Here is a 57671-nt window from a genome sequence, read left to right as displayed (position 1 = left end):
ATTACAATGTGATGTATTAATCGTAGATGAGGCATCAATGATTGATATTATTTTAATGAGTTCTCTTTTAAAATCTATATCTATTGGAACGAGAGTAGTTATAGTTGGAGATTCAGATCAATTACCATCAGTAGGTCCAGGAAATGTATTAAGGGACATTATCGATTCGGATGTTGTTAAGGTAGTGAAGTTAAAAGAAATATTTAGGCAAGGAAAAGAGAGCATGATAGTTACAAATGCTCATAAAATAAATTCTGGAGAAATGCCAATATTAAATGTAAAAAATAATGATTTTTTCTTTATAAATAAAAATGGAGACTCCGTAGTATTAAATGAAATATTAGGATTAATAGATAAAAGACTTGTTAAGTTTAATACTAAATGGAATAAGCTAAAAGATATACAAGTGCTTACTCCTATGAAAAAAGGAAATTTAGGGTCTATAAATTTAAACAAGGAGATACAGAATGTACTTAATCCGCATCATCCTATGAAAAAAGAAATTGAATATAGAAATAACTTTTTTAGAATAGGTGATAAGGTTATGCAAACAAAGAACAATTACTCTATAAAGTGGGAAAGGATAAAGGGATTCGGTGATCCTACTGGTGAGGGTGTATTTAATGGAGATGTTGGATATATAAAAGATATAGATGAGGAAAATAATAAAATTTCTGTAGTGTTTGATGAAGAAAAACTAGTTAAGTATGAAGAAATGTACTTTGATGAATTAGAGTTATCTTATGCAATGACGATACATAAGAGCCAAGGAAGTGAATTTCCCGTTGTTATTTTGCCAGTATTCATGGGTAATAATATGCTTATGAATAGAAATCTTTTATATACAGCTATAACTAGAGCAAAGCAATTAGTAGTTATAGTAGGAAACCAAAAGTCACTTGCATTTATGGTATCAAATACAAAGACTTCTGAGAGATATTCTACTTTAGATTTTAGAATAAAAGATATACTTAAGGAGTAGTATTATGAAATTGAATTTGGAAAATTTCAATGAATTTGTAGAGTTAAAAGAAAAAGAAATAATGAAAGAGTATGATTTAGGTACTCAATATATTAACATTGTATCATCTCCATATAGTAATATTGAGTTTTTAAAAAGATTAATAGATAAGTCCCTTGAAAAAGGAGAAAAAATTTTATATATAGGAAGTAACATATATGGAGAAGAAATTGTTAATGTAAAGTTTTCTTCCTATGAGGATGCTATATATATTAAAGATGAGTTTTCCCTAGTAATATATGATGATGTATCGTTATTTAGTAGATATAGCAGATTTGAGATATTGTCTTTAATATCTAGGATTATAAAAGATTCTGATATAAAAGTTATAGCTATATCTACTGAGGCTATATTAAATTCAGTAGATACAATATATCTACCTAGTGTTTATAATGATAATGTTTTTTGTGAACCAAGAGTTATAAAGACAACCATCGATTTTTATGAAGAGATACCGAACAATGTATTTGAATATTTAACTTATTTTATGGATAGTAATAAAGATGTAGTGATTGTTATTCCTAGAGAGGATAAAGTTTCTAAAGTATTAGAGAATATAGTAAATCTTAAAGGTAAACTTAAATATAAAGAAGTTTCTATTAATACTATAAGTGAAACTAGAGGGAAAAATATTGTTGTTACAACCAAAAATAATATTTGGAAACTTTCTAAGGAAAGATGTGAAAATGTCATAGTATATTGTCCGAAAGTAGAGTCATATCATTATAAAGAACTACTTTATATATCTGCCATGGGTAATTATGGCGACAATGAAGGAGAAATAATATTTCTTACAACAAAATCTTTCTTTTATATAGAGAAGGCATGTTCTGTTGCAAGAAAGTTTAATAAAATGTTATGGGAGTTAGATATTTTAAAGAATTAGTAAAAGATATATTTTATCCTAAGGATTATAGTTGTGTATTTTGCAGATGGCCATTAGAAAAAGAATATTTATGTATAATGTGCAGAGATAAACTTATAGAGGTAAATGGAGAAAAGCATATAAAGATAGAAAATGAAACTTTAAATGTTAATTATATTTTTTTATATAGTGGATATGCTGTAGAACTTATTCAAAAATTAAAATATAAATCTGATTTTAGGGTAGGAGAAATATTTGCAGAATATATATGTAATTTCATCAAATCTAAGTGTCTAGAGAATATAGATTATATAACATATATTCCTATGCATAGAATAGATGAAAGAAAGAGGAAATATAATCAGTGTAAAGTTATATCAAAATATATTAGTGATTATTATGATATTGATATGATTGATACTTTAATAAAAACTAAAAGAACTAAAGATCAGATTGGATTATCTAAAAATCAAAGATTTAGGAATTTAGAAAATGTATTTAGAGTTAAAGAAAATCTTGATATAAAAAATAAAACTATATTAATTATAGATGATGTTTGTACTACAGGATCTACGTTATATTATTGCAAGAAAGAATTACAAAAATTAGATCCGAAGGAAATAATTATCTTGACAGTTTGCGCTAGATAAGTATAATAAATATATTGTTAAATTAGGTCTGTGGTTGAAAGTCGATGCCAGTCGCAGGCGAAACGATCCACGTAAGCTAAGCAAAGTCTTAGTGATCATGGTGCGGCTTAGAAGTGAGTCCTACCGCAATAGAGTGCGAGAGGGTTAGTAGTGAGAGGGTAATTCCGGGTAGCGAAAGCTCCAGTGGGCGAGTGTGGGGTCAAAGATCAGGTCAGCTAGTTTTTCAATAGAGGATACCGAAAGGTATCCTTTTTTATTTTTTTTGTAGAAGATTTTTATTAATATGTATTGGAATAATAAAGCATAAAAAGTACATGAAAAATATTATGTATATAATTTTATTTTAGATAGTTAAATGGTAAAATAATACATAGGTGAGTGAAATGAATAAATTTGAAGTTAAAGTTGGTCTAGATAGACAACAACTAAAATATATTGCTGTTATGACGATGATAATTGATCATATAGCAATGTATTTTATTTCAGTAACGAACCTTTTATATATGTTATGTAGGGTTATAGGAAGGATAACTGCTCCAATTATGTGTTACTTTTTAGTTGAAGGATTTCAGTATACTTCTTCTAAGAAAAAAATATGCTATAAGGCTATTTACCTTTGCTATTATTTCACAATTTCCATATGTATTTTGCTGTTATAATAAATTATTAGTTTTAGATTTTAATATGATATTTAATTTATTTTTGTCTTTCTGTATTCTGCTAAGTTATAGTAAAATTAGAAATATAATTTCTTTAATAAGTGGTTTTTCTACATAATATACCCATTACATTTACTTTTGTTTGGATTAATCAGATGGTAAAGGTTATTTATATTTAAAAGTTGTGATATGTATTTAGGAATAAAAAAATATTATTTGTTAATAATATAAGTGTTTTAAAGAATTTTTAAGAGTAATTAAATAAATTTAAGTTATAATATGAATAAAAATTTAATTTTCAGTAAATTCGGAAAAATACTTGAGAAATATAGCCAATTAGTGTAAAATAAAATTAACAAAAGATAGAAACATCTTTTAGTAAGAGAGGGGCTTGATACTATGAAAATTATATTAGTAGGGAAAAATGTTGATGTAACAGAAGCTTTAAAGGATACTGTTGAAAAGAAGCTCTCTAGGTTAGATAAGTATTTTACAAGAGAATACACAGCAAATGTAACTTTAAAGGTACAAAAAGCTTCACATACTATTGAAGTAACAATTCCAATGGATAGAATAGTTATAAGATGTGAAGAAACTACAGATGATATGTATACATCTATAGATTTTGTAGTAGATAAGTTAGAAAGACAAATAAGAAAACAAAAAACAAAACTTTCTAGAAATATGTATAATGAATCTTTAAGATTTGCAGAGATAAAGGAAAGCGCTATTACAAGTGAACCTGAAGAAGAAGAAGGAAAAATAGTTAAAACTAAAAAATTTGCAGTAAAACCAATGAGTGCAGAAGAAGCTGTATTGCAAATGGAATTAGTAGGACATAATTTCTTCGTTTATATGAATGATAAAGATAATGAAGTAAATGTAGTTTATAAAAGAAAAGATGGAAATTATGGATTAATAGAACCTGAATTTGATTAAATAGGTTAGTACGTAATTTAATAAATATATCTAAGAAAGGGAAGATGTTAAGGGAGAAAAATAAGATCCTTTATATATATTCCCTTTCTTTTCTTTGAGTAAATAAAGTAGTATTAATAACTAGAAGATATTTTTTCTATTATATATTATATAATAGAATATACTATAAATAGCAAAAAAACAGTTAAAAGATGTAAAAAAACAATAAAAATATTGTTAATTGATTGAAATAAAAACAATTAAAGTGTTATAATCAAAAGGATTATAAATAAATAGTGGAGATGAAATGAGATGGGTTTATTTTCGAAAATTTTTGGAACATATAGTGAGAGACAAGTAAAAGGTATATTGCCTCTTGTTGACAAGATAGAAGCATTAGATAGTACAATGCAAAATCTTTCTGATGAAGAGTTAAGAGATAAGACAACAGAATTCAAAGAAAGATTAAAAAATGGTGAAACATTAGATGATATTTTACCAGAAGCTTTTGCAGTTGTTAGAGAGGGAGCTTATAGAGCAATAGGGCTAAAAGCTTATAGAGAACAACTTATTGGTGGAATTGTATTACATCAAGGAAGAATATCTGAAATGAAAACTGGTGAAGGTAAAACATTAGTTGCTACTTTACCAGCATATTTGAATGCCTTGACAGGAAAAGGAGTACATATAATAACAGTAAATGATTATCTAGCTAAAAGAGATAGAGATCAAATGTCACAAGTATATGGATTTTTAGGCCTAGAAACAGGGGTTATACTACATGGCCTTACTGGAGATCAAAGACGTGAAGCTTATAATTGTGATATCACATATGGTACAAATTCAGAATTTGGATTTGATTACTTAAGAGATAACATGGTGGTGTACTTAGAAGAAAAAGTACAAAGAGGATTAAACTATGTAATTGTCGATGAGGTGGACTCTATATTAATAGATGAAGCGAGAACTCCTCTTATAATATCAGGTCAAGGAGAAAAATCTACTGACTTTTATAAAGTTGCAGACTTTTTCGTAAAAACTTTAAAAAAGGAAGAAGATTTTACTATAGATGAAAAAACTAAATCAGTTATTTTAACTGATGCTGGTGTAGAAAAAGCAGAAAAATATTATCATATAGATAACTATGCTGATGCAGAAAATATGAGAATTCAACATCATACTGTTCAAGCATTAAGAGCTAATTATATAATGAATAATGAAATTGATTATATAGTAAAAGATAACTCTGTTGTTATTGTAGATGAATTTACAGGAAGAGTTATGGAAGGAAGAAGATATAGTGATGGGCTTCATCAAGCTATTGAAGCTAAAGAAGGAGTTAAGATTGAAAGTGAATCTAAAACACTTGCTACAATCACATACCAAAACTACTTCAGAATGTACAATAAATTAGCAGGTATGACTGGTACAGCTATAACAGAAGAAAATGAATTTAGAGAAATCTATGGATTAGATGTTTTAGAAATACCAACACATTTACCAATAGCAAGAATAGATCAACCGGATCTTGTTTATAAGACAACAAAAGGTAAATTTGAAGCTATTGTTAATGAAATTGAAGAGACTCATAGAACTGGTCAGCCAATGTTAGTTGGTACAGTTTCTATTGAAAATTCTGAACTTGTATCTTCATTACTTAAGAAAAGAGGAATTCCTCACCAAGTATTAAATGCTAAATACCATGAAAAAGAAGCAGAAATCATTTCTAGAGCTGGTGAAAAAGGTGCCGTTACTATAGCTACTAATATGGCTGGTAGAGGTACAGATATTAAGCTTGGAGAAGGTGTTTTAGAAGTAGGCGGATTAAAAATAATCGGTACTGAAAGACATGAATCAAGAAGAATAGATAATCAGCTTAGAGGACGTTCAGGAAGACAAGGAGATAAAGGTGAATCTAGATTCTATGTATCTCTTGAAGATGATTTAATGAGAATCTTTGGATCTGAAAGAATTCAAGGTGTAGTTGAGAAACTTGGATTAGAAGAAAATGAAGCTATTGAAAGTAAAATGGTATCTTCTGCAATTGAAAGTGCTCAAAAGAAAGTAGAAGGTAATAACTTTGATGTAAGAAAATCATTATTACAATATGATGATGTAATGAATAAACAAAGGGAAATCATTTATGCTCAAAGAAATTCTGTATTACAAGGAGAAAACCTTAAAGATTATATAATGGCAATGATTGAAGATGTAGTTGAATCTGGGGTTAATGGACACTTAACAGGTGTAGAAGAGTCTGTAGATGATGAAATTAAGAAGTTAATTGCTTACTTTGATGATTTATTCTTGCTAAAAGGAGCTGTAAAAGAAGAAGATTTAGACAACTTAGATAATGAAGGAATAATAAAATATTATAAAGAAGTTGTTATGAAAGCTTATGCAGCTAGAGAAGAAATTGTTAAAGATGAAATGAGAGAAATAGAAAGAGTTATTCTTTTAAGAGTAGTAGATACAAAATGGATGGATCATATAGACAGTATGGAACATTTAAAACAATATATAGGTCTTAGATCTTATAAGCAACAAGATCCAGTTCAAGCATATCAATTTGAAGGATCTGAAATGTTTGAAGAAATGATTCAAGGTATTAAATTAGATACTGTTAGATATCTATATCATATAGAAATAGAGAAGAAAGAGCCACAAATTGAAAGAGAAAGAGTAGCTGTAGAAACTACAACAAATTATGATGAAGCAGCAGCAAATGAACCTAAAAAGAGAACAGAGCCTAAAATAGGAAGAAATGATCCATGTCCATGTGGATCAGGTCAAAAGTATAAAAACTGCTGTGGAAGAGGAAAATAAAATAATACTGTACAACTCACAATTCACAATTTAAAATTGTGAATTGTGAATTTTTTTTGTTATATAATTGTTGCTACAGCAAAACTACACATGACAACTGTATAATGAAAACTGAATAGTTAACCATACTATAAAAATAAAAGAAGTAATCACTATTTACAGTGCTGTGCACTGTGAACTGTGTACTGAAAAGGATGTGATTTTAATGATTCAATTAGATGAAGCAATGAGTTTAATAAAAAATATCGATGTAATTATTAAAGAAGTGGGGGATTCACTTTGACATCCCTAGACTAAAACTTAATGTAGAGGAATTAGAGGCTAGGATGCAAGAAGATGGTTTTTGGGATGATATAGAAAGAGCTCAAGAAACTACTCAAAAGGCTAAAAATATAAAAGATACTGTTGAGAAATACGAAGAATACTTATCTAAGTATGAAGATATTGAAGTATTATTAGAGATGGCTAAGGAAGAAGACGATGAAGACTTAGTATCTGAAGCTTTTAGTGAAATAAAAGATTTAAGTAACGAACTAGAAGAAATGAAAATAAGATTGATGTTATCTGGGGAATATGATACTAATAATGCTATTTTAACTCTTCATGCCGGGGTTGGTGGTACTGATGCTATGGATTGGACAGAAATGCTTTTAAGAATGTATACAAGATACTGTGAAAAGAAAGGATATAAAGTAGAAACTTTAGATCTTTTAGTGGGAGATGAAGCAGGAATAAAAAGCGTTACGTTAAAAATCACTGGTGAATTTGCTTATGGATATCTTAAAGCAGAGAGAGGAATTCATAGATTAGTAAGAATATCACCTTTTAATGCTAATGGAAAAAGACAAACATCTTTTGCGTCTATGGAGGTTATACCAGAACTGTCAACTGAGCAAAATAAACATGTAGAAATAAGACCAGAAGACTTAAAAGTAGATACTTATAGAGCATCTGGTGCTGGAGGTCAGCATGTAAATAAGACAGAATCAGCGGTAAGAATAACTCATATTCCAACAGGTATAATCGTTGCATGTCAAAGTGAGAGAAGCCAAATACAAAATAGAGAAACAGCTATGAATATGTTAAAAGCTAAGTTAGTAGAACTTAAAGAGAGAGCACATAAAGAAAAGATAGAGGATTTAACAGGAGACCTAAAAGACATGGGATGGGGTAGTCAAATAAGGTCTTATGTATTACATCCATATACTATGGTTAAGGATCATAGAACTGGAGTACAAGTTAATGATGTTTCTTCTGTAATGGATGGAAATTTAGATAACTTCATTATTGAATATCTAAAAAATCCTTCAGAAGTAAAAGAAGAAGAGTAAAAAATAGTGGAGGAAATAATGGATTTTATAATAGATAAGTTAGTTAAAGAATTTGGAATACAAGAAAAATATATAAGAAGTGTTATTGATCTTCTAGATGAAGGAGCTACAGTACCTTTTATAGCTAGATATAGAAAAGAGGCTACTGGTGGACTTTCAGATGTTCAATTAAGAGATTTATATGAAAGATTAAACTATTTAAAGAATCTTCAAGATAGAAAAGCAAGTGTAAAATCTTTAATAGAAGAGCAAGGGAAATTAACTGAAGAGTTATCTTCACAAATAGATGCTGCTGAGACTCTTACTGAAGTAGAAGATTTATATAGACCATATAAGCAAAAGAAGAAGACAAGAGCAAGTATAGCAGTAGAAAAAGGATTAAAACCATTAGCAGAAGTTATCTTTGAAGGCGAATTTAAAGGTGACATTAAAGAGTATGCTAGTGAATTTATAGACGAAGAGAAAAAAGTAAATACTGCAGATGAAGCATTAGCAGGAGCTGTAGATATAATAAGTGAAATGATTTCAGATGAAGCTTCTTTTAGAAAGTGGATAAGAACCTATTTAACTAATAAAGGATTTATTGAAAGTAGCGGAAATAGTGAAGAAAGAACACCATATGAGATGTATTATGAATATAAAGAGAAAGTTAATATGATACCATCTCATAGAATTCTTGCTATAAGCAGAGGAGAAGATGAAAAAGTTCTTTCAGTAAAAATTGTTGGTGATGAAGAGTTTATATTAAATTACTTAAGAAGCAATCTTTTAAAGGATAATGATGAAACAGACCCATATATTGAAATGGCTATAAAAGATGGTTATAAAAGATTAATATTCCCATCAATAGAGAGAGAAATAAGAAATGAATTATGGGAAAAGGCTGAAGAAGGGGCTATTAATATCTTTAAGAAAAACCTTAAAGCATTAATGCTACAATCACCGATAAAAGGGAAAATTGTGTTAGGATTTGACCCAGGTTTTAGAACGGGATGTAAGACTGCTATATTAGATGAAACAGGTAAGATACTTACTACAGAAACTATTCATATTACAGCTAATAGTAAAGATCAAGTAGCTAAAGAGAGAGAAAAGCTTAAAGCAATGATGAAAGAATACAATGTAGAAGTTGTATCTTTAGGAAATGGAACTGCATCTAGAGAAAGTGAAGAGATAATAGCAGAAATTATAGATGAGATAAAGAGAGAGACTGGAAAAGAAATATATTATGTTATTGTAAGTGAAGCTGGGGCTTCTGTTTATTCTGCATCAGAATTAGCATCAAAGGAATATCCAGATATAAATGTATCTCTTAGAGGAGCTATTTCTATAGGAAGAAGATTACAAGATCCTATGGCAGAGTTGGTAAAAATTGATCCTAAATCTATAGGGGTAGGTCAATACCAACATGATGTTAACGAAAAGAAATTAAATGAATCATTAACAGGGGTTGTTGAAGATGCTGTTAACACTGTAGGAGTAGATTTAAATGTGGCTACGCCATCACTTTTATCTTATGTATCTGGAATAACTCCAGCTATAGCGGCAAATATAGTAGCTTATAGAGAAGAAAAAGGAAAATTTTCAGGAAGAAAAGAACTTTTAAAAGTTAAAAGACTAGGACCAAAGGCTTATGAACAATGTGCTGGATTCTTAAGAGTTATGGAAAGTAAAGAAGTTTTAGATAATACTTCAGTGCATCCAGAATCTTATGAAGGTGCTAAGAAGCTTTTATCTATATTAGGATATAATGAAAATGATGTTAGAGAAAATAATCTTCAAGATATTGATAAAAAGATAGAAGAAGTAGGATTATCTAAAATAGAAGAGGAAACAGGGTTAGGATCAATAACTCTTCAAGATATTATTAAAGAAATTAAAAAGCCAGGTAGAGATCCAAGAGAAGAAATGCCAAAGCCGATATTAAAAAGTGGAGTAATAGAAGTAGATCAATTAACTCCAGGAATGGAGCTTAAAGGTACTGTTAGAAATGTAGCAGACTTTGGAGCATTTGTAGATATTGGTGTCCATGTAGATGGCTTAGTTCATAAAAGCCAAATGAGAGATAAATTTGTAAAGCATCCTCTTGATGTTGTATCAGTAGGTGATATAGTAAATGTTAAAGTTTTAGAAATAGATAAAGAAAGAGGAAGGATATCTTTAACTATGAAGGGATTAACTAACTAATAGGATGTTGTCCTATAATTTTCATTGTAGTATAATAAAAGAAAACTTCAGGGATAGGTGAGATTCCTATACTGGCGGTATAGCCCGCGAGCTTTTAGTAAAGCAGATTCGGTTAAACTCCGGAGCCAACAGTAAAGTCTGGAAGGAAGAAGGGAAGAATAAAAATGAATAAAAAACTTAATAAAATGGTAAAAATATCAATACTTAGTGTATTGGCATTAATATTTATGTTTATAGAAGTGCCATTACCTATATTTCCGAGCTTTTTAAAGATAGAAGTATCTGATATACCAGCAGTTGTAGGAGCTATAATTTATGGACCAGTAGCAGGTGTAATAATAGAACTTATAAAAAACTTGCTTCATGGTATTCTTATGACATCAACAGGATTTGTAGGAGAATTAGCAAACTTTATAGTAGGTTCCGCTTTTGTAATTCCAGTAGGGTTGATCTATAATCGTACAAATATTAAATTTAAGTTATTAGTATCATCTATATTAGGAGTTGTATTTATGGTATTAGTAGCTGCTATAGGTAATTATTTTATATTTTTACCATTATACGAAAAAGTAATGGGATGGAATCTTAATGATTTCGTTGCTATGGGTGCGGCGATAAACAGTTCTATAACAAACGTAAAATCTTTAGTAATTTTAAGTATAGCGCCATTTAACGTGCTTAAAGGAACTATAGTCGCAGTAGTAACAGCAGTAATAATAAAACCATTATCATCAATTATTGAAAAAGAAAAGAAAGCTTTATAATAGAAAAGTGATGTTGCAGTTTATGCGACATCACTTTTTAGTTAATAGTGGTAAGAAAGTATTAGTTTTTTTCATATATAAAGCTATTATACTTAAGTGTTGTTTTTTGAAATCAGTGTTATCAGTTATCAAGTTCAAAATCACATGATTATAAATTATCTAAAATATTTCCACATAATAATTCCATCTTCGTTGTTATCGGTATAAAATTTCTTTCTAATACCGCAGTTAACAAAGCCAAGAGATTCATAAAGATTTATGGCAATTGTATTTGAGACACGCACTTCAAGGGTTATACCATAAAAGTTTTTGTTTTTACAGTAATCAACGGCTGATGTTAATAGTATTTTTCCAAAACCATGTCCCCTAAAGTTAGGGTGGATAGCGATGTTAGTTATATGGCCTTCATCGATAATTTCCCACAGACCTATATATCCAACTACTTTTCCATCTAATAGAGCAATAAAATAGTGAGCATTTTTATTATCTAATTCTTTTATTAGACTATCTTTACTCCAAGGTAATGAAAAAGACATTGTTTCAATTTCATAGATAGCATCAATATATTCAAGACGTAAATCATCAATAAAAATATTATTCTTCATATACTGTTTTTCCATGTTTATTGATGTATTCTCTTTCTGCTTGAGACACTCTAATATAAAGAGGAGCATCTTCATCTAAATTATTAAAATCATTATTTTTGAATTTATCCATTGCTATAAATCCAAGAGAAGAGGCACGAACTAAATTGTTGAATGGGGAAGCAAAGGTTCCTAATTTAACTTCAGATAACATATCTTTAAATTTAAAACAATCATCACCTAAAAATAGAACTGGCTCACCTAATGAATTAAGTTTATTAATTAATTCTGATATTTCGATGGCATCATAGTCGCAGATAGGTAATAGTTCTCCATTAGTTTTTTTGTATAAGGCCGTATATACATTATTTCTTAAAGCATCAAACAAAGGACATATTATACCATTAAATTCAGGAATGCTATAAGCAAGGGCATCTAATGTAGATATAGATGCATAAGGCTTATTACTTCCATGAGCTAAGGCTTTAACAGTGGACATACCTATTCTAAGGCCAGTAAATGATCCTGGACCTTTAGAAACGACAAATCCATCTATATCAGAAATTGTGTTACCACTATTTTTTATTGCAGAGTCTATTAAAGTCATTAGAATAACAGAATGCTGTTTTTTATCGTTATACGTAAGTTCAGTTAATATTTTATTATCTTCAATAACAGCTACGGAAGCTGTTTCACTAGAAGAATCTACACATAGAAGTTTCAAAATTATAGGACCTCCTTAAGATAATTTAGTTTATTGCCTACTATGTCTATTGATATTTCACGGTAGTCTAATCCAAGCTCTAAATTTTTAGATATTTTGATATTTAATCTATCACTTGGCAATAAATCTTCTATGATGGAAGACCACTCTATAATTGACACTCCATCTGAATATATATATTCATCAAATCCAATAGCTTCAATTTCATAAGGATCATCAATTCTATAAACATCAAAATGATATAATTTTAATCTGCCATCATATTCGTTAACTAAAGTAAATGTAGGACTAGTTATATATTCATCAATATCTAAGCCTTTTGCTAAGCCTTTAGTAAGATGGGTTTTACCTGTACCAAGATCTCCATCTATACAAATAACAGCACCTGATTGTAGATGACAACCTATTTTATAGCCTAGATTTATAGTTTCTTCTTCAGTATGTGTTATAAATTTCATAGAATTCACCTCGAAGCTTATTTTACTATTAATTACTACTTTTATCAAAGAAAATATTTTTATAGTTGATTATATGGAAACTTAATGTACTTTTAACCATATATTAGTTGCATAATAATTAATTCTGCCCAAAAAGTTAATTAATATAAAAAAGTACTTGCATTTTTAGATTATTATATATATAATAATCATTGTGACAAATCACTTTAAATAAATATAGGGGTATGGCTCAACGGTAGAGTAGTGGTCTCCAAAACCATTGGTTGTGGGTTCAAATCCTACTGCCCCTGCCATGAATCGCTAGTAATGTTTACTAGCGATTTTTTTATTATTAAGATAATTACTTATAAGATATTGAATTGTAAAAAAGTATTGCAAAATTATTATGTAATACTTTTTATTTATATGCAAATTAGATGATAAAAAATAGAAAAAGATACATAAAAAAATATTGAATATTATATAGTTTTAAATAAATAAGAGAAAATTCGAAAAAGTGAAAAAGATAGAAACAATCTCTTGTAACTATGAAAACAACAGGATATAATATACATATTATGTAATAAAATTACACTATATGTAATAAACTGGAAAAGGAGAAGGGTATAAATGAAGTACTATATACAAAGTAATCAAGAGAATTTTTATGATTTATTAAGTAGCAATTCTATGGAGCAGAATCAGTGTTTTACTTTTTTTCATTATAATGATGATAAAAAAATTGAAGTTAAACTAACAAGATCAGATTTATTGAAAAAATCTCTAGATATAGCAGCTAAACTAAAGAATTCAGGTATAAAAAAAGGAGATAAAGTAGTGATTTTATCTACACAAACTGTAGATAATGTACTATCTGTTGTAGGAGCAATGTTAGCTGGAGCTATATTTACTATAATTCCACCTCCAATAGATCCAAGTAAAATGGAAAGATTCATTTCTGTAGTTAAGTCTTGTAATCCTAAATTTTTATTATGTGGTAACTTATTAGAAAACAAAGCAAAAGAAATTTTAGGTGCATTGAAAAAGAAAGTTGAAGTTGCAGAAATCTTTAGTAATTTAGAAGTTATTAATGTGGAAAAGTGTGAAAAGAGAGAAAACTTTATTCCAGAGAAAATAGAGTTAGATGATATTATATATATTCAATATTCTTCAGGATCAACTAGTGCCCCAAAGGGAGTATTAATTTCATATGGAAATTTAATTAGTGCTATTAATTGTAGTGTAGAACCTTTAGGAGTAGAAAGAATTTTTGGATGGGTTCCATTCTTTCATAATTTAGGTTTAGTTTATTTAATATTTACTCCAATAATAAAACCGGAATTTACTATTGGTATAATGTCACCATCAGATTTCTTAGAAAAACCTTCAAGATGGATTGAAAACTTAAGTGAATTTAAAGCTGATAGTACCTTAGCGCCTAATTCAGTTTATGAGTCATATCCTAAATTAGTACCCGCAAATAAATTAGAAGGTATAGATTTGTCTAATTTAAAATTACTATTAAATGGATCTGAAATAGTAACATATTCATCAATGAAACAATTTGCAGATGAGTATAAAGATTTCGGAATTAATTTATATGACTTCTTAGTAGGATACGGTCTTGCAGAAGTTACTTGTGGAGCTACTGGCGTATGTAATTTTTGTGATGAGCAAATATTAGATATTGATTTTGATCAATATCAAAATGGAAAATTAGTTTTAGCAAATGAGAATACAAAAAATAAGATAGAGTTTATTGGAAATGGGTATACAATAAAACATCATAAGATAATAGCTGTAAATCCTGATACCTTAGAAGAATGTAAAGAAGATGAATTTGGAGAGTTATGGATAGAAGGTCCAGCAGTAGCTAAGGGGTATTATAACAATCCTAAAGCTACAGAAGAAACATTTTATTCTAAATTAAAAGGACAAGAAGGAGATTTCTTACGTACTGGTGATTTTGGAATAGTAAAAGATGGCTATATTTATATAACTGGACGTATGAAAGAACTTATAATAATTAATGGAAATAATATTTTACCTAATGATATTGTAGTTAAGTTAACAGAAAAGATGCCAGCATTAAAATATGCAAATATAGTACCTTTCTCAATAGTAAAGGAAGAAAAAGAAAGATTAGTATTAGCTTTTGAATTGCCTGAAGTTCTTAGAAATAGTATTGAGTTTAGCAATATTGTAGATATGGCTAATAAATGTGTTTTAGAATATTTTGAAGTATCACCATATGAGATATGCCTTGTTGAAAGTGGAGCATTGCCTAAGTCTGATAATGGTAAAGTATCTATAGCTAAAACAGCAAAATTATATGAAGAAAATAAATTAAATATAGCAAATAGTTCTCGTGGTAATAATGAATGCGAATATAAGAAAAACATAGAATATAATACAGACACTGAAAAAACATTAGGCAAAATAATAACTAAAGAATTTGATTATAATGCTAATATAGGGGACAACCTTTTAAATATGGGTATGGACTCTTTAGAAGTAATACAATTAACTACTAAAATAGAAGAGATATTTAATGTCACTGTACCAGTATCTTTTGTTTTTGAGAATCCAACAATAAAGGAAATAGGAAAATATATTGATAGAACTTTAGCTGGTGAAGATATTACTGATTTAGAAAAGGATAAAAGTTATTTATATGATGAAGTAAAATTAGATGAAAACATTAAGCCAGGAAAATATGAGAATGATGCTCCGGAAATGAAAAATGTTTTCATTACGGGAACTACTGGTTTTGTTGGAGCATATTTAATCCATAGTTTATTATCTGAAACAGAAGCAAGACTTTACTGCCATGTAAGAGCCAAAAGTGAAGAAGATGCTTTAAAGAGAATTAAGTATAATATGGAGTACTATCATTTATGGAAGGAAGAATATAGAGAATTTATTACTCCAGTAATAGGATCTTTAGATAAGCCATTATTAGGAATAGATGAAGAAAAATATAAGATATTAACAGAAACAATAGATACAGTATATCATAATGGAGCACTACTTAATTTTATATATCCATATGAAAGATTGAAAAATACTAATGTAGGAGGAACAATAAAGACATTAGAATTTGCTTGTACAGGAAAACCTAAATATTATAATTATGTTTCTTCATATAGCGTTTTTGATAATCCAAGTCATTTTGGAAAAGTAGCTATGGAGGATGATCCTCTAGATAGCTGTATAGGCTATTACTTATCATATAGTGAAACTAAATGGGTATGTGAAAAAATAGTTAACTTAGCAAGAGAAGCAGGTCTCAGAGCAGCAATATATCGTCCAGGAGAAATAACAGGGGCAAATGATACAGGAATATGGAAACTTAGTGATTCCATAAGTAGAACATTTAAGTCTATATTACAAACAAAAGTTTATCCAAATATAGATCTTAAAATTCACATGACACAAGTAGATTACATAGCAGAGGCCATAGTTAAGATATCAAAACAAGGTGATGCTTACGGTAAGGCTTATAATTTAATGAATAGTGTTTATGTGTCTATCAGTGAACTTGGAAGAATTATAAATAAATGTGGTTATGAGGCTAAACCTTTAAGTTATGAAGAATGGAAAGAAAATTTATTTAATTCAGGAAATGAACATCCACTAAAACTTTTGGAATCATTATTTAGAATTACTAAGAAAAATGAAAAAGAAGAATTTGTAAATAGATATGGGAAAATGTCACCAACATACTTTGACACTACTAATACTGATAAAGCGTTAGAAGGAACGGGTTTGAGTTGTGAACCTATGAATGAAGCTCTAATTGAAAAGTATATAAAGAATTTTATATAAACAAAAATACTGTGTAAATTTTAAATTTACACAGTATTTTTCTATTTTTGAAATAAATTAATAAAAAATGTAAATAAATTTAATAAAATCACGATAAAAGTTAATAAAGTAAAAAAATGAAATTTTTTAGGGGGAAAACTGATGGAGCTTAAATTAAGGGACGAACTAAGGCTTAATAGAGTAGCAAATGATAATTTAGTAAAGATGGTAAGATTAATCACAGTAATTCTACTATTGTCAACAATAGGTTTATATGTGACAAAAGTAGGTACATTAGTTCAAGCTATAATAGTTAGTGTAACAGTAGTTATTACATGGATAAGTTCTACTATAACTTATAGATTAAATAGAGATAGTGTACATGTTAAAAATATTGTTCTTATAGGATATGTTATTTCATGGACTTATACATATGTTGTATTAGATTTTTATGTATCTTTTGCATTTGGATTTGCATTTATAACAGCTTACGTATTATATGGAGATAAGAAATACATAATGATGATAGCTGTTATTATATTTTTAGTAACAGGATGTAAGATGATTTTTGATGATAAATTATCAGATAATATAAATACGTATTTAATAATTTTTGAGCAAAATCTGTTATTTATATATGCAATATATAAAAATACTGTAGCTATAAATTCTTTTGATATTATCAATAAGGAATATGTAAAAGATTTAAACATAAGTAGAGGAAAACAAGATAATTTAATTAAAGAAGTAATGAATTTAAATAATACTATAGATGAGAATACAGGAGCAGTTTTAGAAATTGTAGATAATATATCTGAGGAATCAAATTTATTAACAGAGTCATTAGGTGAAATAGCAAATGGATCACAAAGAAATAATGATTTTATTCAAATGCAAGTTCAATATACTAAAGATGTACAAGAAAAGTTAAACTATGCTGCAGATATGACTACAGAAATGAGCTCTATTTCAGAAAAAACAAACGAAGTAATAAAAGAAAGTAATAATATTATAGATGAATTAAAACAACAATCCGAAGTAGTAAAAGAAAGCAACATGAGTGTAAAGAGTATAATGAATGAATTAGATGAAAGATCTAGAGGTATTGTGGAAATAACTACTGTTATTGATAATATAGTTAAGCAAACTAATTTATTATCATTAAATGCATCAATAGAAGCAGCAAGAGCAGGAGAAAGTGGAAAAGGTTTTGCTGTAGTTGCAGAAGAAATTAGAAAGTTGGCAGAACAAAGTGCTAAATCTATAGAGAATATAGCATCAATAACTAATGAATTACAAAGCAAATTGAGCGATTCTATAATTTCTGTAGAAAAATTAAATGAAGCTAATATAAAACAAAATGAATTAGTTATGAGGACAACAGAGATTTTTGAGAATATTGATATAAATACTAAAAATGTTATGAAAAGAGTAGAAGGAATAGATAGAGAGGTAAATAATATAGTAGAAGCTAATGGTGTGATAGTAGAAGCTATAGATAATTTATCTGCTACATCAGAGGAGACTATGGCAGCAACAGAAGAATGTTTAGCTATATCTAATAATTTTAAAGATAAAGCTAAAGAAGCATTCAAATTAACTAATGAACTGAAAGAAAATACAGAAAATGTAAAAGAATTATATTAATAGATAAATTCTCTTAAATATTCTAAATTAAATATGAAATAATATCGATATATAAAATGAGAATATTTACAAAGGAGAAATAAAATGAATACAGAAGAAAAAGAAATTAGATTATATGTCATAGCTAATACTAATTTGGTCAGGATAGTGAAAGTAACTACGCCAATATTAATATTTGCATTAATAATGGGGGCTACTACTGGATCATTAAATATGATGCAAGCATTAATTTATACTATTTTAGTAGTATCAACTTTTATTTGGTCGTATTTATTATTAAAAAAGGATAGTAAAAGTAAAATTATAAGAATTGTAGTTTTTGTAGTATATATAATTACATGGATAGGTACTTATTTTGTTGGTAGTGAGGTAAACTTTGCTTTTATATTTCCATTTCTATCTAGTTATGTATTATACGGAAGAAAAAACGAGTTTAGAATATTTGGATTAGTTATTATATCTATAAATATTATAAAAATGATCATTGATATAAATAAACTTGGATTTCATAATATAGAAATTATTACGTATATTGTTATAATAATAACTACTATATTATTTGTATATGGTTCATATAATAATGCATCAGCGGTAAACTTTTTTAGTAATACTAATCAGGAGTTTTTAGATAATATAAATGAAGCTAAATTGAAGCAAGACCAGCTAATAGATGAAGTTATGAATATTAATAATACTATAGATACTAATATGGAGGAAGTATTAGATATAGTAAATAATATTTCAAAAGAGTCAGCAATGCTTACAGTAGCACTTGATGATATAACTAAGGGTGCTGAAAGAAATAGTGATGATATTAAAACGCAGGTTAAGTATTCAAATAATATTAAAGAAAAAATAGAAAGTACTGAAATTATGACTAGTGAAATGAGTGAAATCTCAATAAAAACTAACAGTATTTTAATAGAAAGCAAAGAGATTGTTAAAGAATTAGGTAGTCAAGCCTTTGTGGTAGATGCTACAAATGAAGAAGTTAAAGAAATTATGAAGGAACTTAATAAGAGATCTGATGATATATTTCATATTACTAATGTAATAAATAATATAGTAAAGCAAACAAATTTATTAGCGTTAAATGCATCGATAGAAGCAGCTAGAGCAGGAGAAAGTGGGAAAGGGTTCTCAGTAGTTGCTGATGAGATAAGAAAGTTAGCAGAACAAAGTTCAGATTCTATAGAAAATATAATTAGTATAACTAATGATTTAAGAGAAAAATTAGATACTTCAATAAAGTCAGTAGAAAAATTAAGTGAAGCTAATAACATACAAAATCAATTAGTACATAGGACAACAAAGATTTTTGATGTAATTGGAGAAAATACTGAATATGTATTAAGTAAGGTAAATGGAGTAGACGAAGAAGTAAAAGAAATTGCAGCGGCTAGTGAAGTTATAGTTAATTCTATAAATAATATATCTGTGGTAGCTGAAGAAACAATGGCTATAACAGAAGAATGCTCAAGTATATCTAATAACTTTAAGGAAAAAGCTGAAATAGCATTTAAGCTAACAGAAGAGTTAAAAGAAACTACAGAATCAGTAAAGAATCTATATTAAATAAAGAGAGAGTGTTTCATTGATACTTCTAGCTGTAAATATAAGAAGGTTTATAACAAAAAATAAATAAATATATCACAATTAGAAAAATTGCCCCGGAAATATTGTATATATTCAATAGTTTCTGGGGATTTTTTTATTTCATACTAAAACCAAAATCACAGCATCAGTATATATTAACAATAGATAAATTATTAAGAAATATTAAGTTTTTTATTTGTATTTCATTAAGGTATTTATTTTAATATGTAGCTAAAGTAAGTTGAAAGGAAATTTAATATGAAATTTTATTATCTTATTTTATTACATGTTTTTTACAACCTATAATATTACCAATACCAGAGCCAGTAACAATAATGGCAGGAAGTGCTACCTTTGGACCACTAATTGGTGCTATTGTAGGTTTTTTCGGTACGATAGCTGGAATAATAGTGATGTTTTCTATTGCAAAATATGTAGGTGGCAATATTGCTAGTAAAATGGTTGATAAAAAGAAGTTAGAGAAGTTTAATAATTATATAGAAAGAAATGATACAATAATAATATTAATGTTATTTATATTACCTATATTACCGGATGAAGTTATTTGTATTGGATCTGGAATAGCAAAGGTTAATGGATTTAAGTTTCTTATTATAGCTATGATATCTAAGTTAGTAACATCAATTTCTTTAGCATATTCTATTGAAATAATAAAGTTAGATGAAACGTTCTTAACAATTTTTATTATAGTGATAATGGCTATAGTCTTTATAAGAAAAGTTAAGTTGTGCGAAAGAAAAACTAGAGGTTTATAAGTGAATGAACAGATATGAGGCAGAGTGTCTAAGAGATTCCTAAGAATAATTTTTTTAATAAAGTTGAACACAAAAAAGTTTTTAGAAATTTTTCACCAGCATATAATTAAATAAAGGACTTGTTGCAATAACAAACTAAAAACTTTGTTATTGCAACAAGTCCTTATAAATTATTAACAGCTTCCCCTAAAACTTTGCCAATAGCATCATGAATAACAAGATCAGCTTTATTATCAGCAGATGTTGTGCTCTTGTTTATAAGTACAAGATTCTTTCCTCTAAAGTAATCAATAAGTCCTGCAGCAGGATAAACAATTAGGGAGGTTCCTCCAATAATTAAAGTATCAGCTTCTGAAATAGCTTTAACTGCTCCACTTATAACATTATTATCTAGTCCTTCTTCATAAAGGACAACATCAGGTTTAACTTTTCCACCACACTTAGGACAAGTAGGCACACCTTTTGATTCTAAAATAAACTTTTTATCATAAAAGGCATTACATTTCATGCAATAGTTTCTAAGAACAGAGCCATGTAATTCATAAACCTTCTTTGATCCAGCAGCTTGATGTAGGCCATCAATATTTTGAGTAACAACGGCTTTGAGTTTACCCATTTCTTCAAGTTTAGCAAGTGCAATATGGGCAGCATTAGGTTTTGCATCAGGGTATATAAGTTTATCTTTATAAAACTTAAAGAATTCTTCTGGATACCTTACGAAAAATGTGTGAGATACAAGTTGTTCTGGAGTAAAGTTTATTTGAAGTTTCTCGTTCCATAAACCGTTGGAACTTCTGAAGTCTGGTATATTACTTTCAGTGGAAACTCCTGCACCTCCGAAAAATACTATGTTATTACTTTCTTTTAAAATTTGAGTTAGTTTTTCTATTGCTGTACTCATAAAATCATCTCCAATATTATTTAAATTAATTATAGCATAGTGAAATTAGTTACAAAATAGAAAAACCATTTATTGTGAATTTAAATTGACAAATAGTGGAATAAAGAATATTATGGTTTTATAAGATAATATTTATTAATAAAATCTTATATAATATAAATAAGTATAGGGAGGTAGTTGCATATGAGTATTTTAAATTGTAGAGAGGTAATAATGAACTAATTTAATATTAGGTATATTAGGATGCATTTTTATTGTGCCGCTATTTTATTCATATCAATAAATTTAACTTAGTTAAACACATGATAGGATGTGTTTTTTTTGTACTTATTTTTATTAGTTATATACTCTCTAAAGTACTAAAATTAGATTTAAAAAAATAATTGTATATACTTGAAGGGAGAAAAGATAAATGAAGGATATTATAATAAAGAAAACAAGCTGGGATAAAATGCAGGAGATTTGCACAGATTACTTTGTTGAACTGGGATATAAGAATGATGGCTTTCACAATAGTATGATGTTTGATGGTGAGGCATATAGTATTCTGCACAATAAAGAAGTATGGGGGTTTCTTTCTATTGGGACTTCATGGGATGATGGTAAGATGTTAAGAGGATTTTATGTTATTCCATCAAAACGTCAAGAATCAGTAGAAATATTTAATAAGGTAATAGAAGATTTTCAGATTGAGGCAGCGCTAGTAGCAAGCAATGATTCTCATTATGTTGGACTTGCATTTGAAAAGATGAATAGACTAAAAACACACTTTGATATGCAAGCTTTCAACTTTATTTACGGAGAACCAGAACGTGAAGCTGAATATGGTATGGAATGTATAAGAGAGGTATGCCCAAGTGAATATGAATTGATGAATAATCTCACAGAACAACAATGGGAAGGGTGTTTTCAAGATGAAAAATTCAAATTTTATAAGATACTAAGTGATGATGAAACCTTGGGATATGGTGGTATTGGTAAGATGATAAATAATAAGAAGAATTGCGATATAGGTAATTTTACATTGCCAAAGCATAGAAATAAGGGTGTAGGAAGAAGTATAATAATAAATTTAAGTAAGATTGCTATATTACAGGGGCTAATACCTGTAGCCGGATGCGGTTATGGCAATACGGAAAGTATTGTAACATTGATTAGTAGTGGGTTTATTCCTGAAAATAGGATATTTTACGTTAGATTTTGTTAAGTAGTCTAAATAATTAGAAAAAGTGTCTATATATTAGGCACTTTTTATTTAATAAATAATAAGGAATTTATAATATAGATTATTTATATAAAGGGAAGGGGCACTCATGGAAAAGAATGAAATACTAAAAATAAATAAAACATATTGGGACACAAATGCAGATTTATGGTTTGGAACAACGGCACTTCCAGAATACGGGGTTAAATTTGTCACTGAAGAGGATCTCCATTTATTTGGAGATGTTTCAGGTAAAAAACTGCTGGAGATTTGTTGTGGAAGTGGACACTCCCTAAAATATCATGCTGATAGAAATGCTGCTGAATTGTGGGGATTAGATATTTCACACAAACAAATAGAAAATGCGGATTCATATTTAAAAGAACATGGCTATACAGCTAAATTTATTTGTGCTCCTATGGAAGCAGAGGCAGGAATTCCTACCGAATATTTTGATTTTGTTTATTCAATATACGGTATTGGTTGGACAACAGATCTATTAGGCACGTTCAAAAAGATAGCATCATATCTAAAAAAAGATGGAATATTTATATTTAGTTGGCATCATACATTGAATTACTGTGTTGCTTGGTCATGTACTGAGCGTAAAGATATTATAGAAAATGATATGTTAGTTTTTAATAAAAGTTATTTTGACGAAGCATACTTTAGCATGCCTGTTGATGGAAGTGAAATAATATTATGTAATAGAAAAATATCCACATATATTAATGCTTTGGCAGAAGCAGGATTTGTTGTTGAACAAATGATTGAACAAACTGATGATGAAACTATGAAGTCAGTTGGAGATAATAGTAGCAAAACAAAAAAGGCTAAGATGCTCCCAATTTCATTTTGTTTTAAAGCAAGAAAGTTGTAATAGAAATAGAAAATAGCACTTTGACAAAAATTAATAAAATCATTATAATTATAGTATTAATTGAAGTTTATGCGTATAATTGATCAGCGTGAAATCATTATTTGATTTCGCGCTTTATTTTTTTGAGCAAAACTTTAAAGTATAGGAAAGTGAGGAGAATAGGAAATGGAATTTTACATGAAATTACCACGTAACAAGAAAGAGTTTGCATTATTTATGGCTGTTATTTCAATTATATCAGTAAATATAATTGCACCATTAATTACATGTTTTGAGATGGGGACTTTTAGTTTGGATATTTGGAAGAATGCCATTAAAGTTATACCTTTTATATGGATATGCGCAATTGCTCTTGTTTTAGCAACATATAAACCAGCAGAATGGATGACAGGAAAAATTGTAGAGAAAGATGATAGCTTCAATGCACATATTATTATTAATATTTTATGTACAGTATTTTTGATGTCAATATTTTTAACTGTAATAGGAACATGGATAGGATCTGGTGCTATTACAATGGAACCAATTGATATGTTTTTTTACAAATGGCCACGTAATTTTGCGATATCATTTGGTGTGGAATTATGTATTGCTCAACCAATTGCAAGAGCTGTAATGTCTCTAATTCATAGTAAAGCTGAGGAGACTGAATATAATGAAGAGATAGAAAAGACAAGTTAATTTTTATAGCAGAAAAGAGTAAAAAATATTGAAAAGTGTCTAGAAATAGGCACTTTTATATTTATCCAAATTAAGGGTTGAATAACAATCTAAACCATGATAAAGTTATTTTAAATCTTTGGAGGTAAGTGCCTTATGGAAATAAGAAAAATGATAATTGATGAGAGGGGTTAGAGTATGAAGTATTATATGGTTGATACATTTACAGATGAAGCTTTTGGAGGAAATCCAGCAGGGGTATGTATTTTAGATAGAAAAATTAGTCCAGAGATAATGCAAAGAATAGCTAAAGAACATAACTTACCGGAGACTGCATTTGTATTAAAAGAAGAAAATAAATATTCATTACGATGGTTCACACCAAAGTTTGAAATTGATTTATGTGGACATGCTACCCTTGCATCAGCATTTATTCTTATGAATTATTTTTATAAAGATATGGAGAAAGTTACTTTTTCAACGCAAAGTGGAATTATTAAAGTTGTACGAGATGATAATAAATATGAGATGCTACTACCAATTAGAAAACCTATAAAGATAGAAATTACAGAAGATATAAAGAAGCTTTTAGGGGTAACGCCATATGAGTTGTATTCTTCACGAGACTTAATTGTTGTGTTATCTAATGAAGAAGAAGTTACTGGTTATAAACCTAATTATGATAATTTAATGAAATTATCAAAGTGGCTTGGAATTGTTATTACTGCAAAAGGGAAAAAATCTGATTTTGTTTCAAGATATTTTTGTCTAGAATTAAAAGATGAAGATCCTGTTACTGGTTCATCCCATTGTAGCCTTGTTCCATATTGGGCCGAAAGATTAGGATGTACTGAACTTTATGCACAACAATTATCAGAAAGAAAAGGAGAACTATATTGTAAGTTGGAATGTAATTGTGTAAAGGTGGCAGGATGTGCAAGGATTTATATGACTGGTGATATAAATATATAGTTAATGTAATACAGTAGCTTTTATTATTATAAAAATTAATAGACATTACTATATTAATATCTTATTTTATTGTGAAAAGTTATAAAAATGAAAGTGAGATATAGATATAATTGAAAACGTATTACAAGTAAAATACAATATTGATATAAGGAGGTAATAATGAATAAATAATTATTAAGAAAAGGGTGAGTTATTTGGATATATTGAGATGTACTATTAATAATGTTGATTTAGTAATAGAAGCTATAAATAAAATTAAAAAAGCTGAGGATTTAAATACTATAGAAGCAAATACTGTTACTAGATTTTTAAATAATGATAATAATTATTTTTTCGTAGCACTTGATGAGAATAATGTTGTAGGATATGCAATTGTATACAGACAAGTATCCTTAGATTCATTAAATGATGTAATGTGTCTATATGATATAAAAGTTTTAAAGAAACATAGAGCTAAAGGTATAGGAGAATTAATAATAAATGAAATAAAGAAAATTTGTGAAAGTGAAAATATATTAAAATTATGGATGCCAACAAATATCAGAAATATTCCAGCAAGTATTTTATGTAAGAAGACAGGGGCAATGGCTAAGGAATTAGGAAATGAAGTTATATATACTTATGAATTTAAATAATTTTTTAATACAATCACTAGAAATACCATAAAAAAGATAAATTTTTCCATATGGATAAAGTTTATCTTTTTTTTATATAACTAATAGAAAAAATAAATGTAAAAATACAATAAAATGTCGAAAAAAGTTGAAATTATTTCAATAATACTATATATTCATATTAATTAAACTAAAGAAGAAAGGATAGAAATTACAAGATGGAAAACGAAAGAGAGCAGTGGGGAAGTAAAATGGGCTTTATACTTGCAGCTGTTGGTTCAGCGGTAGGTTTAGGTAATATATGGAGATTCCCTTATTTAGTTTATAATAATGGAGGAGGAGCATTTTTAGTTCCATATTTCATAGCTATTTTAACAGCTGCTATACCAATATTAATATTAGAATATGGTATGGGGCATAAATATAGAGCATCGACTCCATTAGCACTGGCAAGAGGAAATAAAAAATGGGAATGGCTTGGTTGGTGGCCGACTATTAATGCATTTTTTATACTAGCATATTATTCAATGATTTTAAGTTGGGCGATAAAGTATTTAACATTAAGCTTTACTAAAGGTTGGGGTTCTGATCCTAATAATTATTTTTATAATGATTTCTTAAAATTGTCATCATCACCATTTGAATTTACTGCTATTATATGGCCAGTACTTATAGGTATAGCGGTGTTATGGGCAGTTAACTGGTTTATCTGTTATAGAGGAGTAAAAGGTGGTATAGAAAAACTAAACAAAGTATTATTACCTTTATTAATACTTATTATGATAGTAATAGCTGTAAAAGGAGTTACTTTAAGTGGATCAACATTAGGATTAAATAAGTTATTTACGCCTGATTGGAGTAAAGTAAAAAATCCTAGTGTTTGGATAGCTGCATATGGCCAAGTATTCTTCTCTTTAAGTGTCGGTATGGGTATAATGATGACTTATTCAAGTTATCTACCTAAGAAATCAGATATAAACAATAGTGCATTTATGACTGGATTTGCAAATTGTGGATTCGAATTTTTATGTGCTATAGCGGTATTCTCAATTTTAGGATTTATGGCAACAAGTCAAGGAGTACCAATAGATGAAGTTGTTTCAGGTGGTATAGGATTAGCTTTCATTGTATTCCCAAAAGTATTTAGTATCATGGGAGTATGGGGAAATATCTTAGGGGTACTATTCTTTATGTGTTTAATATTTGCAGGATTAACATCATCAGTATCATTAGTAGAAGCTGTAACAGCTCCAATTATAGATAAGACAGGTTGGAACCGTAAAAAAGTAGTTACTTGGATTTGTATATTAGGCTTTGTTGTAAGTATAGCATTTGCTACAAATGCAGGATTATATCTGTTAGATATTATTGATAACTTTATAAACAATTATGGAATAGTTGTAGTTGGATTATTAGAAGCCTTTGTAATAGGATGGATAATAAAGCCAGATACTATACGCAATCATACAAATTCAGTTTCTTATTTCAAAATAGGAAAATGGTGGGATATAACTATTAAATATATAACACCAGTAGTATTAGCATTTATGTTAATTAGCAGCATTATTAATGAAATTAGAAATCCATATGAAGGCTATTCATTAGCAGCATTATTTGTATATGGATGGGCTATAATAGGAATTGGTATAATAGGTTCCTTATTAATAAGTAGAAGACCATGGAAAAATAAACATATAGAAAATGATGAAAGTGAGGCGTAAAATATGACAGCAGTAGCAATTACATTTTTATCATTTGGATGTATTGTATTATATGGTGGTTTAATTACTACTATAGCAATATCAATAAAATGCGATAAAAAATAAATTGAGTTTAACACCAAATAATTAGAAATAATTATTTGGTGTTTTTTATATTTAAGGTTAAATATGGTATCATTAGAAATATATTTAATATATCAGTTTATATTTATTGCTTATATAAAAATAAAGTATTAAAAATTAAAAGGGGGCAAATTTATGAATAATACAGTTGTAGTATATAAATCAAAATATGGCTCAACAAAAAAATATGCAGAATGGATTGCAGAAGAGTTAGGTTCAGATATCATTGAAAATAAATCGATAAAAGTTGATAGCTTAAGTAAATATGACACAATAATTTATGGCGGTGGCTTATATGCCGGTGGAATTAATGGTGTTTCCTTGATTACAGATAATTTTAATCAATTTCAGGATAAAAAGTTAATAATATTTACATGTGGGCTAGCAGATACAGACAGTGAGGAAAATATTAAAGGAATTCATAATATTATAGATAAGGTGTTTACAAAAGAAATGAAGGAAAAAGTAAAGTTTTTTCATTTGCGTGGTGGTATGGATTATTCGAAGCTTACTATTGTTCATAAATTGATGATGGGAATGTTAAAAAAAGCTGTTTCAAAAAAGAGTCCTGAAGAATTAAAAGAAGAAGACAGAGAAATGTTAGAGACTTATGGTAAAAAAGTAGATTTTACAGATAAAAATTCAATAAAACCTCTAATAGACTATATTAGAGAATAATAAATTATCGGAGGTACTAAAATGAAAAATAAAGAAAAATTATTGTTAGGAGCAGCATGTTTTTTTGGAGGTATAGTTACTGGATTTTTGATAGCACCTATTAAAAAAGGTTTATATTGTGGTAATAACAATGGAAATAACTTTCTTAGTAAAGAAGATATGGAGAAATTTATTGATAATTTAAAAGAAGGTGAAGAAAAAGATGAATAAATCAAAGAATGATATTGATTGTTCTTTCAAAGAGGATGGAAAATGGTTCCGATATAGGGCGGCAGCAATTATTATTGAAGATGGATGTGTTCTTTTTGCAAAGAATGAATTAGACGATTATTATTATTCTATCGGCGGAGGGGTTCATCTAGGAGAAACTACTGAAGATGCTGTAAAGAGAGAAGTTTTAGAGGAGACAGGCGTAGAGTATGAAATAGATAGATTAGCTTTCATACATGAAAATTTTTTTAATGGAACAGGTACATTAGATGGACTTAAGTGTCATGAAGTTGCATTTTATTATATTATGAAACCAAGAGGTACACAAAAATTAAATAGTAATAGTTATGTTCAAGGAGTTCGTGAACATATGCATTGGTTACCAATAGATAAATTACATCAATATATAGCATATCCAACATTTTTTAGAGAAAAGCTATTAAATATTAAAGATGGTGTAGAGCATATCGTTACACATTTTTAGGAGAAGGATATGAATATTAAAAATATAAAAAATTAAAAATTATATTGACTCTCACGTTGCGTCATAGTGTATCTTAATAATTGTACTGAGGGAAATACATTATGAGAAGAGGGGTGGTAAATTGAAGATTAATGATGTTGCTAAGCTTACAGGGATAACAGTACGAACATTGCATTATTATGATGAGATTGGTTTATTAAGGCCTAGTAAGATTACAGAGGCAGGATATCGTATTTACGATGAAAAAAATCTTGAAACGTTGCAGCAAATATTATTGTTTAGAGAAATGAATTTTCCTCTCAGTGAAATAAAAGAGATTATTTCTAATCCTAAATTTGATAGAATTGATGCTCTAGAAAAGCATAAGAAGTTGCTAATTAAAAAGAGACAACGTCTTGATAATTTAATTAATCTCGTAAATAACACAATAAAGGGAGAGAACGATATGAGTTTTAAAGAATTTGATATGACAGAAATTGAAGCTACTAAAAAGAAATATGCTAAGGAAGTTAAAGAACGTTATGGTAAAACTGATGCCTATAAGGAATACGAAGTAAAGACTAAAAACTATGATAAGGATAAATGGAATGATGTAAATGCTGAAGCTAATGAAATTTTTAAAGCTTTTGCTAATAATAAAGATAAAGCTCCAGAAAGTGAAGAAGTTCAAGAATTAGTTAAGAGATGGCAAAATCATATTACTAAAAATTATTATAATTGTACTAAAGAGATTTTAGCATCTCTTGGAATAATGTATGTTAAAGATGAGAGATTTAAAGAAAATATAGATAAAAGCGGTGAAGGTACCGCTGAATTTATGTCAAAGGCCATAGAAATTTATTGTTCTAAGTAAATAAAAAATATTTAAAAGATAGGCAGAAATGTCTATCTTTTTAGGTGTATAATAAATATACAAAATGGAAAAAAATTCATGGAGGGGTGTGAGTGAAAAATGATATTTCACAAGAGTTATTTGATTTAGAAATTGAAACTAGTAACGGTTTAAAGTCTAATTTCTTAAGTGATGTGAAAAAATTAGAGGAGCTGACAAAAAAGTGCTTTAAGGAAGTAAGGAGTATTCTATGAAAAATATTCCTAACATAATAACAATTATAAGAATTTTTTTATCAATAACATTTTTGTTCATTAAACCATATAGTATTACATTTTATATTATTTATATATTATGTGGAATCAGTGATGGTGCAGATGGGTATATTTCAAGAAGAACTAATACTACAAGTAAATTAGGATCAAGTCTAGACACAGGGGCAGATATTATCATGGTTGTAATACTATCAGTAGTATTGGTACCTATAATAAAATTTCCTTTAGAAATTATTATATGGATAGTATTAATATTTATTATTAGAATTATTGGAATACTTATAGCTTTTTATAAATATCATAAGTTTGTTATTTTACATACTTATAGCAATAAATTAACAGGGTTATCTTTGTTTTTTGCTATCATAATATTAAAAAGTATAAATCATTTGTTAGTTATGTCATTAGTATGTATTATTGCATCATTAGCTAGTATTGAAGAAATAGTAATACATAGTACTAAAAAGGATCTAGATAGGGATATTAAGGGAATATTTTTTAAATAGTGAGGTGCACTAAAATGAATATAGAAATATATGAGAATAAATTAACTGTAAATAGTTATATAGAGATAAAAGAATCAGTTTGTAAAATTAATAACTCAAAACTTCAAATTGCAAAATCATTAAAAAATGATCTATATGATGTTGTTGTTATTGATGGTAATAAGTTAGTTGGCATGGGTCGCATCGTTGGAGATGGTGCGATATATTGGTATTTACAGGATGTAGCGGTTATACCAGAGTATCAAGGAAAAGGTGTAGGAAGAATTATTGTAAAAAAGTTAATGGATTACATATATAGTAGCAGTTTATCAGATACAAAAACTACAATAGGGTTAATGGCAGCGAAGGGAAAAGAAGAATTTTATAAGAAGTTTGGATTTATTGAAAGACCTAATGATGATCAAGGACCTGGGATGATACAAATAATTAGTAAGTGATTTTTGGGAGGAATAAAAGTTGGCTAAAGAGTTATCAGAAATGTCTTTAGAGGAGTTGTGGCAATTATTTCCGATAATATTGAAGGAACATAATCCAGAGTATAGTAGCTGGTATTTAGAAGAGAAAGAAAGTTTAATTAACATTGTAGGTAAAAATAATATTGCAAGAATTAATCATATTGGAAGTACGTCGGTTAAGGGATTAATTGCTAAGCCGACAGTAGATATTTTGTTAGAAATTAACAATGATTGTGGAGTACAAGATTTAAAGGAGAGACTATTAAATAATGGATGGTTACTAATGTCATATAGTGATGATTCAGAATTAAGAATTGTATTTAATAAAGGATATACAGAGTATGGATTTGCAGAAAAAGTTTTTCACCTTCATCTTAGATATTTTAATGATTGGAATGAATTATATTTTAGGGACTATTTGCAATTAAACAAAGAAGTAGCCGATGAGTATGGAAAATTAAAACTATCTTTAAAAGATAAATATGAACATAATAGAGATGGATATACGGAAGCTAAAACTGAATTTATTATGAAATATACAGAAATAGCAAGAGAGAAATTTGGTGAGAAATATAAGGGTGAGAAGAGATGAAAAATTTAATTAGGTTAACGGATTATTCAAAAGAAGAGATAGAAGAAATTTTTTATATTGCTGATAATTTAAAAAAAGGGAACTATAAAAAAGTATTGGATAATAAGACGGTAGTAATGTTCTTTCCATCGACAAGTATAAGAACAAGGGTCACTTTCGAAAAGGGTATATCTATGTTGGGGGGACAAGTTGTTTTATTCCCCAGTGATACATTGGATAAAAAAGAAGAAATTCAGGATGTAATAGGATATTTAAATAACTGGGCTGATTTAGTTATTGTAAGACATAATGATATAACATTAATAGAAGAAATAGCAAGACACTCAAAAGTTCCAATTATAAATGCTATGAGCAGTATTAATCATCCTTGTGAAATGTTAGCAGATATTTATTCATTATCAAAAATAAGAAAAGATATTTTAAAAGATAAATATTTATTTGTTGGACATAAAGGAAATATAGCATTAGCATGGAAGGAAGTTAAAGACGTTTTAGGAATTTCTTTAGAACAATGTTGTCCAAATGGTTACGAGATAGAGGGTATAAACTTTTATCAAAATATAAATGAAGCAGTAGTGGGAAAAGATATTATATTAACGGATTCATTAAAAAAAGAGTATTTAAAGGATTTTAAAGATTATAAAGTTACAAAGACTATAATGGATAAAGCGAATAAAGGTGCTATATTAAATCCGTGTCCACCATTTTACAGGGGTGAGGAAGTAGATGGTGATGTTATAAATAGTGAGTATTTTGTAGGCTATGAATTTAAGAAATATTTACTTGAAGTGCAGCAGGCTATTATTTTATTTTGTATTGGTAAAGGGAATTATATATGATTGTTGATATATGTACATTAAATGTAATAACATGTATAATATTAACATTACATATGTTAGGGAGATAAAAAATGAAAAAAACACTTTTAATTATTGATTTTCAAAATTCTTTAGTAGAAGAAAAGCCATTTAGAATTGAAACTATAACAAAAAATATAAAAATATTACTAGAAGTATGTAGAGAAAAAAATATTGAAGTAATTTATGTACAGCATGAAGAAGAGGATGGGGAATTTAAACGTGGTTCAGAAGGATGGAAAATATTTAATGAGATAGCACCAATAGATGGAGAGAAGATAATAAGCAAAAGATATAATTCTGCATTTAAAGAGACAGGACTTAAAGATTATTTAGAAAGTAAAGATATAGACGAATTAATAATGGTAGGTATGCAAACAGAATATTGTTTTGATACAAGCTGTAAAGTAGCATTTGAATATGGATATAAAATAATCATTCCTGAAATGACTAATACAACTTTTGATAATGAATTTATGACAGGTGAGAAATTATATAATTATTATAACTTTAAAATTTTTAAAGATAGATTTGCAAAAATAGATACAGTTGATAATATAATAGCAAATTTATAATGCTAATATTCATCTTAAAAATGGATTATATTTATATGACCTATTATAACAACACTTAAGTATAACAGCTACATATATTAAAAAAAGTGTTAATAACTTGGGGTGAAAATGTGGAAGAATTAACAAAATCGCTACATATTTAATTATCCAGAAGAGAAGATAGAAAAAGTTAAGAATTGTATATTGAATCATAGGGGGAGTGTATTAAGAGAGAAAATCTCAATAGAGGAAATATGCGTATCAGATGCTGATGCAATATCACATTTTTACAGTATTCCATCATTATTTCATCTTGCTTATGTGGAAAAAGGTTATGCAATAGATGAAGGAAAAGAATTTGTAAAGAATAAATTACAAAGAAGTTATAATAAAATGTCTGATACCAGTAAGAAATTATACCAAGATAAATATGAAAAGGTGATGGAAGTATTTAAATAATTCAGTGTTGGTGAAGAAAAAAATATTTATCTTACATTTTGAAAGTTTAAAGTGGTATAATATATATATACAGCGTGTAGTTTTGATAACGTAAGTCCAGTTGTCAAAGCTACATTTTTTTATTTAAGAAACAGTATAAAACTATTCTAAATTTTTATTAAGGAGGTTTAGTGTATGTTTAAAATAGGAGATTATGTCATGTATAGCCTCACAGGAGTTTGTAAGGTAACAGATATAATCAAAGAGAAGTATTTTGACAACAATGAAAAAGATTATTATGTGTTGGAGCCGGTATATGCAACAACTAAAACAGTTATTAAGATACCAGTAGATAATAAAAAGGTATTCATGAGACCAATAATTTCAAAAGAAGATATAAGTGATTTAATTGACGAAATACCTTTAAAAGACGAGATTTGGATAGATGATGAAAGAGAAAGAAATCATCAATTTAAGTTAATGATTCATTCTGGTGATTGTAAGCAATGGAGTACTTTAATTAAGAGCATTTTTCTAAAGAAAGAAGAAAAGAAAAAAGAAGGTAAAAAGATAACTCAAGAAGATGAGAGATTAATGAAGTCAGCAGAAAAATTATTAAATGAAGAAATAGCTACAATATTGCATATCCTACCTGATGAAGTTCCAGAATATATTCAAAGTAATATTTCATAATAAGATTATAAGCATATCCTATTTATTTTATTAGGATATGCTTTTTTTTATTCAAAAGATTTTAGATAAAATATTACAAAAAGTTACAAGTGTCGGTGATATAATTAAATAGAAAATTAAAAGAAAAAGGTACAAAATTTTTTAAAATAAAATAAGGGTGAAAAAAGTAATGGTTAAGATGAAGTGTATTTATTGATTAGATTAAGACCGTATAAATTAAGTGATGAAAAATATCTTTTAAACTGGATAGATGATGAAGCAACTTTTTCTAAGTGGTGTGCTGATAAGTTCACATATCCACTGACAAAAGAACAATTGGAAGAATACTATCATAATTATGAGAAAGAAAATAATGGCTTTATAGTTACGGCTATAGATGCGGAGGGTAATCCAGTAGGACATTTTTTAATGCGTCTTGCAGACTATGAGGATAATAGTATACATATAGGATTTGTTATTATAGATAAGGAAAAACGTGAACAAGGATATGGCAGAGAAATGATGTCACTGGCAGTAAAATATGCCTTTGAAATATTAAAAATGAAAAGAATGACATTAGGAGTTTTTGATAATAATGAAGTAGCACATTGTTGTTATAAATCAGTAGGATTTATTGATGAAAAATATTGCAAAGATGTATTTAAATATAAAGATGAAAGCTGGGGTATTTATGAGATGGCCATTGAAAGAAAATAAGAGTAATTTTTGAGTCCTACTAGAAAGTCATAAATGAACTCTAGTAGGTCTTTTTTTATTATAAAATTATAGGAGGAAAGAATGAAATATAAATATATTCTTTTTGATGCAGACGATACACTTTTTGACTTTAGGTTAGCAGAAGAAAAAGTTATAAAGAAATCTTTAGATTACTTTAATATTTCATATGTGGATAATATTGTTGATAATTTCAGAAAAATTAATAAGGAATTGTGGAAAAAATATGAATTGGGAGAAATAACAAAGGAAAATTTACAAGTTACAAGATTTAAAAGATTATTTGAAACTTTATCAGTTGATGAAGATCCAGATAATTTTAATGATTATTATTTAGAACAATTAGCAAGTGAATCAATTTTAATAAATGGAGCTGAAGAAATTTGTAGAGTATTAAGTAAAAAGTATGTTCTTGCAATTGTTACTAATGGAATTAAATCAATGCAAGAGCAACGATTTAATAAATCAACAATAAAACAATATATTTCTAATATATTTATTTCTAGTGATATAGGATATCAAAAGCCACAAAAAGAATTTTTTAAATATGTTTTTGAGAAATTAGAAGTAAATGATAAGAATTCTGTACTTATAGTGGGAGATTCATTATCTTCTGATATAAAAGGTGGAAATAATGTAGGGATAGAGACTTGTTGGTTTAATAGATATAATTTTACTAATGATAAAGATGTTAAGGTAACTTATGAAATAAAAAATTTATATGAGTTAATCAATTTATTATAGGGGGAGAATTCAGTGAAAATAATTGAGCCATATGTGGAGTTAGAATCAGAAATTAATGGAGAAGATATATTAAAAACAATAGAAAAGGTAGGTCGTGTTTGTTATAAAAGTGAAGATAGAATAACAGAAGAATCAGCAAAAAGATTTGTAGAAAGTTTAATGAAAAGAGGCCATGAGTCTGTAATTGAACATGTAAGTTTGTCAGTAAGAGTAGTATGTGATAGAGGAGTAACTCATGAAATAGTAAGACATAGAGTGGCTAGTTATGCTCAAGAAAGTACTAGGTATTGTAATTATGGAAAAGATAAATTTGATAATGAACTTACATTTATTAACCCATGTTTTTGGACAGGTGATGAAGATAAAGATAAAAAAGATATATGGATAAATACAATGAAAAATATTGAAAATCAATATTTAGAACTGTTAAAGATAGGAGCAACTCCAGAAGAAGCAAGATCAATATTACCTAATTCACTTAAAACAGAGATTATTATTACTATGAATTTAAGAGAATGGAGACATTTTTTTAAGTTAAGAACAAGTAAAGCTGCTCATCCACAAATGAGACAAGTAGCATTTATGATTTTAGAAGTTTTTAAAGAAAAGGTACCAGTAATTTTTGATGATATAATAAGATAAAATAATTTTATGAGAGTAGAGGAAAGTACATGTTAAACATTAAAGATAAAGTTGCAATAGTTGGTTGTTCAAATGCTCAATTGAAGACAGCTAGACCAAAGATAGATACGTTAGTAGAAGTGTTAGAATCTATAGGACTACAGCCTATATGTAGCGATTATATTTATGAAAAATATTCTGTTTTTAGTGGCAGTGGAAAAGAAAGAGCGGATGCTCTTATGAAGTTTTATTTAGATGATAGTATTAAAGCAATCTTTGATATATCTGGAGGGAATGTTGCTAATGAAGTATTAGAATATTTAGATTTTGAAATAATTAAAAAGAATCCAAAGCTATTCTTTGGATATAGTGATCTAACTACTGTTATTAATGCTATATATTCAAAAACAGAAATATCATCATTTTTATATCAAATTAGAAATTTGATATATGATCATGGTGAAGAACAAATCGAGAATTTTCGTAAAACAATATTAGAAGATAAAAATGATTTATTAAATATTAATTATAGATTTTTACAAGGGAATTCTATAAGCGGAACTGTCGTTGGTGGTAATATACGTTGCTTCTTAAAATTAGCGGGAACACCTTATATGCCATCTTTTAAAGATAAAGTTTTATTTTTAGAAAGCTTAGGTGGAGAAGTGCCACTTATGACAACTTATTTAAATCAATTAAAGCAAATGGGAGCATTTAATGAGGTTAAGGGAATAATTCTTGGAACTTTTACTGAAATGGAAGAAAAACAAGCTAAGCCTACCATAGAACAATTAGTTCTGGATATAGTTAATAACAAAGAAATACCTATAGCTAAAACAGAGGATATTGGACATGGAAGTAATTCTAAGGCTATTGTTATAGGGGGAGAGATTAAACTATAATTTTTTAGAAGTTAATTATATTGTAAAAGTATAAGATATTAAATTTATTTTGTTACACACATTATTTATTATGGAAAAGATTTGGGTTATAATAATAAATAACATTTATATAAAGGAGAATATTCTTTTGGATTTAAAGGAAGATATTATTAGTAAGATAATAGAGATATCGAAAGAACATCAGGAAATTGAGAAGGTAATTTTGTTTGGCTCTAGAGCTAGAGGGGACAATTCAACAAAGAGTGATATTGATCTTGCTGTTTATGCTAATAAGTCAATATATAGTTTTATAGAAGATGTAGAGCTTAATATTAGAACATTATTAGAATTTGATTTTTCAGATATGAATTTAGTAAAAGATGAATTTTTTATAGAACAAGTGAAAAATGATGGAGTAGTTTTATATGAGAAGTGTTGAATTTAAATACATGAATTTAGTAAAAGCCTATAATAAGCTTAAAGAAGTGTCAGAACTTTATGATGGAAGTAATGAAATCATAAGAGATAGTCTTATACAAAGGTTTGAGTTTACTTATGAATTAACTCATAAAACATTAAGAGAATTTATGAAATATTTAGGGGTTACTTTAGATAATTCATTTCCAAGAACTATTTTCAAAAAAGCTTATGTAAATAATTTAATTTCTAGCGAAGAAATATGGATAAATTTATTGGAAGATAGAAATTGTACATCACATATTTATAACGAAAATTTAGCTAGTGAAGTTGCAGAAAGAATAGTTAAAGATTATGTACCTGCAATTGAAGAATTAGTGGAAAAACTAGAAAAGTTACTATAAATAATAAAATACCTACTAGAGGAAGAGAAAGAATCTTTAGTAGGTATTTTTGTATAAAAACAAATAAAACAAAAAATTCTATTTGCATTTAATAGAATCTTGTACGTCAACTAAAGCTTCACCAAATCTTTGAAAGTGAACAATCTCTCTTTGACGTAAGAATTTAAGAACATCTTTAACATCACTATCATCAGTTAAGTTAATAAGATGTTCATAAGTTGATCTAGCTTTTTGTTCTGCTGCCATATCTTCATGGAGGTCAGCTATAGGATCATCTTTAGCTTGAATATAAGTTGCAGTCCAAGGATTTCCTTGAGCATCTGTATAGAATAGAGCTTTACCATGGTCAACATATTGTGTAGCAAGGCCGGCAGCTTTTAATTCATCAACAGATGCATCATTTATAAGTTGATAAATCATAGTCGCAATCATTTCAACGTGGGCTAATTCTTCTGTACCTATATCTGTTAACAAACCTTTTGATTTTCCAGTAGGCATTGTATAACGTTGATTTAAATATCTAAGGGAAGCACTAAGTTCGCCATCAGGACCACCATATTGAGAAATAAGATATTTAGCCATTTTAAGGTCTTTACATTTTATATTTATTGGATATTCTAAAGTTTTTGTATAAATCCACATAGTTATTTATCCTCCTCTATACACTTTTCCCAAGGCCATGGACCATCAACCCATATTCTTTGATCTACTACGCTACTATTTCCAAAGTTAGTAAGAGGTCCGAATTGCTTTTCATATTGTTTAACTAGAGTGTTTAAGGTATCAGATATACATTTATAATCTTCTTGTGCCTTTTTATTATCTGGAAAATTATCCAAGTAAAGGTTTAATTCAACGGCATAAAATTGATATTTCTTTATATCATTTAATAATTTACTTTTACTATACATATGGAGTCCTCCTACATAGAACAATTTTTTTTCTTATTCTTGCGCCTTCTATATGGTCTAACTAAATCTTTAAAGATTGTACCGAAAAGTAAAGCATCAGTATTATCAAGTAAGTTACAGTAGCTTTGAGGAACTACATATGCTTCAGCATATATTTCCTTTTCTTTACATCTATTGTATTGATTCATTTTGCATATTTCCTTTCTTTTAAAATGCATATATGTTATTATTATGAAGAAAAATATTATAAGGTTACAGAAATGGAAAAAATGATGAAAGTGATGAAATAGTTAAAAAGTTATTATAAGTAAGAAAGGACCTACTAGAGAAAGACAAAAAATCTTTAGTAGGTATTTTTGTATATAAAGGGAGAAAATATTATGAATTTTCATGTTGCATTAAAGAAGGTAGTAGATGATTCTTATGATATTGAGATAGGGTATAAATTAGAAGATAAATTAGTAGAAGATATAGAGAATGGACTTGTTGGTGAAATAAGAAATTTTGCAATTATTACAGATAGTATTGTGGAAAAGTTATATGCAAAAAATATTGTATCCCTATTAAAAGCAAGAAATTATAAATGTGATTTATTCGTTTTTGAAGCTGGGGAAAAAAGTAAGACAAGAAAAACAAAAGAGGTTATCGAAGATGCAATGTTAGAAAAGGGATATAGAAGAGATTGTTGCATAATTGCTATTGGTGGTGGAGTAGTTACAGATTTAGCTGGATTTATTGCTGGTACATATGGAAGAGGGATTCCTTTTATTAATTACTCTACAACATTACTTGGAGCAGCAGATGCATCAGTAGGAGGTAAAACTGCAGTTGATACAGAACTAGCTACTAATTTAATAGGACTAATATACCAACCTAAGAAGGTATATATAGATATCAATACTTGGACAACTTTACCAAGACGTCAATTAAGTAGTGGATTATGTGAAACTATAAAGCATGCTTGCATTGCAGATAAAGAATTTTTTAAGTTTATAGAAGATAATATAGAAAAAATATTTGATTTTGATAAAGCGATTTGTACACATGTAGCAGAAAGTAATTGTAGAATTAAATATGAAGTTGTTATGAAAGATGAAAAGGAAAATAATTTGAGAGAAATATTAAACCTTGGACATACTGTTGGAAGGGCAATAGAAACAGTAAGTGATTATAAATTATTGCACGGAGAAGCACTTTCTATAGGAATAGTTGCGGAAGTTATTCTAGGAGAAAAATTGGGCTATGTAACTTTAGAAGAAAAAGAAAGAGTGATAAACTTATTAGAAAATTGTGGACTACCTATTAAAATTCCAAGTTATATTAATAAAGAAGAGTTAGTAAAAAAACTATATACAGATAAGAAAGTTAGAAATGGCAATATAAGATTTGTATTTCAAAAAGGAATTGGATCAGTAATGGAATTTGAAGGTGGTAAATATGCCACTGTAATTAGCGAAGAGGAGATAAAGAAAGTCATTGAAGTTATGTAGGAGGCACAATGTTTAAGGAGATTACAAGAAATGATTTATATGAAATTACAAATCTATTTATAGAGGTTTTTAATGGTGAACCTTGGCGTGATAAGTGGACTTATGAAACAGCGATAAAAAGACTTAGAGATATAATAGATATGCCAGGGTTTATAGGTAATGCATATTATGAGGATAATACTCTTGTTGGTTGTATCATGGGACGTGAAGAAATGTTTTATGATGGAAAACATTTTGAAATACTTGAGTTTTATGTTAATGCTAAGTGTCAAGGTAAGGGGTATGGAAGAAAGATATTAAATGATTTTACATATAAGTTGTTTAATAAGGATATTAAAAAAATATTTCTTATTACATGTCATGGAATAAGAACAGAAGGATTCTATGAGAAGAATGGATTTAAGACTAGTGAGGAACTGATAATTATGTCAAAAAACATCTTATAAAACGGTGGAGGATAATATGGAGAGTACTAATAGGGAAATTTTGTCTAAATAATTTATTTCAAGCGTTTGTAATGGTGCCAAGATTAAAAAGGGGGGAGTAATATGAATCATTTGGGAACAAAAATTCTTGAAACAGAAAGATTAATTTTAAGAAGATTTAAAGATGAAGATGCTAGTGATTTATTTAATAATTGGGCTAGTGATAGTAATGTTACTAAATATTTGACTTGGCCTACTCATGAAAATTTGGACATATCGAAATATATTATAGGTTTATGGCTAGATGAGTATAGCAATGATAATGTTTATAATTGGTGTATTGAATTAAAAGAAGATGGACAAGCGATTGGGGCAATTTCAGTAGTATCAATAGATGAAAATGTTGAAGCGGTAGAAATAGGATACTGTATTGGTAAAGAATATTGGAATAAGGGAATTGTAACAGAAGCATTTTCATCAATAATTAAATTTCTATTTGAAGAAGTTGATGTGAAACGTATCGCTGCGAAACATGATACAAATAATCCAGCATCAGGAGCAGTTATGAAAAAATGTGGATTAAAATTTGAAGGAATAAATAGAAAAGCAGGAAAGAATAATTCAGGAATATGTGATATGGCTGTTTATTCTATTTTAAAAGAAGAGTATTTAAGTTTAATATGAAAAGATAGAATTTATTATGTGAGTATGAAGAAGAAAAAATTCATAGAAAGTAGTAGGATTGGATTATATGAATAATTGGTTTACAGTAGAAAAAATAGATGATATTACTTATGCAATAAGTGAATATAAACATTGGGAAGAAACTCATTGTTACTTATTGATAGGTGATAATAAAAGTCTATTAATCGATACAGGGCTTGGTATTGGAAATATAAAGGACGTAGTTTGTAAATTAACTAATAAAGAAATTCAAGTTGTGACTACTCATGCTCATTGGGATCATATAGGAGGACATAAATATTTTAAAAATATCTATATTTATTATAAAGAACATAAATGGTTAAAAGAAAAATTTCCAATTCCTTTGGAAGTAGTAAAAAATAATATTATAGCTAAACCATGTGATTTTCCAGATTATTTCGATATTAATAAATATGAAATTTTTAGAGCTGAGTCTATAAAAAAATTATATGACATCGATGAAATTGATTTAGGAAATAGAATAATTAAAATAATACCTACACCTGGGCATTCACCTGGACATATATGCTTTTATGATATTAAGAAAAAATATTTATTTTCTGGAGATTTGATTTATAAAGGTAAATTGGATATTTTTTATCCCACAACTAATCCAGTGGATTTTTTGCAATCAATTAGAAATGTTAAAAAATTAGATATATATAAGGTATTACCGGGACATCATGAAATAAATATATCTGCGACATTAGTTGATGATATAGATAAGGGATTGACAAGTTTATTTGAAGAGGGAAAGTTAAAACATGGACAAGGAATATTTAAGTTTGATAATTTTACAATACATGTTTGAGTAAATGTATTTGTAGCGCATATATGAAACTATTATACTTAAGTGTTGTTTAAGTAATATTTTTCAAATAAAAAACAATTAATTCACTTACAAATAGATAAGTAAGCTTTTCAAGCAATGGTAAGTAATGGATAATTTGTTAAAATATTAGACAAAAACTGTCATGGGGTGATAATTATGGTAAAGGCAGTATTATTTGATTTCGATGGCGTATTAACTATAGATGCAACTGGATCATATTCAATTTGTAATTATATATCTAAGAATACCAATATCGATAAAGATTTATTTCAGAAAGAGTATTATAAGTACAATGAAAAATTATTATATGGAAAGATAAATCACAAAGATATTTGGAGTAGATTATGTGAAAACTTAGGACAAGATATACCTTTTGAAATTTTAGAAGATTCTTTTATTAATACACCAATAGATACTAATATGATGAAAGTGGTGTATAGATTGAAAGAAGAGGGATATAAAATTGCAATGGTTACTGATAATAAAAAGGATAGGATAGACAGTGTTGTAAATTACTATAAATTAAATGAAGTTTTTGATACTATTATAGTTTCCGCAGAAATTGGTTCAGGTAAAAAAGAACGTGATATATTTATACAAACCATAAAAAAATTACAGGTTGAAGCTAATGAGTGTGTATTTATAGATAATAATGATAAGAATCTTATTGCACCTAAAAAAATGGGTATGAAAGTTATTTATTTTGATGATTATACTAGAAATATGGATGATTTTCTTGATGAATTATTTAAGTTTGGGGTGAAAATATGATTAGGGAAATAAATGATTCAGAATTAAGTAGTTTGCTAGAGTTATATACAGAATTAGGGGATAATGATATGCCAAAGAAGGATGAATCTCTTAATTTTATATGGGGGAGTATAATAAGTAATAAGAATTATCATATAGTAGTAGCTAAAGAGAATAATAAAATCGTATCTACTTGTACAGTAATTATAATTCCTAATTTAACACATAATCAAAGGCCCTATGCTCTTATAGAAAATGTAGTTACAAGTAAGGAATATAGAAAGAAAGGTTATGGAACAGCTGTACTAAATTATGCTAAGGACATAGCTATTAAAGAAAATTGTTATAAGATTATGCTTTTGACTGGTTCTAAAAGAGAAAGTACTTTAAATTTTTATAAAAAAGCAGGATATAATTGCAATGATAAAACAGCGTTTATTATGTGGTTATAAAAAAGAGAGAGGTGAATTATATGAGATTGTGCATTGTTTTAGCTCCATGCAAAGTCAGATAAGATAGAGATTGCATGGAGTAATATATCTATCAAAGATTTGGCTTTGTAATTTTCAAGTAATATTGTTAATTGAAAAGGAGTAAAGCTAAATGAATATAAAAACTCAATTAAAAAATTTTTATTTATTACAATGTGGACAATTTGTTTCACAGTTAGGAAGTAAAATAACAAGCTATGGATTAATTTTATGGACATATGATAATAGTGGATCTGTATTATCAATAGCATTATTAACAATATGTACATTGATACCATCAATATTACTTAGTTTTTTGGCAGGTAGTATTAGTGATAAATGGGACAAGAAAAATATAATGATTATATCTGATAGTATAGCAGCATTTTTTTCTTTAATAGTATTAATATTATTAATCACTAATAGCTTAAAAATAGAGTATATTTATATAATAAATTTTATTTTAGGTGTAGTTGATGCTTTTCAAAATCCTGCATCAGAAGTAGCGATATCACTTATTATTTCTAAAGAAAATTATATAAGAGTAAGCGGAATAAGATCTTTAAGTAATTCGTGCATAACTATTTTTTATCCTATTTTATCAACTACTATATATGCTTTTGCTGGATTGAAATTAATTATTTTTATTGATCTTGCAACCTTTATTTTTGCAGTATTAACTTTAATTTTTTTAGTTAAAATACCTAAAAGAATATATAATACAGGGGATAATACAAATATACTACATCAATGTAAGATTGGCATAAAGTATATAGTGAATGATAAAGGAATATTATCACTTATATTATTTATGGCATTTGTAAATCTTATAGCCTCAATCTATAATTGTAATCTTCAACCAATGATACTATCTAGAAATGGAAATAATAAATTTCAGCTAGGTATAGTAACTGCTACTATAGGAATTGCAGGAGTGATTGGGAGCATATTAGTAACTATTAAGAAGGAAAGTAAAAAGAAAATTCCTGTTATTTTAAATATAATGATGTTTTCATTCTCTATATGTAACACATTACTTGGAATAGGACGTAATTATTATATTTGGACGATTGCTGTGTTTTTAGGAAATGTTTTAGTACCATTTTTAACAGCTAACGTAGAGTTTATTATGCGAAATAAAGTTCCTTTAGAAATGCAAGGAGTAGTTTTTTCAGCAAGAAATACATTACAATATATTTCAATACCTATAGGATATCTATTAGGTGGAGTGTTAGCAGATAAGGTTTTTGAACCTAATGTTTATAAGATATCATTTTTAACCAATATCGTTGGTAGCGGAAAAGGTGCAGGTATTGCATTAATATATATCGTTATAGGAATTATTGGATTTCTAGGATGTTGTATATTTAAACTAAATAATGATATGAGAAATTTAGATAATTAAGAAAAGTAAGAGCTTTGCAATGTTATTTTTGCAAAGCTCAATTTTATATAATATGAGATTGGTAAGTTAAAGTATAGAAAAGGAATACTTGAATTAACATAGATTTCTGGGCAAATGTATTTGTAGCGTATATATGAAGCTATTATACTTAAGTGTTGTTGGAGTAATATTTTTCAAATAACAACACTTAAGTATAACAGCTATATATATGAGAATTAACTATATATAACCCACTCCAATCAAACAAAATACTCCGAAATAGTTATATTTATACAACAAAAATTGTATAAATAGTAGTAATTAAAAATAGGGTGGGGGTATAATGAGTTTTTTATCTGTATTAATAATAGCAATTGCGTTATCTTTAGATGCTTTTGGAGTGGCATTATCTTTAGGAATAGCAAAAGGAATAAATAATAGTCAAAAAGTATTAATGTCAGTATCATTTGGATTTTTTCAATATTTAATGTCTTTTATAGGAGGCATTTTTGGAGTGTACATATTAAGTTTCTTAGGAGGATTCCCTAAGATTCTAGGTGGAGCAGTTATTTCTGTAGTTGGTCTCGTAATGTTTATTGAAGGATTTAAGGAAGAGCAACCTACTGAAAATATAGTTATAAAAGCGAAGATGTTTATAATTTTAGGAGTATCTGTATCTATAGATGCCTTAGTGGTAGGATTAAGTGCATTGGGATCTAGTGGAGATAACAAATTTGTATTCCTAGCTTCTTTAATAATTGGAATGGTAAGTTTTATAAATTCTATCATTGCATTTATAATTGGGAGATTTTTAAGAGAAATAAAAGTTATAGAAAAGTATGCGGAATTCATTGGTGGAATAATATTAATGTTAATGGGAATAAAAATGATGTTTATGTAGACCTTTGTGGTATAATTGTCTTAGGTGATAATTATGGATATTAAAGAATTAATAAAAAGTAATAATATGAAAGTTACAAAAAGCAGAGTAGAGATTTTAAAATTATTAGTAGAAAATGAAGGTTCTTATCAAGTAGATGAAATTTATGATATATTAAAAAAATCTGGATTTGAAATAGATTTGTCTACAGTTTATAGAACATTAGATTCATTTTATACAAAAGGATTAGTAGACAAATTTAGTTTAGGTGACGATAGAAATACATATTCATTTAATCATCATAAACATAAACATAAACTATCTTGTGAAATATGTGATAAGGAAGTAGAAATAGATTGTCCTATGAATACTGTAGAGGAGATTATAAAAAAGACAACAGGATATACACTAGTTGAACACCATTTAGATTTTAGAGCTGTATGCGAAGATTGTAGGAAGAAAGAAAATAATGATACATAGAAGGTGCTGTAAAAATATAGTATTAATTTGAAATATTATATTTTTAGGCATCTTTTTTAATTATTTAGTGATTAATTTCATAGTATATCGTTAAAAATAGTAATAGTATTGTTATTTTCATAATTTTGTGAGATAGTTTATATAAAAGAATATATTAAGGAAGTGAGTATATGGAATTTTCAAGTTTAGTGTTAATTGAGAGAGATAGTGAAGGAAAGTTCTTGAAGGAATATGATTCTTTTAATGCAGAAGAAGGGGCAGAATACATAACTAAGTTTTATACAGATAGAAGCAATATATACATAGTATTTGATACAAACTCTGACGTTGAAGATTGGGAGTTTACTGGAATTTTTGATTTGTTTGATAGAGAAAGCTTCACTGAAGCTGGATATACAATAAATGATATTGAAGAAGAATATAATCCTACTTTTGAAGTAATAATTCCATTTGAGGATGATTATGATTATATAAATGATAAGCTTCAAGACGTTTCTAGAAAGATAAATATAACTATGACAAAAGTATTTGCAGACATCGTGGGGAGAGAAAATGATTATAAGGGGGAAGAGTAGATGGAGAAATCTAAGACTCTTTTAAAAAGAGAAGATGTATCTGTAGATGATACTTGGGATTTAGAAAAAATATATAAGGATGAAGAAGAATTTCAAGAAGAATTTCAGTATTTAAAAGAAATTTATACAGGGCTTGGTGACTTTAAGGGAACATTAAAAGATCCTCATAATTTATTAGAATATTTTAAGTTAGATGAAAGAGTAAGTAGACTTGCAGAAAAGTTATATGTATATTCTAATATGAAAAATCATGAAGATATGAATAACGGTAAATATATCAACATTAAAAAGCAAGTTGAAATATTTTTGCCAGAGATAAGTAGTCTTACATCTTTCTTTGTACCAGAATTATTATCTATGGATGATAATTACTTAGAAGAATGCATGAAGGTGCCAGAACTTCAAAAGTATAAATTTGAATTAGAAGATATATTAAAAATGAAACCACACACTTTGTCTGAAAGTGAAGAAAGAATTTTAGCTACATTATCAGAATCATTAAATGCACCAGAAGAAGCATTTTCACTATTAACTAATGCTGATATGACATTCCCTAAAGTTAAAGATGAAAATGGAGAAGAAGTAGACTTTAATGAAGCAAGATATTCTAATTTTATAAAAAGTAAAGATAGAGCAGTGAGAAAAGAAGCTTTTGAAACTTTATTTAACACATATAAGCAATTTAAAAATACTCTTGCAACTACTCTAACAGCTTCAATAAATAATTTTAATATAAGTGCAAAATTAAGGCATTTTAGTTCCCCATTAGAAGCATCACTTAAACCTAATAATATAGATGTTAAAGTATATGATAATACTATTGATACGGTAAATAAAAACTTACATTTACTTCATAGATATGTTGATATAAAGAAAAGATTATTAGGACTAGATGAAATTCATATGTATGATTTATATGTTCCACTTATAGATACACCTAAGGAACATATAGAGTTTAATGATGGAGTTGAGCTTGTAGAAAAAGCATTAGCGCCATTAGGGGAAGAGTACTTAAGCATTTTTAAAGAAGGTATAAATAATCGTTGGATTGATAAATATGATAACGAAGGAAAACGTCAAGGTGCTTATTCTTGGGGAAGTTATGATACAGATCCATATGTACTTTTAAATTATAATTATGATATTAATGATGTATCTACATTAGCTCATGAAATGGGACATTCAATACATTCATATTATTCAAGAAAAAATCAAGATTATATATACAGTGATTATACTTTATTCTGCGCTGAAGTAGCGTCTACTACAAATGAAATTCTTTTTATAAAATATATGATTGATAATGAAAAGGATGAAAACAAGAGATTATACCTTGTAAATACTATGATAGAAGGTATAAGAACTACTGTATTTAGACAAACAATGTTTGCAGAGTTTGAGAAGATAACTCATAATATACTAAATGAAGGAACACCTTTAAATGCTGATGGTTTATGTGAAATTTGGTTAGATTTAAATAAAAAATATTTTGGAGAAACTATGGTTGTAGATGAAGAAATATCTATGGAATGGGCTAGAATACCTCATTTTTATTCTGATTTCTACGTTTACCAATATGCTACAGGATATTCTTGTGCTAACTCTTTCGCAAACAATATTCTTCAAGGGGGAGAAGATGAGCTTGAAAAATATAAAGGTTTCTTAAAAGCTGGTGGAAGTGATTATCCATTAGAAATTTTAAGAAAAGCCGGAGTTGATATAAGCACACCTAAACCAATAGAAGATACAATGAAAAATTTTGAGATGTTGCTAGATATATTAGAAACAGCTATAAAATAGTGAAAAAGGATTTGCAAGCTAGGCAAATCCTTTTTTCTATATATAAAAACTTATTAGGTAGGAAGCAAGTAAATTTACACCAGCTTTAATACATTTATCTGATGCAGAAAAATTAGGGCTGTGAAGAGGGAAGGTTCCAATGGAATCTTCCTTGATGCCTAATCTAAAATGGATTCCTTTTACACCAAGAGTTTCATCGCAAAAATAAGAAAAATCTTCTGCTGCATAAGTAGGTATAGCGTTATATACCTTATCTTCACCTAAAAGTTTTTTTGCAAAGGCTGTAAATTCCTCTGTTGCATTTTTATTAGGTATTAATGGAGGATAAGGATAATCGTAAGTAATATTACTATCTACATTATGATTTTTAGAAACTTCTGTGATGGTAGCTTCAATAAAGTTTTTAATTTTAGTTCTTATTTCATTATCAAAAGTTCTAAAGGTGCCAAAGACTCTTGAGGTTTCAGATATTATATTGGCTCTTTCGCCGCCGCCGATACCACCTATAGTTAGTACATATTTTCCTTGTAGTGATTTTTTAAACTCCTCTACCTTCTCAACAAATTCTATTGAGGCATATAGAGGATTAACACAATGTTCAGGAGTTGCAGCGTGTCCACCAACACCTTTAAAGTCGATAAAGAAGTCATCTACTGATGCCATAGAGGCCTCTGGAGTAATTTCAATAGAGCCTACAGGTACATTAGGCCAAACATGAAATCCTATTATTGTATCAACATCAGGATTTTTTAGAGCACCTTCATTGATAAGTTTAACAGCGCCGCCGCCGCCTTCTTCACCTGGTTGAAAAAGAAATTTTACTGGGTGCTTAAAATTTATTTCCTTAAGAAGTAAAGCTGTTCCTAATGCTACGGTCATATGGTAGTCATGTCCACAAAGATGTGATGCACCATTAACGGGTAAGGCATCCATATCAGCACGAACAGCTATAACTTTAGAATCATTTGATATATCCCCAATAGTAGCAACGATTCCTGTTCCACCTATAAATTTGTGATCTATATTATATTCACTTAATATTCGTGAAAGGATTTTTTGTGTCTTAAATTCGTTAAAAGAAAGCTCAGCATTTTTATTGAGTTCTTTTCTTATATCTATAAGTTTTTCATTTAATTTATTTATTAAGGTTAAGTTGTACATTTTTAAGCACCTCAGTGAATCTTTCTATAAATAAATCAATTTCTTCTTTAGTTACATTTAGAGGTGGTAAAAATCTAATAACATTTTCGCCAGCTGTTATTATGAGAAGTTTGTTTTTAAAAGCTTCATTTGTTATTAATGAAGGTGTGATAGAAACTTCGATACCAACTAAAAGTCCCAATCCTTTAACTTTAGTTATAAAATCAAATTTATCTTGAAGTTGTGATAATTTTTCTTTTAAATAATTACCTTTTTCTTTAACATCATTTAAAAACTCAGCATTTTTTATAGTAGAGGTTACTGCTTTTGAAACGGCACAAGCTAATGGATTTCCTCCATAAGTAGTTCCATGATTTCCATAAGTGATAACATTTGAGGCAGTGCCTGTAGTTACTATAGCTCCTATAGGAAAACCACCACCAAGGCCTTTAGCCATACATACTACATCTGGTAGTACATCAAATGTATCTTTACAGAAATAAGTTCCGATTCTACCAGCTCCACATTGTATTTCATCGAATACTAGAAGTGCATTGTGTTTATCACATAATTCTCTTGCTTTTTTCAAGAACTCAGGGGTTGCAGCATTAATACCACCTTCACCTTGAACTGGTTCTATAAATACTCCACATACATCATCATTAAACGCATTTTCTAATGATTCTATATTGTTAAATTCTGCTTCAATAACTCCTGGTATCATTGGATAGAATGGAGTTTTATATACTTCTCGTCCTGTTATAGACAGTGCTCCTAAAGAACGACCGTGAAAGGAATTTTTCATTGATATTATTTTATTTTTATTAGTATTTTGAGAATTACCGTATTTTCTACATATTTTCATAGCACCTTCAATAGATTCAGTACCAGAGTTAGTAAAAAATACACTATCAAAATCAGAATCTTTACATAATAATTCGGATAAGTCGATAGCTTCATTAGAATAATAGTAATTAGATATATGCATAACTTTTTCGCTTTGTTCTTGTATAGCTTTTTTTATTACAGGAGAGCAGTGTCCTAGTGCATTTACTGCAACGCCTGATACAAAGTCTATATATTTTTCATTATTTTCATCATAAAGATATATACCTTCTCCTTTTACAAAAGTTACAGGATATCTTTTGTATGAATTCATTAAATTACTTTTTGACATTTTGAATCCTCCTTATAACCAGTAATAATTGTTCCATTACTAGATAATAAATTTTCTATAAATGATGTTTCTGATGTACCATTTATAAGATGAATGCATTTACTACCCATATTAATAGCTTTCATACAACATTGTAATTTTGGTACCATACCGCCTTGAATTACTTTGGCTTTTATTAAGGTAGAAATATCTTTTACATTAATAGTAGAGATTAAAGAAGATTTATCATTAAAATCTTTATAAACGCCATCTACATCAGTTAATATAATGAAATGATCGGCTTTTAATGCACCAGATATGAATGCAGCAACATAGTCAGCGTTTATATTATAGGTATATCCATATTCATCAGCTCCAACTGGTGATATTACTGGAATTCTGCCACAATCAAGTAAATTTAATAGTAGTTCAGATTGTACTTCTTCTACATCACCAACATAACCAATATCCAATGGTTCTCCGTTATCATCGATTAAATATTTTTTTCTTGCAAGTATTAGACCGCTATCTTTTCCACTGATTCCAACAGCAGGTAATCCTGATAAGTAAATTTCAGATGCTAAGTTTTTATTTACATTACCAGAGAGAATCATTTCAACAACTTCCATAGTATCTTCGTCAGTGACTCTAAGCCCTTGAATAAACTCTGTCCCCATATTAAGTCTATTAAGCCAGGCTGAAATCATTGGACCACCACCGTGGACAATAACTATACGAGCACCATGTTCATGAAGTAACTTAAGATCTTGTAAAAATGATTTTTTACATCTTTCATTTCTCATAATACTTCCACCATATTTTATTACTATAACTTTATCTTTAACATCATCGAGAGTGTAAAAATCATTCATAAATTATTCCTCGCCCCTATTTTTATTAATAAGTATAATTATACAATATTAATAAAATTATGCAATAAGTTTATTGATTTCCTATACATATTGGTGCATAATTATTATGTTAGTTTTTAAATTTTTACAAAAGGACTTAAGGGGTGAATGGATAATGATACGTATTGGAATATTTGGAGCTACAGGCTATGTTGGGCTTTCTCTTATGACATTGTTAAAGAATCATAAAGAGGCAGAAGTAGTATTTGGTCATTCTAATAATTATGCAGGAAAGATGTATAAAGAAGTATTTAGAGGGTGTAATAGTGAATTAATCTTATCTACTTTTGACCAATGTTTAGATAAATTAAAAGAGGTAGATGTCGTTTTCTTAGCATTACCACATGGTATAAGCTTCAAAGTTGTTGAGGAAGCTATGAAACATAATGTTAAAGTTATAGAAATGGGTGGAGATTATAGATTAGATGATCCATTAGAATATGAAAAATGGTATGGAGTAAAACACACTTCTTTAGAATATTTAAAAGAAGCAGTGTATGGGCTTCCTGAAATAAATAAAGATAAAATAAAAGAAGCAAGAATATTAGCTAATCCAGGATGCTATGCTACTGCATCATCTTTAGGATTACTACCAATAATTAGTGCTGGATTATGTGATACTAAAACTATTGTAGTAGATGGAAAGAGTGGAACTAGTGGAGCTGGAAGAGGTGGCTCTGTTGATAATATCTTTTCAGAAATAAATGAAAATTTTAAAGCCTATAAAGTAGCTTGCCATAGACATACGCCAGAAATTGAACAAGTATTAAATACAAAATCTAAAAACGAAGTAAAATTGACTTTTGTGCCTCAATTAGTACCAATGACTAGAGGGATACTTATAACTGCATATGTAGACTTAACTGCAGATATAAAAGAAGAGAAAATATTTGATTTATATAAAGACTTCTATAAAGATGCTAAGTTTGTAGAAGTTATTGAGGAGATTCCGCAAACTAAGTGGAGTAAGAATACAAATATGGCATATATATCAGTAAGAAAAGATAGTCGCACAAATAAGTTAATTATAATATCTGTTATAGATAACCTTGTAAAAGGAGCAGCTGGACAAGGTATTCAAAATATGAATATAATGTTTGGTATTCCAGAAGACACTGGTTTAGATGATTTAGCAGTACTTCCATAATAATATACTGTCGTACTATGATGAATAGTGGTAGTTGGGTATATATGTTCAAAAATCTCATATAGAAAACTGTTATATTTAAGTGTTGTTTTTGAATCCTATAACCAACTCTAAATAATATTTATAAATTTAAAATGAACTTATTATCTTGTGAAAGGTGATAAGTTTATTTTTTATTGGTATGAAACTTCTTCGTCATTTATCCAATCTAATTTTAATGAAAAAGTAGAAATATAATATTTTGATGCGAACCAATGAAGATAGTTTGAATAATACTTCAGAGATACACCAAAAAAGTGGAGAAACCACAAACCCATATTGACATTGTAAATACCGAGAAAACTATCACAACCTGCTTTTGCTTTTGGAATTACTTTTTTTGCATATTGTAATAACTGATTGCTATTAGACAAACTTAATGAATAAATATTTTTTATCAAATCTTTAAATGAATCTGGTATCTTATGTATACTAAATGGACCCTTACCTAAAGGATGTATTGAAATATATTTTTTCTTAGTAAAAGCCAGTGAGAAATAGTGATTATCATACTGGGTACTTCGGTCATTATCAGTTAAGGACATGTCCTTTGAGGTTGTTTTGTATACTTTTAGAAGCATACTAACATTTTCATGAGGACGTATTAAAGATAAAAAATTATTTATATAATTTAGGATTTTATGACGCCATAAAAATGAAGTTTTATGAGCAATATTTGTATTTATAGAGCAGCGAGAGATAGAAAGATCTTGCCACATATTAACTAAATAATCTTGCCAAATAGTAGGATGTTTTCTACTTCTATAGAAAGGAGAACCAAAAGTTTCAGTAAAAGTTTTAAGACAGTTTTTGCAACGGAATCTTTGAGAATTGCTGCTTGTTACTTTTCCATGTCTAACTATATTTTTGTTTTTACAATATGGACAAAGTTTTTCAATATTATGAAGGTTTTCAAGAGATAAAATATTTAATTGTTTATATAGTTGAAAATATCTACAATTTTTAGTCATAAGTGCTGATAAGTGATACATATTTCTCATGCCTCCTTAGTTATTTAGATTATTGACAAAAAACTAGGAGATAAACATATAAATATTAATATTTATTAAATTGAAAAATCAAAAAACAACACTTAAGTAGAACAGATTTATATATGGCAAAAACACAATACACCCTCCGAATTAACCTAAAAAAAGTAAAATGTTAATTTAATAAAAAATATATTGTAATTAAAAAAGAATAAATATAATATAGAGATAATAATAAGAAGGGCGGAAGTAGGAAATGATTAAGGTATTGCAATTAGGTGATGTACATTTTGACACTCCTTTTAAGGGATTAGGTACAGAAATTAGTTCTATTAGAAAAGAAGATATAAGAGAAACATTTAAAAAGGCAATATTGAGGGGAAAAGAAGAAAAAGTAGATTTTATATTAATTACGGGAGATCTTTTTGATAATAAACGAGTATTTAAAGAGACGCTAGTATATATAGCTAACGTATTGAAGTCTGTAAGTCCTATAAAGGTATTTATTTCTCCAGGAAATCATGATCCTTATAATGAAGATTCATTTTATAAGCTTATGGAATGGCCAGAAAATGTGCATATATTTAAAAGTAAAATGGAGACTGTTGAAATTGCTGATAGGAATGTGGTAATACATGGAGTTGCATTTAACGAAGAGCATGTAGAGGAATGTTTGTTACATAACGTAAAAGGAGAAGACGGGAAGATAAATATTGCTGTTATTCATGGAGATGTAATATCAGGGGGAGAATCGTTATATAATCCTATTACTGAAGAAGATATAAAAGAAAGTAACATGACGTATATTGCTATTGGTCACAAACATAAGTATTCTGGATTATTAAAAAGTGGAGAAACATATTATGGATATAGTGGAGCTTTAGAAGGAAGAAGTTTTAATGAAACAGGAGAAAAGGGAGTATTAATTCTAGAGATAGAAGATGAAGTAGTAAAGGAAGAATTTTTATCTTTAAGTAAGAGAAAGCATATAGATATAGATATTGATATAACGGATAAATCTACTACTGAAGAAATTTGTGAAAAGATATGTAGTAGTATAGGGGAAAATAGCAATGATATGATTAGAGTAAATCTTATAGGGGAAATAGAAGATATTGTTGTTAGAGAAAATGTTATAAAAGAGAAGTTAAAAGATAAGTTTTTTTATATTGAGATTAATGATAATACTAAAGAAAAAATAGATTATGAAAATATAAAGAAAGAAAAATCATTAAGAGGAATATTTATTAGCGAGATGTTGAAGTGTGATGATGAGGAAAGTACGGAAGCACTGAAATATGGATTAATGGCATTAGAAGGGGAAGATATAATTTGATAAATATTGATAAGATAAATCTTATATCTTTTGGTAAGTTTAATAATAAAACTATAAACTTTTCAAAAGGATTAAATGTAGTTTATGGAGAGAATGAAAAAGGTAAATCCACTATATTAGCATTTATAAAGGTAATGTTATTTGGTATGAACTCTCAAAAAGCATCTATAAAAGATAATGAGAGAAAAAAATATTTTTCTTTTAAAGATGGAAGAGCTTTAGGGACCATGGAAATTTCTATAGATAATGATAAATATATAATTGAAAGAGAATTTAAAGATAGTAAAAGACAAGATAAGGTTAATATATATAATGAGTTAGATGGGAAGAAGGTTTCACAAAAAATTATTCCTATTGATGAAGAAAGTTATATGTCTACAGGATACTTAACTCAATATGGGGGAGAAGTTGCTAAAGAAAAAATAAATAATTTAAAAGATACCGGTAGCGAAGAAATTGATTATGGTAAAACGATGAAGATTATAAAAAAAGCCATAAAGAAAAATAAAGAATCTATTAAAGCTTTAGAAGAAGAAAAACAGAATTTATTAGAAGAATTAAAATGTCATGATAAAGTAGTAAAAAATAACATAGAAAATATTAAAAATTTAAATGAATATAAAAAAGAAAGAGATAAGATTAAAAATACAGAATTCACATCAAGAAAAATACAAAGTATCGAAAGTGAATTAAATGAAATTAAAGAAAGTTTAAAATTAGAAAAAGAATTAATAAAAGAGAGAGAAAAATTTAAATATATAAATTTAGATGAAGTTAAATTTAAAGATTCTAGGGTAAATGAATTAGAGAAATATAAAGATACAATGAAATTAATAAATAAGTACAATAAAAAGGTAAAGATATATTTCTTGTTAACATTTATCTCATTTTTAGCAGTACTAGGTACGGTAATAGCTGCATTATATTATTCAATAGGATATTTTTTGGTATCAGCTATTTGTGGTATATTAATGGTTATTTTCTATAGCTTCTTGGCAAAAAATAATAGTAAGTTGCAAAAACATGAGAAGAAAAGAAAATTTGCAAAGGAAAGGGAAAAAAATTTAGAGTATTTGCAAGATATATTTGATAAAGTATCTGTAAGAGATATAAATGAGCTTGAATCAAATATTATGGAGTATAGAGACTCATTAAGTGCTTTGAAAGTTTTAGAAGCTAAAGAGAGAGAAAAGGAAGCAGAGGTAAAAATTCAAAGACAAAGAGAAAAAGATCAAGCTTTACTTACTATGGAGAGGGAAATAGCGGGATTAGAGGCTTCTATTTCGAAGGATTTTGAAAAGTATCCGGATATATTAAAAAAAGAAGAAGCTCTTGAGGATCTTACTATAAATTTAAAAAAAGAAAGAAAAAAAGAAAAAGCTTTAAAATTAACATTGGAGAAAATGGAAGAGAGTCATAAAATAATCAATGAGAATTTTTTACCAAAGGTTAAGGAAGAAGTGAAAAGTATAGTTTCTAAAATCACAGAAGGTAAGTATAGCAATTTAATAGTATCAGAAAATATAGATGTTCTTGTTGAAGATGAGGACGGTGTTTTAAGAGATAAAGATTTCTTGTCTAAAGGGACCAATGATTCATTATATTTTGCATTAAGATATTCTATACTAAAAACTATAGAAAAAGATAAGATGATGTTTCTTCTTGATGAAGCTTTTTCTATGTATGATGATAATAGATTAAAAAATATATTAGAATTTTTATATGAAGAAAGTAAAGAGAGACAAATAATAATTTTTACATGTCAAAAAAGAGAGATGGAGTTATTAAAAGAAATTAAAGACGTTAATATAGTTAATTTGTAAAAAATGCCACGATAGGTGATATCGTGGCATTTTTCCATTATTGAAATAGAATTTTAAATGAAAAAAATCAAATAATATTAGTGATAAAAGTAATATTAGAGAGAAAAACATCAAGGTTTAAATGTACAAATTTACTCGTAGGTGGAAATAAATATTAATGAGAAAACATTTTCAAACATTGACAAGTCTTAAATACTCTTTTAAAA

The 57671-nt window shown here is 27.9% G+C and carries 63 protein-coding genes, 1 tRNA gene and 1 riboswitch (1 of these 65 running past the window's edge); of the genes, 53 read left to right on the top strand and 11 right to left on the bottom strand.

Going from position 1 to position 57671, the window contains the following annotated elements; all coding sequences use genetic code 11:
* The 9 genes from recD2 to CM240_RS11160 form a co-directional block, all read left to right on the top strand.
* Nucleotides 1-982 carry the final stretch of an SF1B family DNA helicase RecD2 gene (recD2, locus tag CM240_RS11200; RefSeq protein ID WP_044039185.1) on the top strand. It extends 1235 nt beyond the left edge of the window, so 982 of the gene's 2217 nt are visible here — the last part of the coding sequence; its start codon lies off the left edge, out of view; its stop codon occupies nucleotides 980-982.
* 4 nt (nucleotides 983-986) lie between these two features.
* Nucleotides 987-1907 (top strand): hypothetical protein, encoded by a 921-nt coding sequence (locus tag CM240_RS11195; protein WP_044039183.1) that lies wholly within the window; start codon nucleotides 987-989, stop codon nucleotides 1905-1907.
* A complete protein-coding gene (locus CM240_RS11190; RefSeq protein WP_044039181.1) occupies nucleotides 1880-2536 on the top strand; it encodes a ComF family protein in 657 nt (218 codons plus the stop codon). Before CM240_RS11195 ends, CM240_RS11190 begins: the two co-directional genes overlap by 28 nt.
* Nucleotides 2537-2919: 383 nt before the next feature.
* Entirely contained in the window at nucleotides 2920-3195 is a 276-nt protein-coding gene (locus tag CM240_RS11185) for a TraX family protein (protein WP_051483815.1), read from the top strand.
* A gap of 399 nt (nucleotides 3196-3594) precedes the next feature.
* Entirely contained in the window at nucleotides 3595-4134 is a 540-nt protein-coding gene (gene hpf, locus CM240_RS11180) for a ribosome hibernation-promoting factor, HPF/YfiA family (protein WP_044039179.1), read from the top strand.
* A gap of 291 nt (nucleotides 4135-4425) precedes the next feature.
* The gene (gene secA, locus CM240_RS11175; RefSeq protein WP_044039178.1) at nucleotides 4426-6939 is read left to right on the top strand and encodes a preprotein translocase subunit SecA; all 2514 of its coding nucleotides are present in this window, start codon (nucleotides 4426-4428) and stop codon (nucleotides 6937-6939) included.
* A gap of 205 nt (nucleotides 6940-7144) precedes the next feature.
* A protein-coding gene (gene prfB / locus CM240_RS11170; protein ID WP_197537937.1) for a peptide chain release factor 2 occupies nucleotides 7145-8270 on the top strand; the annotation gives its coding sequence in 2 pieces (ribosomal slippage) (nucleotides 7145-7219 and nucleotides 7221-8270; 1125 coding nt in all).
* An 18-nt stretch (nucleotides 8271-8288) separates the two neighbouring features.
* Nucleotides 8289-10457 carry a Tex family protein gene (locus tag CM240_RS11165; protein ID WP_044039174.1) on the top strand — a complete coding sequence of 723 codons (2169 nt, stop codon included), beginning with the start codon at nucleotides 8289-8291 and terminating at the stop codon, nucleotides 10455-10457.
* Nucleotides 10458-10496: 39 nt separating this feature from the next.
* A riboswitch (FMN riboswitch) is annotated at nucleotides 10497-10615 on the top strand.
* A 6-nt stretch (nucleotides 10616-10621) separates the two neighbouring features.
* Entirely contained in the window at nucleotides 10622-11221 is a 600-nt protein-coding gene (locus CM240_RS11160; RefSeq protein ID WP_044039172.1) for an ECF transporter S component, read from the top strand.
* A 155-nt stretch (nucleotides 11222-11376) separates the two neighbouring features.
* Here CM240_RS11160 and rimI read toward each other — a convergent pair whose 3' ends face one another.
* The 3 genes from rimI to tsaE are packed head-to-tail and all read right to left on the bottom strand — an operon-like array spanning nucleotide 11377 to nucleotide 12987.
* Entirely contained in the window at nucleotides 11377-11841 is a 465-nt protein-coding gene (gene rimI, locus CM240_RS11155; RefSeq protein WP_242838477.1) for a ribosomal protein S18-alanine N-acetyltransferase, read from the bottom strand.
* The gene (gene tsaB, locus CM240_RS11150; RefSeq protein ID WP_044039168.1) at nucleotides 11816-12529 is read right to left on the bottom strand and encodes a tRNA (adenosine(37)-N6)-threonylcarbamoyltransferase complex dimerization subunit type 1 TsaB; all 714 of its coding nucleotides are present in this window, start codon (nucleotides 12527-12529) and stop codon (nucleotides 11816-11818) included. The genes rimI and tsaB overlap by 26 nt, the downstream gene beginning before the upstream one ends.
* 2 nt (nucleotides 12530-12531) lie before the next feature.
* The gene (gene tsaE / locus CM240_RS11145; protein ID WP_044039166.1) at nucleotides 12532-12987 is read right to left on the bottom strand and encodes a tRNA (adenosine(37)-N6)-threonylcarbamoyltransferase complex ATPase subunit type 1 TsaE; all 456 of its coding nucleotides are present in this window, start codon (nucleotides 12985-12987) and stop codon (nucleotides 12532-12534) included.
* A 218-nt stretch (nucleotides 12988-13205) separates the two neighbouring features.
* On the opposite strand from tsaE, the gene CM240_RS11140 reads away from it, so the two are divergent.
* The 5 genes from CM240_RS11140 (at nucleotide 13206) to CM240_RS11120 (ending at nucleotide 20792) form a co-directional block, all read left to right on the top strand.
* A tRNA-Trp gene (locus CM240_RS11140) sits at nucleotides 13206-13280 on the top strand.
* Between the two features lie 316 nt (nucleotides 13281-13596).
* Nucleotides 13597-16794, top strand: a complete 3198-nt coding sequence (locus CM240_RS11135; RefSeq protein WP_044039164.1) for a non-ribosomal peptide synthetase — start codon at nucleotides 13597-13599, stop codon at nucleotides 16792-16794.
* 141 nt (nucleotides 16795-16935) lie between these two features.
* Nucleotides 16936-18420, top strand: a complete 1485-nt coding sequence (locus CM240_RS11130) for a methyl-accepting chemotaxis protein (protein WP_044039162.1) — start codon at nucleotides 16936-16938, stop codon at nucleotides 18418-18420.
* Between the two features lie 84 nt (nucleotides 18421-18504).
* Complete coding sequence (locus CM240_RS11125) at nucleotides 18505-19995, top strand: methyl-accepting chemotaxis protein (RefSeq protein WP_044039160.1); 1491 nt, start codon at nucleotides 18505-18507, stop codon at nucleotides 19993-19995.
* 284 nt (nucleotides 19996-20279) lie between these two features.
* A complete protein-coding gene (locus CM240_RS11120) occupies nucleotides 20280-20792 on the top strand; it encodes a TVP38/TMEM64 family protein (RefSeq protein WP_341349778.1) in 513 nt (170 codons plus the stop codon).
* 163 nt (nucleotides 20793-20955) lie between these two features.
* On the opposite strand, the gene CM240_RS11115 is transcribed toward CM240_RS11120, so the two are convergent.
* Entirely contained in the window at nucleotides 20956-21693 is a 738-nt protein-coding gene (locus tag CM240_RS11115; RefSeq protein WP_044039159.1) for an NAD-dependent protein deacylase, read from the bottom strand.
* Between the two features lie 412 nt (nucleotides 21694-22105).
* Here CM240_RS11115 and CM240_RS11110 point away from each other — a divergent pair, with 412 nt between their 5' ends.
* The 25 genes from CM240_RS11110 (at nucleotide 22106) to CM240_RS11000 (ending at nucleotide 38222) form a co-directional block, all read left to right on the top strand.
* Nucleotides 22106-22900 (top strand): hypothetical protein, encoded by a 795-nt coding sequence (locus CM240_RS11110; RefSeq protein WP_044039157.1) that lies wholly within the window; start codon nucleotides 22106-22108, stop codon nucleotides 22898-22900.
* Nucleotides 22901-23006: 106 nt separating this feature from the next.
* The gene (locus CM240_RS11105) at nucleotides 23007-23777 is read left to right on the top strand and encodes a class I SAM-dependent methyltransferase (RefSeq protein ID WP_044039155.1); all 771 of its coding nucleotides are present in this window, start codon (nucleotides 23007-23009) and stop codon (nucleotides 23775-23777) included.
* Between the two features lie 165 nt (nucleotides 23778-23942).
* On the top strand, nucleotides 23943-24458 hold the full coding sequence (locus tag CM240_RS11100; RefSeq protein ID WP_044039153.1) for a hypothetical protein: 516 nt from the start codon (nucleotides 23943-23945) through the stop codon (nucleotides 24456-24458).
* A gap of 177 nt (nucleotides 24459-24635) precedes the next feature.
* Nucleotides 24636-25409: a PhzF family phenazine biosynthesis protein gene (locus CM240_RS11095; protein WP_044039151.1), complete on the top strand. Its 774-nt coding sequence runs from the start codon at nucleotides 24636-24638 to the stop codon at nucleotides 25407-25409.
* A gap of 194 nt (nucleotides 25410-25603) precedes the next feature.
* Nucleotides 25604-26044, top strand: coding sequence for a GNAT family N-acetyltransferase (locus CM240_RS11090; RefSeq protein ID WP_044039149.1), 441 nt, complete (start codon nucleotides 25604-25606; stop codon nucleotides 26042-26044).
* A 197-nt stretch (nucleotides 26045-26241) separates the two neighbouring features.
* Nucleotides 26242-27744, top strand: a complete 1503-nt coding sequence (locus CM240_RS11085) for a sodium-dependent transporter (RefSeq protein ID WP_044039147.1) — start codon at nucleotides 26242-26244, stop codon at nucleotides 27742-27744.
* 3 nt (nucleotides 27745-27747) lie between these two features.
* Nucleotides 27748-27849, top strand: coding sequence for a MetS family NSS transporter small subunit (locus CM240_RS17520; protein WP_156930543.1), 102 nt, complete (start codon nucleotides 27748-27750; stop codon nucleotides 27847-27849).
* A 153-nt stretch (nucleotides 27850-28002) separates the two neighbouring features.
* Entirely contained in the window at nucleotides 28003-28545 is a 543-nt protein-coding gene (locus CM240_RS11080) for a flavodoxin domain-containing protein (protein ID WP_044039145.1), read from the top strand.
* A gap of 21 nt (nucleotides 28546-28566) precedes the next feature.
* Nucleotides 28567-28755, top strand: a complete 189-nt coding sequence (locus CM240_RS11075) for a hypothetical protein (RefSeq protein WP_044039143.1) — start codon at nucleotides 28567-28569, stop codon at nucleotides 28753-28755.
* A complete protein-coding gene (locus tag CM240_RS11070) occupies nucleotides 28748-29239 on the top strand; it encodes an NUDIX hydrolase (protein ID WP_044039141.1) in 492 nt (163 codons plus the stop codon). The genes CM240_RS11075 and CM240_RS11070 overlap by 8 nt, the downstream gene beginning before the upstream one ends.
* Nucleotides 29240-29360: 121 nt before the next feature.
* Nucleotides 29361-30092, top strand: a complete 732-nt coding sequence (locus tag CM240_RS11065) for a MerR family transcriptional regulator (protein ID WP_044039139.1) — start codon at nucleotides 29361-29363, stop codon at nucleotides 30090-30092.
* 92 nt (nucleotides 30093-30184) lie between these two features.
* Nucleotides 30185-30325, top strand: coding sequence for a hypothetical protein (locus CM240_RS17515; protein ID WP_156930542.1), 141 nt, complete (start codon nucleotides 30185-30187; stop codon nucleotides 30323-30325).
* The gene (locus CM240_RS11060; protein ID WP_044039137.1) at nucleotides 30322-30852 is read left to right on the top strand and encodes a CDP-alcohol phosphatidyltransferase family protein; all 531 of its coding nucleotides are present in this window, start codon (nucleotides 30322-30324) and stop codon (nucleotides 30850-30852) included. The genes CM240_RS17515 and CM240_RS11060 overlap by 4 nt, the downstream gene beginning before the upstream one ends.
* A 14-nt stretch (nucleotides 30853-30866) precedes the next feature.
* On the top strand, nucleotides 30867-31289 hold the full coding sequence (locus CM240_RS11055) for a GNAT family N-acetyltransferase (RefSeq protein WP_044039136.1): 423 nt from the start codon (nucleotides 30867-30869) through the stop codon (nucleotides 31287-31289).
* Between the two features lie 19 nt (nucleotides 31290-31308).
* Nucleotides 31309-31899, top strand: coding sequence for a GrpB family protein (locus CM240_RS11050; RefSeq protein ID WP_044039135.1), 591 nt, complete (start codon nucleotides 31309-31311; stop codon nucleotides 31897-31899).
* A complete protein-coding gene (locus tag CM240_RS11045) occupies nucleotides 31896-32738 on the top strand; it encodes an ornithine carbamoyltransferase (protein WP_044039134.1) in 843 nt (280 codons plus the stop codon). Before CM240_RS11050 ends, CM240_RS11045 begins: the two co-directional genes overlap by 4 nt.
* Nucleotides 32739-32809: 71 nt before the next feature.
* Nucleotides 32810-33331 (top strand): cysteine hydrolase family protein, encoded by a 522-nt coding sequence (locus tag CM240_RS11040; RefSeq protein WP_044039133.1) that lies wholly within the window; start codon nucleotides 32810-32812, stop codon nucleotides 33329-33331.
* 183 nt (nucleotides 33332-33514) lie between these two features.
* Nucleotides 33515-33769, top strand: coding sequence for a class I SAM-dependent methyltransferase (locus tag CM240_RS11035; protein WP_051483813.1), 255 nt, complete (start codon nucleotides 33515-33517; stop codon nucleotides 33767-33769).
* A 174-nt stretch (nucleotides 33770-33943) separates the two neighbouring features.
* A complete protein-coding gene (locus CM240_RS11030) occupies nucleotides 33944-34441 on the top strand; it encodes a CarD family transcriptional regulator (RefSeq protein ID WP_044039132.1) in 498 nt (165 codons plus the stop codon).
* Nucleotides 34442-34624: 183 nt separating this feature from the next.
* Nucleotides 34625-35137 carry a GNAT family N-acetyltransferase gene (locus CM240_RS11025; protein ID WP_341349770.1) on the top strand — a complete coding sequence of 171 codons (513 nt, stop codon included), beginning with the start codon at nucleotides 34625-34627 and terminating at the stop codon, nucleotides 35135-35137.
* An 81-nt stretch (nucleotides 35138-35218) separates the two neighbouring features.
* The gene (locus tag CM240_RS11020) at nucleotides 35219-35899 is read left to right on the top strand and encodes a YjjG family noncanonical pyrimidine nucleotidase (RefSeq protein WP_044039125.1); all 681 of its coding nucleotides are present in this window, start codon (nucleotides 35219-35221) and stop codon (nucleotides 35897-35899) included.
* A gap of 12 nt (nucleotides 35900-35911) precedes the next feature.
* Nucleotides 35912-36541: an FAD-dependent thymidylate synthase gene (thyX, locus tag CM240_RS11015; protein WP_044039123.1), complete on the top strand. Its 630-nt coding sequence runs from the start codon at nucleotides 35912-35914 to the stop codon at nucleotides 36539-36541.
* A 29-nt stretch (nucleotides 36542-36570) separates the two neighbouring features.
* Entirely contained in the window at nucleotides 36571-37422 is an 852-nt protein-coding gene (locus CM240_RS11010) for a S66 family peptidase (protein WP_044039121.1), read from the top strand.
* Between the two features lie 127 nt (nucleotides 37423-37549).
* Nucleotides 37550-37840, top strand: a complete 291-nt coding sequence (locus CM240_RS11005; RefSeq protein WP_044039119.1) for a nucleotidyltransferase domain-containing protein — start codon at nucleotides 37550-37552, stop codon at nucleotides 37838-37840.
* The gene (locus tag CM240_RS11000; protein ID WP_051483812.1) at nucleotides 37827-38222 is read left to right on the top strand and encodes a nucleotidyltransferase substrate binding protein; all 396 of its coding nucleotides are present in this window, start codon (nucleotides 37827-37829) and stop codon (nucleotides 38220-38222) included. The genes CM240_RS11005 and CM240_RS11000 overlap by 14 nt, the downstream gene beginning before the upstream one ends.
* 78 nt (nucleotides 38223-38300) lie before the next feature.
* On the opposite strand, the gene CM240_RS10995 is transcribed toward CM240_RS11000, so the two are convergent.
* The 3 genes from CM240_RS10995 to CM240_RS17250 are packed head-to-tail and all read right to left on the bottom strand — an operon-like array spanning nucleotide 38301 to nucleotide 39321.
* Nucleotides 38301-38864, bottom strand: coding sequence for a manganese catalase family protein (locus tag CM240_RS10995; RefSeq protein ID WP_044039116.1), 564 nt, complete (start codon nucleotides 38862-38864; stop codon nucleotides 38301-38303).
* A gap of 2 nt (nucleotides 38865-38866) precedes the next feature.
* Nucleotides 38867-39133, bottom strand: a complete 267-nt coding sequence (locus tag CM240_RS10990; RefSeq protein ID WP_044039114.1) for a spore coat protein CotJB — start codon at nucleotides 39131-39133, stop codon at nucleotides 38867-38869.
* 11 nt (nucleotides 39134-39144) lie between these two features.
* The gene (locus CM240_RS17250; protein WP_162148687.1) at nucleotides 39145-39321 is read right to left on the bottom strand and encodes a spore coat associated protein CotJA; all 177 of its coding nucleotides are present in this window, start codon (nucleotides 39319-39321) and stop codon (nucleotides 39145-39147) included.
* Nucleotides 39322-39513: 192 nt separating this feature from the next.
* On the opposite strand from CM240_RS17250, the gene aroB reads away from it, so the two are divergent.
* The 11 genes from aroB to pepF all read left to right on the top strand — a co-directional run bounded on the left by aroB (nucleotide 39514) and on the right by pepF (nucleotide 48924).
* Nucleotides 39514-40623: a 3-dehydroquinate synthase gene (aroB, locus tag CM240_RS10985; RefSeq protein WP_044039113.1), complete on the top strand. Its 1110-nt coding sequence runs from the start codon at nucleotides 39514-39516 to the stop codon at nucleotides 40621-40623.
* Between the two features lie 8 nt (nucleotides 40624-40631).
* On the top strand, nucleotides 40632-41069 hold the full coding sequence (locus CM240_RS10980; protein WP_044039111.1) for a GNAT family N-acetyltransferase: 438 nt from the start codon (nucleotides 40632-40634) through the stop codon (nucleotides 41067-41069).
* Between the two features lie 102 nt (nucleotides 41070-41171).
* Nucleotides 41172-41732 (top strand): GNAT family N-acetyltransferase, encoded by a 561-nt coding sequence (locus tag CM240_RS10975; protein ID WP_044039109.1) that lies wholly within the window; start codon nucleotides 41172-41174, stop codon nucleotides 41730-41732.
* A gap of 67 nt (nucleotides 41733-41799) precedes the next feature.
* Nucleotides 41800-42564: an MBL fold metallo-hydrolase gene (locus tag CM240_RS10970; protein ID WP_044039106.1), complete on the top strand. Its 765-nt coding sequence runs from the start codon at nucleotides 41800-41802 to the stop codon at nucleotides 42562-42564.
* Between the two features lie 177 nt (nucleotides 42565-42741).
* Complete coding sequence (locus tag CM240_RS10965; RefSeq protein ID WP_044039104.1) at nucleotides 42742-43356, top strand: HAD family hydrolase; 615 nt, start codon at nucleotides 42742-42744, stop codon at nucleotides 43354-43356.
* On the top strand, nucleotides 43353-43787 hold the full coding sequence (locus CM240_RS10960) for a GNAT family N-acetyltransferase (protein ID WP_044039102.1): 435 nt from the start codon (nucleotides 43353-43355) through the stop codon (nucleotides 43785-43787). The genes CM240_RS10965 and CM240_RS10960 overlap by 4 nt, the downstream gene beginning before the upstream one ends.
* 151 nt (nucleotides 43788-43938) lie before the next feature.
* Entirely contained in the window at nucleotides 43939-45210 is a 1272-nt protein-coding gene (locus CM240_RS10955) for an MFS transporter (RefSeq protein WP_044039100.1), read from the top strand.
* A gap of 322 nt (nucleotides 45211-45532) precedes the next feature.
* Nucleotides 45533-46090, top strand: a complete 558-nt coding sequence (locus CM240_RS10950; protein WP_044039098.1) for a manganese efflux pump MntP — start codon at nucleotides 45533-45535, stop codon at nucleotides 46088-46090.
* Between the two features lie 33 nt (nucleotides 46091-46123).
* Nucleotides 46124-46549 (top strand): Fur family transcriptional regulator, encoded by a 426-nt coding sequence (locus tag CM240_RS10945; protein ID WP_044039096.1) that lies wholly within the window; start codon nucleotides 46124-46126, stop codon nucleotides 46547-46549.
* A 170-nt stretch (nucleotides 46550-46719) separates the two neighbouring features.
* Nucleotides 46720-47124 (top strand): DUF6762 family protein, encoded by a 405-nt coding sequence (locus tag CM240_RS10940; RefSeq protein WP_044039094.1) that lies wholly within the window; start codon nucleotides 46720-46722, stop codon nucleotides 47122-47124.
* Nucleotides 47125-48924, top strand: coding sequence for an oligoendopeptidase F (gene pepF / locus CM240_RS10935; RefSeq protein ID WP_044039092.1), 1800 nt, complete (start codon nucleotides 47125-47127; stop codon nucleotides 48922-48924).
* Nucleotides 48925-48960: 36 nt separating this feature from the next.
* Here the strand turns inward: pepF and CM240_RS10930 are convergent, their stop codons facing one another.
* The 3 genes from CM240_RS10930 to argB are packed head-to-tail and all read right to left on the bottom strand — an operon-like array spanning nucleotide 48961 to nucleotide 52092.
* Nucleotides 48961-50085, bottom strand: a complete 1125-nt coding sequence (locus tag CM240_RS10930; protein ID WP_044039090.1) for a M20 metallopeptidase family protein — start codon at nucleotides 50083-50085, stop codon at nucleotides 48961-48963.
* The gene (locus CM240_RS10925) at nucleotides 50060-51241 is read right to left on the bottom strand and encodes an aspartate aminotransferase family protein (protein ID WP_044039088.1); all 1182 of its coding nucleotides are present in this window, start codon (nucleotides 51239-51241) and stop codon (nucleotides 50060-50062) included. Before CM240_RS10925 ends, CM240_RS10930 begins: the two co-directional genes overlap by 26 nt.
* Entirely contained in the window at nucleotides 51223-52092 is an 870-nt protein-coding gene (gene argB, locus CM240_RS10920; protein WP_044039086.1) for an acetylglutamate kinase, read from the bottom strand. Before argB ends, CM240_RS10925 begins: the two co-directional genes overlap by 19 nt.
* Before the next feature lie 154 nt (nucleotides 52093-52246).
* Here argB and argC point away from each other — a divergent pair, with 154 nt between their 5' ends.
* Complete coding sequence (gene argC / locus CM240_RS10915) at nucleotides 52247-53278, top strand: N-acetyl-gamma-glutamyl-phosphate reductase (RefSeq protein WP_044039084.1); 1032 nt, start codon at nucleotides 52247-52249, stop codon at nucleotides 53276-53278.
* A gap of 173 nt (nucleotides 53279-53451) precedes the next feature.
* On the opposite strand, the gene CM240_RS10910 is transcribed toward argC, so the two are convergent.
* Nucleotides 53452-54309 carry an IS1/IS1595 family N-terminal zinc-binding domain-containing protein gene (locus CM240_RS10910; protein ID WP_044039083.1) on the bottom strand — a complete coding sequence of 286 codons (858 nt, stop codon included), beginning with the start codon at nucleotides 54307-54309 and terminating at the stop codon, nucleotides 53452-53454.
* A gap of 253 nt (nucleotides 54310-54562) precedes the next feature.
* Here CM240_RS10910 and CM240_RS10905 point away from each other — a divergent pair, with 253 nt between their 5' ends.
* Complete coding sequence (locus tag CM240_RS10905) at nucleotides 54563-55642, top strand: metallophosphoesterase family protein (RefSeq protein WP_044039080.1); 1080 nt, start codon at nucleotides 54563-54565, stop codon at nucleotides 55640-55642.
* Complete coding sequence (locus CM240_RS10900) at nucleotides 55639-57465, top strand: ATP-binding protein (protein ID WP_044039079.1); 1827 nt, start codon at nucleotides 55639-55641, stop codon at nucleotides 57463-57465. The genes CM240_RS10905 and CM240_RS10900 overlap by 4 nt, the downstream gene beginning before the upstream one ends.
* The last annotated feature ends 206 nt before the right edge of the window (nucleotides 57466-57671 follow it).

The sequence above is a fragment of the Clostridium bornimense genome (genome assembly GCF_000577895.1).
Taxonomy (GTDB): Bacteria; Bacillota; Clostridia; order Clostridiales; family Clostridiaceae; genus Clostridium_AN; species Clostridium_AN bornimense.
The sequence above is the reverse complement of the archived record's forward strand: the minus strand, read 5'-3'. Positions and strand labels throughout refer to the sequence as shown.

Bases quoted from the DNA above. Each gene is read 5' to 3' on its own strand.
- CM240_RS11195 (WP_044039183.1), top strand. From the start codon at position 987: ATGAAATTGAATTTGGAAAATTTCAATGAATTTGTAGAGTTAAAAGAA.
- CM240_RS11190 (WP_044039181.1), top strand. From the start codon at position 1,880: ATGGGAGTTAGATATTTTAAAGAATTAGTAAAAGATATATTTTATCCT.
- CM240_RS11185 (WP_051483815.1), top strand. From the start codon at position 2,920: ATGAATAAATTTGAAGTTAAAGTTGGTCTAGATAGACAACAACTAAAA.
- hpf (WP_044039179.1), top strand. From the start codon at position 3,595: ATGAAAATTATATTAGTAGGGAAAAATGTTGATGTAACAGAAGCTTTA.
- secA (WP_044039178.1), top strand. From the start codon at position 4,426: ATGGGTTTATTTTCGAAAATTTTTGGAACATATAGTGAGAGACAAGTA.
- CM240_RS11165 (WP_044039174.1), top strand. From the start codon at position 8,289: ATGGATTTTATAATAGATAAGTTAGTTAAAGAATTTGGAATACAAGAA.
- CM240_RS11160 (WP_044039172.1), top strand. From the start codon at position 10,622: ATGAATAAAAAACTTAATAAAATGGTAAAAATATCAATACTTAGTGTA.
- rimI (WP_242838477.1), bottom strand. From the start codon at position 11,841: ATGGAAAAACAGTATATGAAGAATAATATTTTTATTGATGATTTACGT.
- tsaE (WP_044039166.1), bottom strand. From the start codon at position 12,987: ATGAAATTTATAACACATACTGAAGAAGAAACTATAAATCTAGGCTAT.
- CM240_RS11135 (WP_044039164.1), top strand. From the start codon at position 13,597: ATGAAGTACTATATACAAAGTAATCAAGAGAATTTTTATGATTTATTA.
- CM240_RS11130 (WP_044039162.1), top strand. From the start codon at position 16,936: ATGGAGCTTAAATTAAGGGACGAACTAAGGCTTAATAGAGTAGCAAAT.
- CM240_RS11125 (WP_044039160.1), top strand. From the start codon at position 18,505: ATGAATACAGAAGAAAAAGAAATTAGATTATATGTCATAGCTAATACT.
- CM240_RS11115 (WP_044039159.1), bottom strand. From the start codon at position 21,693: ATGAGTACAGCAATAGAAAAACTAACTCAAATTTTAAAAGAAAGTAAT.
- CM240_RS11110 (WP_044039157.1), top strand. From the start codon at position 22,106: ATGAAGGATATTATAATAAAGAAAACAAGCTGGGATAAAATGCAGGAG.
- CM240_RS11105 (WP_044039155.1), top strand. From the start codon at position 23,007: ATGGAAAAGAATGAAATACTAAAAATAAATAAAACATATTGGGACACA.
- CM240_RS11100 (WP_044039153.1), top strand. From the start codon at position 23,943: ATGGAATTTTACATGAAATTACCACGTAACAAGAAAGAGTTTGCATTA.
- CM240_RS11095 (WP_044039151.1), top strand. From the start codon at position 24,636: ATGAAGTATTATATGGTTGATACATTTACAGATGAAGCTTTTGGAGGA.
- CM240_RS11085 (WP_044039147.1), top strand. From the start codon at position 26,242: ATGGAAAACGAAAGAGAGCAGTGGGGAAGTAAAATGGGCTTTATACTT.
- CM240_RS17520 (WP_156930543.1), top strand. From the start codon at position 27,748: ATGACAGCAGTAGCAATTACATTTTTATCATTTGGATGTATTGTATTA.
- CM240_RS11080 (WP_044039145.1), top strand. From the start codon at position 28,003: ATGAATAATACAGTTGTAGTATATAAATCAAAATATGGCTCAACAAAA.
- CM240_RS11075 (WP_044039143.1), top strand. From the start codon at position 28,567: ATGAAAAATAAAGAAAAATTATTGTTAGGAGCAGCATGTTTTTTTGGA.
- CM240_RS11070 (WP_044039141.1), top strand. From the start codon at position 28,748: ATGAATAAATCAAAGAATGATATTGATTGTTCTTTCAAAGAGGATGGA.
- CM240_RS11060 (WP_044039137.1), top strand. From the start codon at position 30,322: ATGAAAAATATTCCTAACATAATAACAATTATAAGAATTTTTTTATCA.
- CM240_RS11055 (WP_044039136.1), top strand. From the start codon at position 30,867: ATGAATATAGAAATATATGAGAATAAATTAACTGTAAATAGTTATATA.
- CM240_RS11045 (WP_044039134.1), top strand. From the start codon at position 31,896: ATGAAAAATTTAATTAGGTTAACGGATTATTCAAAAGAAGAGATAGAA.
- CM240_RS11040 (WP_044039133.1), top strand. From the start codon at position 32,810: ATGAAAAAAACACTTTTAATTATTGATTTTCAAAATTCTTTAGTAGAA.
- CM240_RS11030 (WP_044039132.1), top strand. From the start codon at position 33,944: ATGTTTAAAATAGGAGATTATGTCATGTATAGCCTCACAGGAGTTTGT.
- CM240_RS11020 (WP_044039125.1), top strand. From the start codon at position 35,219: ATGAAATATAAATATATTCTTTTTGATGCAGACGATACACTTTTTGAC.
- CM240_RS11010 (WP_044039121.1), top strand. From the start codon at position 36,571: ATGTTAAACATTAAAGATAAAGTTGCAATAGTTGGTTGTTCAAATGCT.
- CM240_RS11000 (WP_051483812.1), top strand. From the start codon at position 37,827: ATGAGAAGTGTTGAATTTAAATACATGAATTTAGTAAAAGCCTATAAT.
- CM240_RS10995 (WP_044039116.1), bottom strand. From the start codon at position 38,864: ATGTGGATTTATACAAAAACTTTAGAATATCCAATAAATATAAAATGT.
- CM240_RS10990 (WP_044039114.1), bottom strand. From the start codon at position 39,133: ATGTATAGTAAAAGTAAATTATTAAATGATATAAAGAAATATCAATTT.
- CM240_RS17250 (WP_162148687.1), bottom strand. From the start codon at position 39,321: ATGAATCAATACAATAGATGTAAAGAAAAGGAAATATATGCTGAAGCA.
- aroB (WP_044039113.1), top strand. From the start codon at position 39,514: ATGAATTTTCATGTTGCATTAAAGAAGGTAGTAGATGATTCTTATGAT.
- CM240_RS10980 (WP_044039111.1), top strand. From the start codon at position 40,632: ATGTTTAAGGAGATTACAAGAAATGATTTATATGAAATTACAAATCTA.
- CM240_RS10975 (WP_044039109.1), top strand. From the start codon at position 41,172: ATGAATCATTTGGGAACAAAAATTCTTGAAACAGAAAGATTAATTTTA.
- CM240_RS10970 (WP_044039106.1), top strand. From the start codon at position 41,800: ATGAATAATTGGTTTACAGTAGAAAAAATAGATGATATTACTTATGCA.
- CM240_RS10965 (WP_044039104.1), top strand. From the start codon at position 42,742: ATGGTAAAGGCAGTATTATTTGATTTCGATGGCGTATTAACTATAGAT.
- CM240_RS10960 (WP_044039102.1), top strand. From the start codon at position 43,353: ATGATTAGGGAAATAAATGATTCAGAATTAAGTAGTTTGCTAGAGTTA.
- CM240_RS10955 (WP_044039100.1), top strand. From the start codon at position 43,939: ATGAATATAAAAACTCAATTAAAAAATTTTTATTTATTACAATGTGGA.
- CM240_RS10950 (WP_044039098.1), top strand. From the start codon at position 45,533: ATGAGTTTTTTATCTGTATTAATAATAGCAATTGCGTTATCTTTAGAT.
- CM240_RS10945 (WP_044039096.1), top strand. From the start codon at position 46,124: ATGGATATTAAAGAATTAATAAAAAGTAATAATATGAAAGTTACAAAA.
- CM240_RS10940 (WP_044039094.1), top strand. From the start codon at position 46,720: ATGGAATTTTCAAGTTTAGTGTTAATTGAGAGAGATAGTGAAGGAAAG.
- pepF (WP_044039092.1), top strand. From the start codon at position 47,125: ATGGAGAAATCTAAGACTCTTTTAAAAAGAGAAGATGTATCTGTAGAT.
- CM240_RS10930 (WP_044039090.1), bottom strand. From the start codon at position 50,085: ATGTACAACTTAACCTTAATAAATAAATTAAATGAAAAACTTATAGAT.
- CM240_RS10925 (WP_044039088.1), bottom strand. From the start codon at position 51,241: ATGTCAAAAAGTAATTTAATGAATTCATACAAAAGATATCCTGTAACT.
- argB (WP_044039086.1), bottom strand. From the start codon at position 52,092: ATGAATGATTTTTACACTCTCGATGATGTTAAAGATAAAGTTATAGTA.
- argC (WP_044039084.1), top strand. From the start codon at position 52,247: ATGATACGTATTGGAATATTTGGAGCTACAGGCTATGTTGGGCTTTCT.
- CM240_RS10910 (WP_044039083.1), bottom strand. From the start codon at position 54,309: ATGTATCACTTATCAGCACTTATGACTAAAAATTGTAGATATTTTCAA.
- CM240_RS10905 (WP_044039080.1), top strand. From the start codon at position 54,563: ATGATTAAGGTATTGCAATTAGGTGATGTACATTTTGACACTCCTTTT.